Origin of the sequence: Arthrobacter zhaoxinii (assembly GCF_024385505.1) — a bacterium.
Classification (GTDB): Bacteria; Actinomycetota; Actinomycetes; order Actinomycetales; family Micrococcaceae; genus Arthrobacter_B; species Arthrobacter_B zhaoxinii.
In genome coordinates, this window is sequence record NZ_JANFLT010000007.1 from 57,045 (window position 1) to 114,715 (window position 57,671).

Annotated in this window: 46 protein-coding genes and 4 tRNA genes (2 of these 50 cut by a window edge); 24 read left to right on the plus strand and 26 right to left on the minus strand. The window is 66.5% G+C overall.

Going from position 1 to position 57,671, the window contains the following annotated elements; genetic code table 11:
• Positions 1-186, plus strand: partial view of a flagellar assembly protein FliW gene (locus NNX37_RS15320; RefSeq protein ID WP_255793619.1) — the final stretch only. It extends 201 nt beyond the left edge of the window; 186 of the gene's 387 nt are visible here — the last part of the coding sequence; its start codon lies beyond the left edge, outside the window; its stop codon occupies positions 184-186.
• Positions 187-250: 64 nt separating this feature from the next.
• On the opposite strand, the gene NNX37_RS15325 is transcribed toward NNX37_RS15320, so the two are convergent.
• The 6 genes from NNX37_RS15325 to NNX37_RS15350 form a co-directional block, all read right to left on the minus strand.
• Positions 251-1,087, minus strand: coding sequence for an aldo/keto reductase (locus NNX37_RS15325; RefSeq protein WP_255793620.1), 837 nt, complete (start codon positions 1,085-1,087; stop codon positions 251-253).
• Between the two features lie 131 nt (positions 1,088-1,218).
• Positions 1,219-1,695 (minus strand): hypothetical protein, encoded by a 477-nt coding sequence (locus NNX37_RS15330; protein ID WP_255793621.1) that lies wholly within the window; start codon positions 1,693-1,695, stop codon positions 1,219-1,221.
• A 7-nt stretch (positions 1,696-1,702) separates the two neighbouring features.
• Complete coding sequence (locus NNX37_RS15335; RefSeq protein WP_304659559.1) at positions 1,703-2,386, minus strand: bacterial proteasome activator family protein; 684 nt, start codon at positions 2,384-2,386, stop codon at positions 1,703-1,705.
• A gap of 199 nt (positions 2,387-2,585) precedes the next feature.
• Positions 2,586-2,786 carry a CstA-like transporter-associated (seleno)protein gene (locus tag NNX37_RS15340; RefSeq protein WP_255793622.1) on the minus strand — a complete coding sequence of 67 codons (201 nt, stop codon included), beginning with the start codon at positions 2,784-2,786 and terminating at the stop codon, positions 2,586-2,588.
• The gene (locus NNX37_RS15345) at positions 2,783-5,074 is read right to left on the minus strand and encodes a carbon starvation CstA family protein (protein WP_255793623.1); all 2,292 of its coding nucleotides are present in this window, start codon (positions 5,072-5,074) and stop codon (positions 2,783-2,785) included. Before NNX37_RS15345 ends, NNX37_RS15340 begins: the two co-directional genes overlap by 4 nt.
• Before the next feature lie 175 nt (positions 5,075-5,249).
• A complete protein-coding gene (locus tag NNX37_RS15350; RefSeq protein ID WP_255793624.1) occupies positions 5,250-6,227 on the minus strand; it encodes an NAD(P)H-quinone oxidoreductase in 978 nt (325 codons plus the stop codon).
• 62 nt (positions 6,228-6,289) lie between these two features.
• Between NNX37_RS15350 and NNX37_RS15355 the strand changes: the two genes are divergently transcribed.
• Positions 6,290-6,380, plus strand: a tRNA-Ser gene (locus NNX37_RS15355).
• Positions 6,381-6,701: 321 nt separating this feature from the next.
• Positions 6,702-7,763, plus strand: coding sequence for an SMP-30/gluconolactonase/LRE family protein (locus NNX37_RS15360; RefSeq protein ID WP_255793625.1), 1,062 nt, complete (start codon positions 6,702-6,704; stop codon positions 7,761-7,763).
• Positions 7,764-8,144: 381 nt separating this feature from the next.
• Here the strand turns inward: NNX37_RS15360 and NNX37_RS15365 are convergent, their stop codons facing one another.
• Complete coding sequence (locus tag NNX37_RS15365) at positions 8,145-9,974, minus strand: flavin-containing monooxygenase (RefSeq protein WP_255793626.1); 1,830 nt, start codon at positions 9,972-9,974, stop codon at positions 8,145-8,147.
• Positions 9,975-10,188: 214 nt separating this feature from the next.
• On the opposite strand from NNX37_RS15365, the gene NNX37_RS15370 reads away from it, so the two are divergent.
• The gene (locus tag NNX37_RS15370; protein WP_255793627.1) at positions 10,189-10,662 is read left to right on the plus strand and encodes a MarR family winged helix-turn-helix transcriptional regulator; all 474 of its coding nucleotides are present in this window, start codon (positions 10,189-10,191) and stop codon (positions 10,660-10,662) included.
• Here the strand turns inward: NNX37_RS15370 and galK are convergent.
• Genes galK through NNX37_RS15395 form a run of 5 tightly spaced genes read right to left on the minus strand, consistent with a single transcriptional unit; the run spans position 10,659 to position 16,251 of the window.
• The gene (gene galK, locus NNX37_RS15375; protein WP_255793628.1) at positions 10,659-11,861 is read right to left on the minus strand and encodes a galactokinase; all 1,203 of its coding nucleotides are present in this window, start codon (positions 11,859-11,861) and stop codon (positions 10,659-10,661) included. The genes NNX37_RS15370 and galK overlap by 4 nt on opposite strands.
• Positions 11,858-12,958: a galactose-1-phosphate uridylyltransferase gene (galT, locus tag NNX37_RS15380; RefSeq protein ID WP_255793706.1), complete on the minus strand. Its 1,101-nt coding sequence runs from the start codon at positions 12,956-12,958 to the stop codon at positions 11,858-11,860. The genes galK and galT overlap by 4 nt, the downstream gene beginning before the upstream one ends.
• A gap of 45 nt (positions 12,959-13,003) precedes the next feature.
• On the minus strand, positions 13,004-13,963 hold the full coding sequence (locus NNX37_RS15385) for a carbohydrate ABC transporter permease (RefSeq protein ID WP_255793629.1): 960 nt from the start codon (positions 13,961-13,963) through the stop codon (positions 13,004-13,006).
• A gap of 1 nt (position 13,964) precedes the next feature.
• Entirely contained in the window at positions 13,965-14,915 is a 951-nt protein-coding gene (locus NNX37_RS15390) for a carbohydrate ABC transporter permease (RefSeq protein WP_255793630.1), read from the minus strand.
• A gap of 10 nt (positions 14,916-14,925) precedes the next feature.
• Positions 14,926-16,251: an extracellular solute-binding protein gene (locus NNX37_RS15395; protein ID WP_255793631.1), complete on the minus strand. Its 1,326-nt coding sequence runs from the start codon at positions 16,249-16,251 to the stop codon at positions 14,926-14,928.
• 172 nt (positions 16,252-16,423) lie between these two features.
• Between NNX37_RS15395 and NNX37_RS15400 the strand changes: the two genes are divergently transcribed.
• The 4 genes from NNX37_RS15400 to NNX37_RS15415 all read left to right on the plus strand — a co-directional run bounded on the left by NNX37_RS15400 (position 16,424) and on the right by NNX37_RS15415 (position 25,374).
• Entirely contained in the window at positions 16,424-17,422 is a 999-nt protein-coding gene (locus tag NNX37_RS15400) for a LacI family DNA-binding transcriptional regulator (RefSeq protein ID WP_255793632.1), read from the plus strand.
• Positions 17,423-17,544: 122 nt separating this feature from the next.
• Positions 17,545-19,446, plus strand: coding sequence for a glycoside hydrolase family 2 protein (locus NNX37_RS15405; RefSeq protein ID WP_255793633.1), 1,902 nt, complete (start codon positions 17,545-17,547; stop codon positions 19,444-19,446).
• A 341-nt stretch (positions 19,447-19,787) separates the two neighbouring features.
• Entirely contained in the window at positions 19,788-24,287 is a 4,500-nt protein-coding gene (locus NNX37_RS15410) for an ExeM/NucH family extracellular endonuclease (RefSeq protein WP_255793634.1), read from the plus strand.
• A gap of 175 nt (positions 24,288-24,462) precedes the next feature.
• Entirely contained in the window at positions 24,463-25,374 is a 912-nt protein-coding gene (locus NNX37_RS15415; protein WP_255793635.1) for an alpha/beta fold hydrolase, read from the plus strand.
• Positions 25,375-25,502: 128 nt separating this feature from the next.
• On the opposite strand, the gene NNX37_RS15420 is transcribed toward NNX37_RS15415, so the two are convergent.
• Entirely contained in the window at positions 25,503-26,453 is a 951-nt protein-coding gene (locus tag NNX37_RS15420; RefSeq protein WP_255793707.1) for a DUF2382 domain-containing protein, read from the minus strand.
• An 89-nt stretch (positions 26,454-26,542) separates the two neighbouring features.
• Positions 26,543-27,202, minus strand: coding sequence for a hypothetical protein (locus NNX37_RS15425; RefSeq protein ID WP_255793636.1), 660 nt, complete (start codon positions 27,200-27,202; stop codon positions 26,543-26,545).
• 298 nt (positions 27,203-27,500) lie between these two features.
• Between NNX37_RS15425 and NNX37_RS15430 the strand changes: the two genes are divergently transcribed.
• A complete protein-coding gene (locus NNX37_RS15430; protein WP_255793637.1) occupies positions 27,501-28,994 on the plus strand; it encodes an aldehyde dehydrogenase family protein in 1,494 nt (497 codons plus the stop codon).
• 85 nt (positions 28,995-29,079) lie between these two features.
• On the opposite strand, the gene NNX37_RS15435 is transcribed toward NNX37_RS15430, so the two are convergent.
• On the minus strand, positions 29,080-30,033 hold the full coding sequence (locus tag NNX37_RS15435; protein ID WP_255793638.1) for a zinc-binding dehydrogenase: 954 nt from the start codon (positions 30,031-30,033) through the stop codon (positions 29,080-29,082).
• Between the two features lie 93 nt (positions 30,034-30,126).
• Positions 30,127-32,127 (minus strand): FAD/NAD(P)-binding protein, encoded by a 2,001-nt coding sequence (locus NNX37_RS15440; protein WP_255793639.1) that lies wholly within the window; start codon positions 32,125-32,127, stop codon positions 30,127-30,129.
• A gap of 96 nt (positions 32,128-32,223) precedes the next feature.
• Here NNX37_RS15440 and NNX37_RS15445 point away from each other — a divergent pair, with 96 nt between their 5' ends.
• The 4 genes from NNX37_RS15445 (at position 32,224) to NNX37_RS15460 (ending at position 36,295) form a co-directional block, all read left to right on the plus strand.
• Complete coding sequence (locus NNX37_RS15445) at positions 32,224-34,353, plus strand: prolyl oligopeptidase family serine peptidase (RefSeq protein ID WP_255793640.1); 2,130 nt, start codon at positions 32,224-32,226, stop codon at positions 34,351-34,353.
• A gap of 95 nt (positions 34,354-34,448) precedes the next feature.
• Positions 34,449-34,536 (plus strand) — tRNA-Ser (locus tag NNX37_RS15450).
• 82 nt (positions 34,537-34,618) lie between these two features.
• Positions 34,619-35,242, plus strand: coding sequence for a GNAT family N-acetyltransferase (locus tag NNX37_RS15455; protein WP_255793641.1), 624 nt, complete (start codon positions 34,619-34,621; stop codon positions 35,240-35,242).
• 12 nt (positions 35,243-35,254) lie between these two features.
• Positions 35,255-36,295, plus strand: coding sequence for an aldo/keto reductase (locus NNX37_RS15460; RefSeq protein WP_255793642.1), 1,041 nt, complete (start codon positions 35,255-35,257; stop codon positions 36,293-36,295).
• 176 nt (positions 36,296-36,471) lie between these two features.
• On the opposite strand, the gene NNX37_RS15465 is transcribed toward NNX37_RS15460, so the two are convergent.
• Entirely contained in the window at positions 36,472-37,029 is a 558-nt protein-coding gene (locus tag NNX37_RS15465) for a hypothetical protein (RefSeq protein WP_255793643.1), read from the minus strand.
• 88 nt (positions 37,030-37,117) lie between these two features.
• On the opposite strand from NNX37_RS15465, the gene NNX37_RS15470 reads away from it, so the two are divergent.
• Entirely contained in the window at positions 37,118-37,954 is an 837-nt protein-coding gene (locus NNX37_RS15470) for a crotonase/enoyl-CoA hydratase family protein (protein WP_255793644.1), read from the plus strand.
• On the opposite strand, the gene NNX37_RS15475 is transcribed toward NNX37_RS15470, so the two are convergent.
• A complete protein-coding gene (locus NNX37_RS15475; protein WP_255793645.1) occupies positions 37,939-38,538 on the minus strand; it encodes a hypothetical protein in 600 nt (199 codons plus the stop codon). The two genes, NNX37_RS15470 and NNX37_RS15475, sit on opposite strands and share 16 nt — an antisense overlap.
• A 195-nt stretch (positions 38,539-38,733) precedes the next feature.
• Here NNX37_RS15475 and NNX37_RS15480 point away from each other — a divergent pair, with 195 nt between their 5' ends.
• Positions 38,734-39,576, plus strand: a complete 843-nt coding sequence (locus NNX37_RS15480) for an alpha/beta fold hydrolase (RefSeq protein ID WP_255793646.1) — start codon at positions 38,734-38,736, stop codon at positions 39,574-39,576.
• Between the two features lie 108 nt (positions 39,577-39,684).
• Here NNX37_RS15480 and NNX37_RS15485 read toward each other — a convergent pair whose 3' ends face one another.
• Positions 39,685-41,835 (minus strand): RecQ family ATP-dependent DNA helicase, encoded by a 2,151-nt coding sequence (locus NNX37_RS15485; RefSeq protein WP_255793708.1) that lies wholly within the window; start codon positions 41,833-41,835, stop codon positions 39,685-39,687.
• Positions 41,836-41,947: 112 nt separating this feature from the next.
• On the opposite strand from NNX37_RS15485, the gene NNX37_RS15490 reads away from it, so the two are divergent.
• Both NNX37_RS15490 and NNX37_RS15495 read left to right on the plus strand, forming a co-directional pair.
• A complete protein-coding gene (locus tag NNX37_RS15490) occupies positions 41,948-43,354 on the plus strand; it encodes a phosphomannomutase/phosphoglucomutase (protein WP_255793647.1) in 1,407 nt (468 codons plus the stop codon).
• Positions 43,355-43,357: 3 nt separating this feature from the next.
• A complete protein-coding gene (locus NNX37_RS15495; RefSeq protein WP_255793648.1) occupies positions 43,358-43,810 on the plus strand; it encodes a hypothetical protein in 453 nt (150 codons plus the stop codon).
• A gap of 72 nt (positions 43,811-43,882) precedes the next feature.
• On the opposite strand, the gene NNX37_RS15500 is transcribed toward NNX37_RS15495, so the two are convergent.
• Positions 43,883-45,766, minus strand: a complete 1,884-nt coding sequence (locus NNX37_RS15500; RefSeq protein ID WP_255793649.1) for a phosphoenolpyruvate carboxykinase (GTP) — start codon at positions 45,764-45,766, stop codon at positions 43,883-43,885.
• A 303-nt stretch (positions 45,767-46,069) separates the two neighbouring features.
• On the opposite strand from NNX37_RS15500, the gene NNX37_RS15505 reads away from it, so the two are divergent.
• The 4 genes from NNX37_RS15505 (at position 46,070) to NNX37_RS15520 (ending at position 50,579) form a co-directional block, all read left to right on the plus strand.
• Positions 46,070-46,145: transfer RNA gene (locus NNX37_RS15505), tRNA-Arg, on the plus strand.
• A gap of 151 nt (positions 46,146-46,296) precedes the next feature.
• Positions 46,297-47,724, plus strand: coding sequence for a dihydrolipoyl dehydrogenase family protein (locus tag NNX37_RS15510; protein ID WP_255793650.1), 1,428 nt, complete (start codon positions 46,297-46,299; stop codon positions 47,722-47,724).
• A 126-nt stretch (positions 47,725-47,850) separates the two neighbouring features.
• The gene (locus tag NNX37_RS15515; RefSeq protein ID WP_255793651.1) at positions 47,851-48,516 is read left to right on the plus strand and encodes an ABC transporter ATP-binding protein; all 666 of its coding nucleotides are present in this window, start codon (positions 47,851-47,853) and stop codon (positions 48,514-48,516) included.
• Positions 48,513-50,579, plus strand: a complete 2,067-nt coding sequence (locus NNX37_RS15520) for a YhgE/Pip domain-containing protein (RefSeq protein ID WP_255793652.1) — start codon at positions 48,513-48,515, stop codon at positions 50,577-50,579. Before NNX37_RS15515 ends, NNX37_RS15520 begins: the two co-directional genes overlap by 4 nt.
• Before the next feature lie 7 nt (positions 50,580-50,586).
• Here the strand turns inward: NNX37_RS15520 and NNX37_RS15525 are convergent, their stop codons facing one another.
• The 3 genes from NNX37_RS15525 to upp all read right to left on the minus strand — a co-directional run bounded on the left by NNX37_RS15525 (position 50,587) and on the right by upp (position 53,249).
• Positions 50,587-51,111 (minus strand): SixA phosphatase family protein, encoded by a 525-nt coding sequence (locus NNX37_RS15525; protein ID WP_255793653.1) that lies wholly within the window; start codon positions 51,109-51,111, stop codon positions 50,587-50,589.
• 78 nt (positions 51,112-51,189) lie between these two features.
• A complete protein-coding gene (locus NNX37_RS15530; RefSeq protein WP_255793654.1) occupies positions 51,190-52,059 on the minus strand; it encodes a winged helix-turn-helix domain-containing protein in 870 nt (289 codons plus the stop codon).
• A gap of 557 nt (positions 52,060-52,616) precedes the next feature.
• A complete protein-coding gene (gene upp, locus NNX37_RS15535; RefSeq protein WP_255793655.1) occupies positions 52,617-53,249 on the minus strand; it encodes a uracil phosphoribosyltransferase in 633 nt (210 codons plus the stop codon).
• An 84-nt stretch (positions 53,250-53,333) separates the two neighbouring features.
• On the opposite strand from upp, the gene tadA reads away from it, so the two are divergent.
• The 3 genes from tadA to NNX37_RS15550 all read left to right on the plus strand — a co-directional run bounded on the left by tadA (position 53,334) and on the right by NNX37_RS15550 (position 54,515).
• Complete coding sequence (gene tadA, locus NNX37_RS15540; protein WP_255793656.1) at positions 53,334-53,804, plus strand: tRNA adenosine(34) deaminase TadA; 471 nt, start codon at positions 53,334-53,336, stop codon at positions 53,802-53,804.
• A gap of 71 nt (positions 53,805-53,875) precedes the next feature.
• Positions 53,876-54,361: a pyridoxamine 5'-phosphate oxidase family protein gene (locus NNX37_RS15545; protein WP_255793657.1), complete on the plus strand. Its 486-nt coding sequence runs from the start codon at positions 53,876-53,878 to the stop codon at positions 54,359-54,361.
• 64 nt (positions 54,362-54,425) lie between these two features.
• Positions 54,426-54,515, plus strand: a tRNA-Ser gene (locus NNX37_RS15550).
• Between the two features lie 86 nt (positions 54,516-54,601).
• Here the strand turns inward: NNX37_RS15550 and NNX37_RS15555 are convergent.
• The 3 genes from NNX37_RS15555 to NNX37_RS15565 form a co-directional block, all read right to left on the minus strand.
• Entirely contained in the window at positions 54,602-54,739 is a 138-nt protein-coding gene (locus NNX37_RS15555) for a hypothetical protein (RefSeq protein WP_255793658.1), read from the minus strand.
• Positions 54,740-55,194: 455 nt separating this feature from the next.
• Positions 55,195-55,650 (minus strand): hypothetical protein, encoded by a 456-nt coding sequence (locus NNX37_RS15560; protein ID WP_255793659.1) that lies wholly within the window; start codon positions 55,648-55,650, stop codon positions 55,195-55,197.
• Between the two features lie 66 nt (positions 55,651-55,716).
• Positions 55,717-57,671, minus strand: partial view of a DUF6531 domain-containing protein gene (locus NNX37_RS15565; protein WP_255793660.1) — the 3' portion only. 3,313 nt of this gene lie beyond the right edge of the window; 1,955 of the gene's 5,268 nt are visible here — the last part of the coding sequence; its start codon lies off the right edge, out of view; the stop codon is at positions 55,717-55,719.

Consider the following 57,671-nt stretch of genomic DNA (forward strand, 5'->3'; position numbering starts at 1 on the left):
CAGCTGAAACTGGAAACCCCGGAGGACGCCGTCGTACTCGTGGTCGCCAATCCCACGCTCGACGGAACCACAGTGAACCTGCTGGCACCGATTGTGGTCAATGTATCCACCGGCAGCTGCGCGCAGGTGATCCTTGAAGACCAGGACTGGCCCGTCCGCGCTCCCCTGGAGCCGGTGGCCGCCTAGCTTTTCAACGCAAAAGGCGCACGTTCCGAAGAACGTGCGCCTTTTGCATGCTTAGCCCTTGGGCTTAGGCGAAGTCGGCCGTGGCCGGATCCGCGCCGTAACGGGTGCCGTTGTCGAGGGCGTTGATGGCCTCGATGTCCTCATTGCTCAGCGTGAGGTTCAGTGCCTCCCAGTTTTCGCGGATGCGGGATTCCGTGACGGACTTGGGGATAACGATGCTGCCCAGGGCCAGGTGCCAGGCGATGACAACCTGTGCCGGGGTGGCGCCGTCGTACTTGGCGGCGATTTCGACGAGCTTGGGATCCTCGAGCAGGCCCTTGCCGGAGCCCAGCGGGGACCAGGACTCGTGCAGGATGTTGTGCTCGGCCTCGAAGGCACGCAGATCGGCCTGGTTCAGGTACGGGTGGGTTTCGACCTGGTTCAGGACCGGGACGACGCCGGTGGCGTCGATGATCTCCTGCAGGGCTTCCTTGGTGAAGTTGCAGACGCCGATGGACTTGACGCGGCCCTGCTTCTGCAGCTCAACCAGCGCCTTCCAGGTGTCTACGTACTTGTTCTGCTTCGGCTGCAGCCAGTGAATCAGGTACAGGTCCAGGGTTTCCAGGCCGAGGCGCTCCATGGAGGCGTCGAAGGCCTTCAGGGTTTCTTCGTAGCCCTGGTCCGCGTTCCACACCTTCGTGGTGATGAACATGTCCTCGCGGGGAACGGAGGTGGCGGCAATGGCGCGGCCGACACCGGCTTCGTTGCCGTAGATCTTGGCCGTGTCGATGTGGCGGTAGCCAACCTCGAACGCCTGTCCCACTACCTTTTCGGCAACCTCGTCCTCAACCTGCCACACGCCGTAGCCGAGCTGGGGGATGGTGTTGCCGTCATTGAAAGTCAGTACCGGTGATGTAGTCATGTCCTCATCCTTGCCCGGTTGCCGGGCAGGACAAAGCGGATAAGCTCAGCGCGAAAACACTGCGTAACGTATTCCCGGTTTGGAAATCTTTTTTCCCTACTTAAGCAGGTTTTTTCGCGAAAGGCTTATTACTACTTTCTCGTAATCCCTGTTTCCTGGGCGCTGAGCAGGGCGCGTTCTGCCTCCATCACGTCCTCCTGCACCAGTTCCGCGCGGCGCCGGACATTGTCCAGGCCTGCCGACGCGATCCCCCAGCGCTCCCCTTCGAGCCGGGACATGGCCGCGGCCTCCGCAGCAGCGGCCAGCGAATTTCCGCTGCGGGACAACGCGCGGTGCACCGCGGTGAGCGCCCCGGGAATGTTCTGGCCGGTGCTGGGCAGTTTCCGCTGCGCGGAGGTGCAGACCTCCCGGACGCGCGGCAGCAGACCCGCGAGGTCATTCGCCACGGTCACCAGCTCGTTGTAGATGGCATCATCCTCGACGCCTTCCAGCATCTGGTAATACCGGTCCAGGCCGCGCGTGAAACGGTCGTGTGCACGCCGCCAGACGCCCTTGCCGAGCTCCACGTCATCTTTCCGCCCCTGCCGGGCGGCTGCAAAAAGTGCCATCTGCGTCCTACAGGTACTGGCCGGGGCCTGATTGCGGTTCCTGCCGCGGGCTGCCGGCCCCTTGGGGCCCCTGGGCCCGGTGCGGTTCCCCGTCGTCTCCAATAACCACTCCCGGCGCCAGGACGGTTCCGGGCGGCAGCTGGCGCAGCTGCAGGCGGCCGGCTGCGTGCGTGGCGGTCTGCTGGGCGGCGATGGCCGTCTGGATGCCGCGGAACAACCCTTCGAGCCAGCCCACCAGCTGGGCCTGCGCAATCCGCAGTTCGGCGTCGGTGGGAGTGGAATCGTCCGTGAACGGAAGATTGATCCGGTGCAGCTCGCTCACCAGTTCCGGGGCAAGCCCGTCCTCAAGCTCCTTCAGGGACCGGTCATGGATTTCTGCCAGCCGGTTGCGGGCGGCATCGTCCAGGGGCGCGTTGCGCACCTCTTCAAGCAGCTGCTTGACCATGGTGCCGATCCGCATGACCTTAGCCGGCTCGTCCACCAGCTCGTTGAGTTTGGCCGGACCGCCCTTGCCCTTGCCGTGCCCGGAAGCATTGTCGGCGGGGTGCTCATCCGCCGGGTGGGGTGCTGCCGCGGAGGGGGCCGTGCCGTCGTCAGCCGGCGTCTGCTCTGACTTCTGCTCTGACTTCTGTCCCACGGGCGCGCCCGGAGCCGCCACGGGGCGGTCGGAGGATCCGCTCTGTTCAGTCATGGCATTAATGCTCTCACGGTTGCCGGCGGTTGCCCCGCGGGTAGTCGGATTTCCGGGTTTTCCCCGCCGTTTTGGCGCTTTTTCAGGGGCACCGGGCCAGCGGACCGGCAACAAAAGGAAACAACGACGGCGGCACCGCAGCTGATTGACTCAACTGCGGTACCGCCGTCGTACGTTCGATTGGACCGGGTGGCCGAAGCTAGCAGCAGCGGCCCTCCGGGTTGGCGTCCTGCCGGTCCATCTTGTCCCGCCAGAATTCGCGCTCGCTCATCAAGGGCGAGGTGCAGCCGGACCCGGCGTGGAAGTCCGTGTACTTGCGGTACGCGTCCTCCCCCATCACGTCCCGGAAGAACCGCACGAAACCGGCCACGCTTTGGCGGACCGCGACGCCGGCGCTCATGAGTGCGCCGCCCGCTTTGCCGGCCGGTCCTCCCCCGGCAGCGACTGCCACTGGGCGGCAATCTCCTTTTCCGCCGGCGTCGCCAGGAAGCCCGCCGGAGCGAAGGTCCGGGATGCGACGGCGGGATCCTCGGCGCTCGGGGCGCCATCCGAACGGAAGGACCGGATGCTGGCAATGATGGCCGTGATGATGACGATGATCGCCAGCGTCACGAACACCACCGAGAGCGTGGTCTGGATGAGGGTGTTGCGGACCACCGCTTCCATGGCCTCCACCGTCTTGGCCGTGCCGAAGCTGGTCTCGCCGCGGGAGAGCGCCGCCTGGAAGGCCTCGTGGTTGGCCCAGTACCCGACGCTCGGCACCGGCGAGAAGATCTTGTAGAACGACGCCGTGATGGTCACCACCGCGGCGAACGCCAGGGGCAGGGCCACGATCCAGAGCCACTTGAACGCGTTCTTCTTGGCAATGATCGCCATGCAGATGGCCAGCGCAATGGCGGCCAGGAGCTGGTTGGCGATGCCGAAGAGCGGGAACAGGGTATTGATGCCGCCAAGCGGGTCCGTGACTCCCATGATCAGGATCGACCCCCAGCCGGCAACCATGATGGCCGTACATATCCAGGCTCCGGGACGCCAGGACATGTCCTTGAACTTCGGGGCCACGTTGCCGATGGTGTCCTGCAGCATGAACCGGGCGACGCGGGTGCCGGCGTCGACCGCGGTGAGGATGAACAGGGCCTCGAACATGATGGCGAAGTGGTACCAGAACGCCATCATTCCGGGTCCGCCGATCAGGCTCTGCATGATCGTGGCCAGGCCGACGGCGAGGGTCGGTGCGCCGCCGGTGCGCGACACGATGGATTCCTCGCCGACGCTGGTTGCCAGCGACGAGAGCATGTCCGGGGTGAGGTTCACTCCGGCCAGGCCCAGGCCGTTGACGAAGGCGACGGCGCCTTCCACCGTGCCGCCGGTGGCGCCGGCGGAGGAGTTCATGGCGAAGTAGATGCCGCGGTCAATGGAGATGGCAGCCACCAGCGCCATGATGGCCACGAAGGACTCCATCAGCATGCCGCCGTAGCCGATGAAGCGGGTCTGGCGTTCCTTCTCCAGCATCTTCGGGGTGGTGCCGGAGGAAATCAGGGCATGGAAGCCGGACAGGGCGCCGCAGGCGATGGTGACGAAGAGGAACGGGAAGAGCGGTCCGGCAACCACCGGGCCGTCGTCCCGGCTGGCAAACTCGCTGACCGCCGGAACGCTGATCTCCGGGCGGACGATGATGATGGCCACGGCCAGCATCACGATGGTTCCTACCTTCATGAAGGTGGAGAGGTAGTCGCGCGGGGCGAGCAGCAGCCAGACGGGCAGGACGGCGGCGATGAAGCCGTAGACGATGATGCCCCACGCAATGGTGGTCGGTTCCAGGGTCAGGGCGTCACCGAGCGGGGTGTCGGCAACCCAGCCGCCGGCAATGATGGCGGCGAGCAGGAGGACGAAGCCGATGATAGAGACCTCAGTGACCTTGCCCGGACGCAGGTAGCGCAGGTAGACACCCATAAACAGTGCGATCGGGATGGTCATGCTGACGGAGAAGACGCCCCACGGGCTTTCGGCGAGGGCGTTCACCACCACGAGGGCCAGGATGGCCACGATGATGATCATGATGACCAGGGTGGCGATCAGGGCGGCGGTGCCGCCGATGAGTCCGAGTTCATCGCGCGCCATCTGGCCCAGGGAACGCCCGCCGCGGCGCATGGAGAAGAACATGACGAGGTAGTCCTGGACCGCGCCGGCCAGCACCACGCCCACAATGATCCAGATGGTTCCGGGCAGGTAGCCCATCTGCGCGGCCAGGACCGGCCCGACGAGGGGGCCGGCGCCGGCAATGGCGGCGAAGTGGTGGCCGTAGAGGACCCGGCGGTCCGTGGCGGCGTAATCCTTGCCGTCCGCCTTGTACTCGGCGGGGGTGGCGCGGCGGTCATTGGGCTTCAGCAGCTTCGCTTCGATGAGCTTTGAATAGAAGCGGTAGCCGATGAGGTAGGTGCACACGGCCGCGAACACGAACCAGATGGCGTTCACGGTTTCGCCGCGAACTACGGCGAGCATGGTCCAGCTGAAGCCGCCCAGCAGCGCAATGCCCGCCCAAATGGCGATCTTCGCGGGCGTCCAGCGCCGGTCCTCCGCCTCGAGGACTTCCGGGTCCACGGCCACCGGCGGCAGTGCCGGGTCCTGTTCCAGGACGTCGCCGTCCAGTTGCCGGTTGTCGGCCCGGCGCCGTTGGTTCTCGCTCATGATGATCCCTTTTGTCTGCGGTGGCTTGTCTGCATTGACATACGTACCGAACGGGGGCAGGGAGTGGCCCTGCTCTTTGCAGATTACCAGCGCGAGAGTCGGCGGTCACAGACATACGTGACGGCGGCCGCACAGGTGTGCGGCCGCCGTCGTTGTTCAGGATGCGTTGTGCGGGTCAGAGCGTCAGCAGGATCTTGCCGGCGTGCTGCCCGGAGTCGAAATACTCGTGTGCGGCGGCAGCCTCGGCCAGCGGGAAGGTGCGGTCCACGAGGGGGCGGATCCGGCCGGACACCAGCAACGGCCAGACGTATTCACCGACGGCGGACATGATGGCGGCCTTTTCCTCCACGGGCCGGCCGCGCAGAGTGGTGCCGATGACGGCGGCGCGCTTGGTCATGAGCTGGTTCAGGTTCAGTTCCGCCTTGGCGCCGCCCTGCAGTCCGATGATCACCAGGCGGCCGGCGACGGCGAGCGCGTCCAGGTTCCGCTTCAGGTATTTGGCGCCGACGACGTCGAGGATGACGTCCGCGCCGTGGCCGTCCGTTGCTTCGCGGACCGCGTCGACGAAGTCCTGCTCCTTGTAGTTGATGAGGACCTTCGCACCGAGGGGTTCAGCCAGCTCGAGCTTTTCCGCCGAGCCTGCGGTCACCATCGGAACGGCGCCGAACGCGGCCACCATCTGGATGGCCATGGTGCCGATGCCGCCCGTGGCGCCGTGGATGAGGACGTAGTCCCCCTCCTTGACGCCGGCGGCCATAAAGAGGTTGGAGAAGACGGTGGCCGCGGTTTCCGGCAGGGACGCTGCGGTGACGGCATCGAAGCCGTCCGGCAGGGGCAGGACCTGCCCGGCGGGGACGGCAACCTGCTCGGCGTATCCACCGCCGGTCAGCAGTGCCACCACTTCGGTTCCCACGGCGAAGCCTTCAACGCCCTCGCCCAGGGCGGCAATCCGGCCGGAGACTTCCAGGCCCGGATACTCGGATGCTCCGGCGGGCACCGGGTAGTGGCCCTGGCGCTGCATCACGTCTGCGCGGTTGATGCCGGCGGCAATAACGTCGATCAGCACCTCGCCCGGTCCGGCCTCGGGGGCGGGAACATCCTGCAGTTCCAGTGCTTCCGGTCCGCCGGGTGTTCCAATAACGATGGCTTTCATGCTGTCCTTCCGGGTTTAGGGAATTTTGGTGATTTCATCCCTTCTGCCAGACTACATAGTGAGGAAGGTTGTCCGAGCGGCCGATGGAGCTGGTCTTGAAAACCAGTGTGCGGTAACCCCGTACCAAGGGTTCGAATCCCTTACCTTCCGCCAGACAACAAGAAGCGGTCCCTGATCAGGGGCCGCTTCTTTGTTTAACCCGACCCCGTGCCGCCTTCAGGGTGCCTTCCGTACAGCTGATGCTGGCTCCACACCACCTTCCGTACAGCCGATGCTGGCTAAGTGGGTCCCAGGCCGCATTTGCTGTACGGAAGCTGTTGGCCCAGGACGTCGGGAACGCATCAGCTGTACAGAAGGCGTCCCTGAGTACAGCGCTTCGCCTAGGGGCGGGCAGGAATTGCTGAAGAGGCCAAATAACTTAGGCTTGTCCTAAGTAATTGCGTCCGCAGTCCCCCACCGCATCGGAGCCGCAGCATGTCCCCCCGCATTCAGCCCACCTCTTTCCCGAAGCCGGTCCGCCTGGCAGCACTCACCCTCGGACTCGCCGCTGCGCTCACCGGGTGCGCCGCCGGGGACGACGACGACCACGACGAGCCGGCGTCGAACACCGGCATGCACGGGGTGTCCGAACAGACCGCCGAGCGCGTGGTCCAGGTCAGCTCCGTCCATCCCGAAACCGGCATGACCCTGATCGAAGGCCCGACTTTCGGGCCCGACGGCGGCCTGTTCGTTGTCGATGTCACTGCCCCTGCCGGCGACGCCAAGGTGATGCGCGTGGATGTGGAGGATGAATCGGTTTCCCCCGTCTACACCGAGGGCAACGGCGCCTACACCTCCGCGCAGTTCAGCCCGAAGGACGGCCGGATCTACCTGACGGACTTTGCCGGCGGAAAAATCGACAGCATCACCGCCGACGGGAAGGACCACCAGACCTTCTTCACCGGCGACGTCGACGGCGCCCCCATGCGCCCGGACGATCTGGCCTTCGACGAGGAGGGGAACCTCTTCGTCAGCGATTCCACCGGCTACGCCGATCCGGCCTGGGAGGCGCAGGGCCGGGTGGTGCGGATCGACAAGGACACCGCGGAGGCCACCGTCCTGGCCGAGAACCTGGCCGCCCCGAACGGCATCTCCTTCAGCGAGGACTTCAAGGCACTGTGGGTCAGCCAGTACATGGACAACCGGATCGACTATCTGGTGCTGAACGAGGACAAGACCGAGGTCACCACCTCCCACCCGGGCATGCACTTCGACGGCGGCACCAGCCAGACGGATTCCAACGCCGTGGACGCGGACGGCAACGTGTACCAGGCCGTCCACGGGCAGCCGCGCATTTTCGTCTACAGCCCCACGGGTGAACTGCTGTCCACCGTGACCGTCCCGGCCGACGCCGAGGACGGCCTCACCTCGGCCACCAACATCGCCATCAAGCCCGGCACCAACGAGGCCTACCTGACGGTCAGCGGCCCCTCGGGCGGTTTCATCTACGAATTCAACGCACTATCCACCGGTATCCGCCAATCAAACGGCGGCTAACCAATACACCCCAAGGCCCCACCAACAGCAGCACGGATGAGGTGCCCGCGGACGGCGTCTAACCGTTTCCCTCAAGGGGCGACGGCGCAACGGACGCTGGGTGACATGTACCCGTAGGTGCCTAGCGGAGGACTGCATGGGGTGCGGCCCCCCTTAGGGCCCTGGCGGCGGGCTGCGTATGGTGGGGTACGCCCGTAGGGGCCTGGCGGAGGGCTGCATGGGGTGAGGTACCCCGTAGGGGCCTGGCGGAGGCGGCTTTAATATTCTCCGCGAGCTCTGCGAGCGGGGAATTTCGTTGCCGCCGGAGCCAGGCCCCGCAGGCGGCCACAGCAAGCGGGCACAGCAGGCGGCCACAGCTGGCGGGCCAGCAAGCGCGCGAGCCTACGCCGGCACCCCAGCATCCTCGGTCACCAGCACCTCGTCGATGCTCTCCTCGCGCCACCGCTCCAGCAGCCGATGGAACACCACCGGCCCGGGGCTGAAGGAGAAGCTGACGGGCGGCGGGTTGCCCTCTCGGTTGTAGTAGCCGGGCGTGCATTCGGCGGCGAACCTGCGGTTGTCCGCGGAGGTCCGCTGGATGGTTTCGCACCAGGCGGCTTCGGCTTCCGCCGTCGGCTCGATGTAGCGGGCTCCTGCCTCGCGTCCGGCGCCGATGACGGCGGCAATGTGGTTCGCCTGTTCCAGCAGGATGTGGGCGAAGTTCACCGAGTTGGCGTTCTGCATTGAGCCGAGGTGGAACAGGTTCGGGAAGCCGTGTGTGTAGAAGCCGTGCAGGGTGCGCGGTCCGCGGCTCCACGTTTCCAGCAGAGTGGATCCGCCGCGTCCGGTCACCGGCAGGGCGCCGGAGGTGACACCGGAGATGCCTACCTCGAAGCCCGTGGCGAAGACGATGCAGTCCACCTCGTATTCCTCGTCGCCCACCACGATGGTGTTCTCGGTGATGCGGGTGATGCCGCCGAAGTCGGCCGTGTCCACCAGCGTCACGTTGGGAAGGTTGAAGGTCTCCAGGTAGTAGTCGCTGAAGGTCGGGCGCTTGCACATGTAGCGGTACCAGGGCTTGAGCAGTTCGGCCGTCTTCGGATCGTAGACTTCCTCGTCCACCCGGGCGCGGATGGAGTTCATTTTCCGGAAGTCGACGAGTTCGTCGAGGCGTTCGCGTTCTTCCGCGGATACGGATTTGTCGACGGCGCCGCTGATCATCTTGCGGTGCAGCTGCGGGACGGAGGTCCAGCCGTCCCGGGTGAGGTCCTTCTCCACCGGTTCCCCGGAGACCACGGCAAGGAAGTTCTCCATGCGTTCCTTCTGCCAGCCCGGCTTCAGCGAGGCGGCCCAGGCGGGGTCGGTGGGGCGGTTGTTCCGGATGTCCACGGACGACGGCGTGCGCTGGAAGACCAGGAGCTGCTCGGCGTCGCGCGCCACCATGGGAATCACCTGGATGCCCGTGGCGCCGGTGCCGACCACGGCCACCTTCTTGTCCGCGAGTCCGCTGAGGTTGCCGGTCTGGTCTCCCCCGGTGTAGCCGTAGTCCCACCGGCTGGTGTGGAAGGTGTGCCCCTTGAAGGAGTCGATGCCCGGGATGCCCGGCAGCTTCGGCTGGGTGAGCGTTCCGGAGGAGGTGATCACGTAGCGGGCACGCATTGAGTCCCCGCGGTCGGTGGTGACGATCCATTCCAGTGCGTCGTCGTCCCAGGTCAGGCCGGTGACGCGGGTATGGAAAACCGTGTCGCGGTACAGGTCGAAGCGTTCGGCGATGGCCACGGCGTGCCGGCGGATCTCCTCGCCCCGCGCGTACCGCTCGGTGGGCATGTAACCCACTTCCTCGAGCAGCGGCAGGTAGACGTAGGACTGGATGTCACAGCGGATTCCGGGGTAGCGGTTCCAGTACCAGGTGCCGCCGAAGTCGCCGGCTTCATCCATCATGCGGATGCTTTCGACGCCGGCCTCCCGGAGCCGGGCGCCGGTGGTCAGGCCGCCGAAGCCGCCGCCGATCACCAGCACCTCCACGGCATCGGTCAGCGGCTCCCGCCCGGTGCGCGGGGTGTAGGGATCGGTGGCGTAGTAGCCGAACTTTCCCTTGGCTGGCTGGTACTGGGTGGCGCCGTCCGGACGGATCCGCCGGTCCCGTTCCGCCTTGTATTTGGCCCGAAGGCCCTCTACATCCAGTCCTTCTTCGGTGTGCTCGTACGCTATGGGGGTTTGCGTGCTGCTCATGTATGTCCTTACTTAGCTTGCGCATGCCCGGGGCAGGATCCGGGGAAGGACAACGACGCCGGTGCGCGGAGTCCGTCTCGCTCCGAACGCCGGCCGCCGGGGACGCCGGTATATCTCAGGCCGCCAAAAACGGTTAGTCCCACACTAACTAATTTTCCGGGGTGTTTGCTGACGCCGTGTTTGCCGACACGTCCGGGGCCACTACGGTGAACTCATGACCGACGGAAGTAATGTGCAGCACGAGCGCGAACGGGTGCTGCAAAGTCTCGAAGAACTCACCGACTCACTGCAGTCAACGGCCCTGCCCGCTTTCCTCGACCCGCTGCTGGCCACGGACCTGACGGTGCGCCAGTTGAAGGTCCTGACCGTCCTGGTGGCCACGGAGGAGGGCGCCACCGGCCGGGGACTCTCGGAGTCCTTCGGCGTCTCGATGGCCTCCATGTCCGGCCTGATCGACCGGCTCGTTGCCCAGGGCGTCGCAGTCCGCTCGGAGGACACCCGGGATGCGCGCGTGCGGCGGGTGAAGGCGACGCCGCTGGGCCGAACAGTGGTGCGCAGGCTCGTGGCCGGACGCCCGGAGCTGAATTTCGAGATTCTCTCGCGGTTGTCCATGGACGACCTGCGGGCGCTCGAGCAGGGCATGCGCGCCGTGCATACCGAGGTCAACCGGGCAGAGGGCGCCGTCTAGACCCGGCCGGCACCGTCCGCCGGCAGCACCGTGAACAGCGCCGGTTCGGCAAAGTCCTGGGCCGCGAACGCTGCCAGCACTGCAGCGCGGACGTCAGCTTCGTCTTCCTGCCGGATCAGGGCAATGGCGGAGCCGCCGAACCCGCCGCCGGTCATCCGGGAACCCAGCGCACCGGCGGCACGCGCCGTATCTACCGCCAGGTCCAGCTCCGGGCAGGACACCTCGAAGTCGTCGCGCAGCGACACATGGGAGGCGGTCAGCAGCTCGCCGATGCCTCGGACGTTGTCCGCCCGCAGCTCCTCCACCACCTGCAGCACGCGCTGGTTCTCTGCGGTCACATGGCGCACCCGCTTCCGGGTTTCCTCGTCCAAGCCGTCCAGGGAGGTGCCCTCCGGGACGTCCCGCAGCGACTGCACCCCAAGGGCCGCCGCACCGCGTTCGCAGGCGTTGCGCCGGGCGCTGTAGCCGCCGTCGGCGTGGCTGTGGACCACCCGCGTATCGATGACCAGCACTTCCAGTCCGTGGTCGGCCAGGGGCAGCGGCACCGTTTCTGATTCCAGGCTCCGGCAGTCAAGGAACAGGGCACCGCCTTCGCGTCCCATCAGCGACGCCGACTGGTCCATGATGCCCGTGGGGGCACCCACAAACTCGTTCTCGGCGTACTGGGTCAGGCGTGCCATCTCGGGTGCATCGAGTCCCAGGCCCAGCAGGTCATTGAGCGCCACAATCACCGCCACTTCCACCGCGTGGGAGGAAGACAGGCCGGCGCCCACCGGAACGGTGGAATCCAGCAGCAGGTCGAATCCGGGCACCGAGACCCCGGCCTGCTGTGCCAGTGCGTACACCACGCCCGCCGGATACCCGGCCCAGCCGTCCGCGGATCCCGGTTCCAGACCGCCGGTCCGGAACTGCGCGCGGGAGAGGTCGGCGCCGTCGGGGGCGAAGGTCGAGGCGAGACGGACGACGTCGGCCTCCGTCCCGGGTTCGGAGTCCGCCGTCCGCAGCCGCACGGCCACGAGGGCGCTGCGGTCAATGGCGAACGGCAGGACGAAGCCGTTGTTGTAATCCGTGTGTTCGCCGATCAGGTTCACCCGCCCGGGGGCGCGCCAGACGCCGTCGGGCGCCGCACCGAAGACCTCGGAGAACCGGCGCGCCAGGGTGTCCGCCCGCTCCTGCAGGGTAGATGTACAGGTGCTCATGGCTTAGCCTCGCGCAGCCGGGCAGCGGTCAGTTCCGCAGTGGTGTCATTGATGAAGGCGCCCATGGCTGCCTCGGATCCGGCTAGGAACTTCAGTTTGTCCTCGGCCCGGCGGGGGCTGGTGAGCTGCAGGTGCAGCCAGCCGGCGTCACGGTCCGCGGCCGTCACAGGCGTCTGGTGCCAGGCGGAGATATACGGGGTGGGGGTCTCATACAGCCCGTCCACCCGCTGCAGCAGATCCAGGTAGACGGATGCCAGCTCGTCGCGTTCCGCCCCGTTCAGGGCGGCGAGGTCGGGGACCTGGCGGTGCGGCACCAGGTGCACCTCCAGCGGCCAGCGGGCCGCGTAGGGCACGTAGGCGGAGAAATATTCACCCGCAAAAACCATGCGGTCCCCGGCGTCGGACTCGTCCCGAAGCACTTCGCCCATCAGGGGCCGGCCGTTTTCGGCCAGGTGCCGGCGGGAGCGATCGGCCAGCCGGGCTGCGTGCGGGGCCGCGTAGGGGTAGGCGTAGATCTGCCCGTGCGGGTGGTGCAGCGTCACGCCAATGTCCTGGCCGCGGTTTTCGAAGGGAAAGACGTGCCGGATGCCCGGCAGTGCGGAGAGTTCCTCGGTGCGCTGGGCCCAGGCCTCAACCACGGTGCGGGCACGGGTGTAGGGCAGCGATGCGAAAGAGCTGTTGTGCTCCGGGGTGAACACCACCACCTCGCAGCGGCCGAAGGCCGGTGAGGGATGACCCCACAGGGCGCGCTGGTCCTGGTCCCCTGTCTCCGGCAGCGTGCCCAGTTCCGGCCCCAGGGAGGGGAAACGGTTTTCAAACACCACGACGTCGAAGTCCCCGGCGGGGATCTCCGACATCCGGCCCGGGACGGTGGGGCACAGCGGGCACTGGTCGGCGGGCGGCAGATAGGTCCGGGCCTGCCGGTGCGCGGCGACGGCCACCCATTCCCCGGTCAGACGGTCAAAACGCACCTCGCCGTTGCCGGACCGGCCCTCCAGTGGACGCGCGTCACGGACGGACTCCACCGGGTTGCCGCCGCGGTCGGTGAAGAACAGCGATTCGCGGCCGTCTGCCAGCGTGTGCCGGCGGTGGACCATGGGCAGCGCCGCAGTTCCCTGCACCGCTGGGGACTTGCTTGACACTTACTGGCCTCCCATACCGGATGTGGCGAATCCCCTGATGATATGGCGCTGGAAGAGCATAAAAACAATCAACAGCGGCAGCGCGCCGATCATTGCGCTGGCCATTTCGGAGGCGTACTGCACCCCGTAGGCATTCTTCACGGTACCCAGCCCCACCGGGATCGTCATGATTTCCGGTGAATTGGTGACGATGAACGGCCACAGGAAGTTGTTCCATGCACTGATGAACACAAAGATCGACACGGCGGTGATGATGGACCGGGACAGCGGCAGCACGACGGCGAAAAACACCCGGAAGTCCCCTGCGCCGTCCAGCCTCGCCGCTTCTTCCAGCTCCACCGGGATCTGGTCGAAGAAGTTCTTCATCACGATAACCATCAGCGGCATCACCACCTGCGGCAGCGCCACGCCCAAGAGGGTATCGGACAGGCGCAGCGCAATCATCTGGTCAAAGAGCGGCACAATCAGGATCTGCGGCGGCACCATGATGGCCGCTACGGTGAGGCCGAAAAGCCACTTGCGGCCGCGGAACTTCTGGCGGGAGAACGCGTAGGCCGCCAGCGCCGAGATGGTCACCGTGATGACCGTGACAATGGTGGAGACCAGCACCGAATTCCAGATCCAGAGCGGAATGTCCCCCGCTGCCAGGACGCTGCGGTAGGCCTCCGCCGTCCAGCCGCTGTCCGGCCAGAACTTCAGCGGAGCGGCGGAAACGTCCGCCTCCGCCTTGAACGAGGACAGCACCGCCCAGGCCAGGGGCAGGGCCCACAGTGCTGCGAGGACCGCAACAACGAGGTACGCCGCCACCCGGCCCTTGCGGCCGGGCCCGAGGGTCAGGCTGCGCAGGTGTTCGGCTTCGCGTTTCTTCTGGGCCCGGGCGCGGGTACGCCCATCGGCCGGTGTTCCGCCCGGTGCGGTGGGTGCGGCAGCGGTGGCTGCGGGAGCGGTTGCGGTAGCCATGTCAGGAGTCCTTCCGCTTCGCGAACCACATCTGGGCCAGGGAGACCAGGACGATGAGCGCGAAGAAGATGTAAGAGGTGGCGGAGGCGTAGCCCAGCCGGTACCCGATGAATCCGGAGTCGTAGATGTACTGCAGGATCGAACGGGTCGCCCCGTTCGGCCCGCCCTGGGTCAGCAGGAAGATCTGGTCGAAGACCTTCAGCGATGCCAGCGCCTGAAGGAGGATGATCAGACCCGTGGTGCTTTTCATCATCGGCAGCGTGATCGAAAACAGCCGCCGCCAGGATCCGGCACCGTCCAGCTGGGCTGCCTCGTACAGATGGTCGGGAATGTTCTGCAGGGCTGAAAGGTAGAGCAGGAAGTTGAATCCCACGGTCCACCACAGGGTGACCAGGGCGATGGACCACATGGCCACCTGGTCGTCGCTGAGCCAGCCCACCTGGCTCAGGCCTGCGCGGTCCAGCAGCCCGTTGATCAGGCCGAAGTCATTGGTGAAGAGGAAGCCCCAGATGGCCGTCACCACGGACACCGGGAGCAGGAACGGCGCGAAGAAGGTCAGACGCCAGATCCACTGCCCTTTCAGGCCCGTGTACACGAGGTAGGCCATCACAAAGGAGACCACCACCAGCGGAACGGAGGAGATGACGGTGAAGAACAGCGTGTTGCCCAGCGAGGACCACATCTGCGGGTCGCTGAGGGCCTCCGCGTAGTTCGAGAATCCGGTGAATTCCGACCTCTCGGTGACCAGGGAGCGGTTGGTCAGGCTCATCCACAGCCCGTAGATGATCGGCCAGACCAGGAAGAGCCCGAAGAAGAACAGGTAGGGGGCAAGGAACCAGTAGCCGGTTTTCGACGCCGGCCGCTGCCGTCCGCCGGCTGCCTTCAGCCGGGTCGCGGCCACAGGGGGTACGCCCGGAGAATCGGCGGGGATATTGGTGGCGGTGGTGGTCATCGGTGGCTCCTCACGCAGTGGGATTCGGGGCGGCAAGGAAGCGGTCCATGGCGGTGAGCATCCCGCCGACGGCGTCCATCGGCTTCGTCTGGCCGCGGAAGGCATTTGAAAGGGCCTGGGACATCTGGTTCTGGAAGTCCGTGCCCGCTCCCGCGAACCAGACCGCCGGGTCAAAGACCACGTGCTGGCCGGCGGCTGCGTAGTCCGCCTGCGGGCGCAGGGCGGAGTATTCAGCGGTCTGCTGGGCCGGCAGGTAGGCCGGAATGTGGCCGGCGGTCCCCCACTGGGGTCCGCCGTCGCGGATGACCGAGCCCACAAATTCGTAGACTGCACGGCGGCGTTCATCCGTCATGGAACGCTGCTGGGGCAGGACGTAGCTGTGCGAATCGGCATACACGGCGGGGGTGCCGAACATCGTGGGCATCGGCATGCCGCCGGTCCGGGGCACGGACGCCTGCAGCCCGGCGACCTCCCACACGCCGGAGAGGATCATTCCCACCCGTCCGCCGTTGTAGGCTGCGAGGCCGCTCTCGTAGTCCATGCTCTCCGTCAGGCACTTGCCGTCCATCCAGGAGGCCACCGCACCGATGACCTCCGCTGCGCGGTCCTCGTCGAGGGCGGCGGACTCCCCGGGTTCGAGCCGGTAGTCGCCGCCGGTCTGGCGGTAGAGGCCCCAGAAGAGCCGCCAGGCCTGGGCGGTGTCCATCAGGTAACCGAAGCTGATGCCGTAGCCGCCGGTCACTTCCGCGAGCTTGCTGCCCACCTCATGCAGCTGTTCGGCGGAGGAAATCGGCATCGTGCCGTCGGGGGCGAGCACACCGGCCTTGTCCGCCAGATCCTGGTTGAAGAAGGTAATGAACGGGTGGGTATCCAACGGCAGGGAGTAGAGCTCGCCGTCGTGGTGGCAGGAATCCCAGACAGCCGGCGCGAAGTCCGCTTCGGTGATGCCGACCTCGGCCAGCAGGCCCTTGTCCCACGGTTCCAGGAGACCGCCCGGCGCATAGCCGGGCATCCGGGAAATATGCATGATTGCGGCATCCGGCGGCTGCTGAGACGCGGAGCTCATGGCGAGTTTGGTGTAGTAGGGCGGGCCCCAGGACAGCGTGGTGGGTTTGATATCCAGTCCGGTCCGGGCGGAGACGTCGCTGATGATGCCGCGCATGTTCGCCCCGTCCGCACCCTGGAAAGGGTCCCATACGGTGACGGGCGCGCTGCCGCTGCCGGCCGCGGAACTGCCGCATCCGGCCACGGCGCCGACGCTGCCGGCAGTGACGGCGGCCGCCAGGGCTCCCCGCAGGAACTGCCTGCGGTTCGGAGATCTGTAGTTGGTGTTCATCCTGCTCCATTTCCTGGCTGCAAACGCTGGCTCATCCTTGAGGCCAATGTGACTGGTGAGCTGAACCACATGGGCAGGATTCTAACGTTAGCAATCGTCCACCGTCTACTCTTGGACAAAGGAAGAAGTCCCGGCCCTCCGCCGCCGGGCAGGTATCGGAAGGGGCCGGCACGTGAAGCGAGTGGGGATCAAGGAGGTCGCCGAGCGCGCCGGGGTGTCGTGGAAAACCGTTTCCAACGTCATGAACAACCGCCCGGTGGTCCACCCGGAAACGCGGGCCCGGGTGCTGCAGGCGGTGGAGGAACTGGGCTACACGCCCAACCTGATCGGCCGCCAGCTGCGTCAGGGCTCCACCCGTGCCATCGCCCTGGTGGTGCCGGATCTGCGCAATCCCTATTTCGGGGTACTGGCCCAGACCCTCGAGGCTGCGGCAAAACGCCGCGGCTACACGGTGTCCATCGAAATCTCCGGCGGCACGGTGGACCTGGAACAGCATTACCTGCACGGGTGGCACGGCCGGCTCTTTGACGGCCTGATCTTCTCCCCCTCCGCCGTGACCGGAGAGGCCATAGCCAAGCGGACCGACCCCACACCCATGGTGCTGCTGGGCGAACGCATCATCAACGCAGACGTACCCCACGTGGCCATCGACAATTCGGCCTCGAGCGTTGATCTTGTGCGCCACCTCGTGGAGGGCGGACGACGCCGGATTGCCTTCCTCGGAGCGGACGGAACCGGCGGGATTTCCACGGGCAGCCAGCGGTTTGAAGGCTACCGCGCGGCCCTGCGCTTTGCCGGACTTCCCTATGACGCAGCCCTGGTGGGCACCACCGGCACCTGGTTCCGCCAGGAGGGCTACACCCTCGCGCAGCAGATCCTCGCCGCGCCGGACGTGGATGCGATTGTCTGCGCCAATGACCTCCTCGCTGTCGGCGCCCTGGCTGCGGCCCGGGAACTGGGCCGCGACGTCCCCGGGGAGCTGGCGCTGGTGGGCTGGGACAACATTGACGAGGTTCGTTACACCTCTCCCGGAATCACCTCCGTGGCTCCGGATCTGGAAGCCCTGGCCGAGGCAGCCGTCTCCTCGGTTCTGGGGGAGCTGGAGGGCGAAGTAGTGATTCCCCACCGCATAGTGGAGCGGGAATCCTCCGCGCCGGTGCGTCGACCGTAGCAAAGCCGGGGATCATCGACGGCGGCGGGCCATTTTTGCGGCCGAAATTCTAACGTTGCAATTCAGAGGCGCGTGAGGTTGACTGGGATCACAATTTTCTGTCTCCGCCTGAAGGACCGTTCATGACCCTCCCCGCGTTTGATCCCCCTGTGACCATTACGGACATCCCCCGCCCGGAGCATCCCCGCCCCCAGTTTGTCCGCGACCACTGGCTCAACCTGAACGGGACCTGGGACTTCGAGATCGACCGCAGCGACTCCGGCCTGGACCGCGGCCTGCTGGAGCGCGGACTCTCGGGCACCATCACCGTTCCCTTCGCCCCGGAATCGGAGCTCTCCGGCATCGGGGACACCGATTTCCTGGATGCCGTCTGGTACCGGCGGACCGTAACGGTTCCCGCGGACTGGTCCGGCCTGCGGCCGATCCTGCACTTCGGCGCCGTGGATTACGACGCCACGGTCTGGGCCAACGGCGTCGAGGTCGCCCGCCACCGCGGCGGCTTCACCCCCTTCGAGGCGGACCTCTCCGCTGTCGCCGGTCCGGGTGACGACGTCGTCATCACCGTCCGCGCCCGGGACCTGCATCACGAGGTGCAGGCACGGGGCAAGCAGTCCACCTGGTTCGCCAACACCCATTGCCAGTACACCCGCACCACCGGCATCTGGCAGACCGTGTGGCTTGAAGGCGTACCGCCCACAGCGGTTACCCGGGTCCAGATCACTCCCAATCTGGCGGCCCGCAGCTTCAGCGTCACCGCCCCGCTGACCAGCAACCTGCCGGACGGCACCCTGACCGTACGGCTGACCGACAACAACGGCACCACCGTGGCGGAATCCTCCGTCAGCACCGCTTACGATCTGGCTCCCACCTTGGTCCTCACCGTGGCCGAGGCCGACGTCCGGATCTGGGACGTGGGTGACCCGCAGCTCTACGGTGTGGAGGTTTCGCTGTCCTCCGGAGGCACCGAGGTGGACCGGATCCGCAGCTACACCGCGCTGCGTTCGGTGAGCATTGACGGCAATTCGTTCCGTCTCAACGGCCGCCGGGTCTTCCAGCGTCTGGTCCTGGACCAGGGCTACTGGCCTGAGTCCCTCATGACTGCCCCCTCAGACCAGGCCCTGATCGAGGACATCGAGTTGTCCCTGGCCGCCGGCTTCAACGGTGCCCGGCTGCATCAGAAAGTCTTCGAGGAGCGCTTCCTGTACCACGCAGACATCCGCGGCTACCTGGTCTGGGCTGAGTTCGGCGACTGGGGTGTGTCCGGACAGGGCCCGATGGGGGCCAACCAGAAACCTGACGCCTCGTTCGTCTCGCAGTGGCTCGAGGCGGTCCGCCGCGACATCAACCACCCCTCGATTGTGGGCTGGTGCCCGCTGAACGAGACCCATCAGGTGCTGCATGACCGGATCACGGTGCTCGACGACGTCACCCGCGCCATGTTCCTGGCCACCAAGCTGGCGGATCCCTCCCGTCCGGTGATCGACTCGTCCGGGTATTCGCACCGGGTGCTCGAGACCGATGTCTACGATTCCCACTCCTACGAGCAGGATCCCGAGGCCTTCCGCACTCAGCAGGCGGGGCTGGCCGAGGGGAGCCCCTACCTGAACCGACCCGAAACGCTCGGTGAGATCGGCCTGCCGCACGGCAAAACGGAATACTCCCTGCCGTACGCCGGGCAGCCGTTCTTCATTTCGGAATACGGCGGCATCTGGTGGAACGAGCAGGAAGCAGCCGCGGCCGCCGAAGGCCGGGCCGAGCGGGCCGCCGTCGGCAACGACCAGGCCGACTCCTGGGGCTACGGGGACCGGGTGCGCTCCGAAGAGGAGTTCTACGCCCGCTTCGAAGGGCTGACCAACGTCCTGCTGGATGACCCGGACATGTTCGGGTACTGCTACACCCAGCTGACGGACGTCTTCCAGGAAAAGAACGGCGTCTACGACTTCAAGCGCGGCGAGAAGTTCGACGTCGAGCGGCTGCGCCGCGTGCAGCAGCGTCCCGCCGCATACGAAGAGCGGACCGACTAACCCCGGACCTCCCAGACCAGTGCGCTGCCGGTACCCCCTTGCCGGCAGCGCACTTTTTTCTGCCCACGCACCGGTCCGGCCTGTGTCAGCGCGCCACCCGGAGTCATCGAAAACGGGAGTGGGGGTACAAGGCCGTACACTGTGCTGGCGATCACTTTTCCGCCGCCGCGGGGGACGCGGCGGAACCTTCCCGGCTCGTGCATTGACGGACGACACCGGACGGACACCTGCTCGTAACCTGCCCCACCTAGCATCACCACTGTCACCACTCGCTGCATCCCCTGCCGCCATTACGCGGCCATTACCCGTCGGCCCCAGCGGCCGACCAAGGAGTATGAGGCATGAGACCTTCAATCCGGAAGGCTGCGCTCGGAACCACCCTGTCAGTCGGCCTGCTTGCCGCGCCGCTGACCGCGTTCCCGGCCTACGCCCAGGACGGCGCCGCCGCCGTTCCCGGCATCATCATCAACGAGGCGTACCTGTCCGGCGGAAGCGCCAACGCCCCGTTCAACACCAAATTCGTTGAACTGTACAACCCCACCAGCGAACCGGTGAGCCTGGACGGCTGGTCCCTGCAGTACCGGGCCGCGAGCGCCACTGCGGCTCCCACCGGGATCGGCAGCCTCTCCGGCAGCATCGCTCCGGGCGGCCATTACCTGGTAACAGGTGCCAGCAACGGCACCACCGGTGCGGCCCTCCCCACCGCCGACGCCACCATCGGGGCCAGTTTCGCCGGAGGCGGCGGCACGCTGATCCTCTCGAACCAGGGCACCCGGGTGGATCCCCTGCCCACAGGCTCGGTCGTCGGTGCTCCCGGAGTTGTCGATCTGGTCGGTTACGGCACCTCCAACACGTTCGAGACTGCCGGCGCTGCTGCTCCGGCAGGCAACTCGGATCCGAAGTCGCTGAACCGCACCGATTTCGCCGATTCGAACAACAATAGTGCCGATTTCAGCCTCAGTGCCTCGGTCACCCCCACCTCCACGGGCGGCGCGGCTCCCTCCGAGCCCGCTCCGACTCCCACACCCACGCCGACGACGCCGGCACCGGTGCCGGTGCCGGGCGACGTGGTGCCGATTGCCACGATCCAGGGCACCGGTGCCGCGAGCCCGCTGGTCGGCCTGACGGTCACTACCCGCGGCAAGGTCACCGGTGTTTATGCCACCGGCGGCTTCAACGGCTATTACCTCCAGACTCCGGGCACCGGCGGGACCCTGGACCTGGCCGGACACACGGCTTCGGAGGGCATCTTCATCTTCTCCGCGGCAACTGCAGGCTCCGTGACCGCCGGCGACTACGTCGAAGTCACCGGCACCGTAGGTGAGTACTACAACCTCACCCAGCTCACGGTCGCCGACGGCGCCATGACCAAGCTCAGCGAAGCCGCTCCCGAGGTGAAGCCGGCTGCCGTGGCGTGGCCCGCCACCGACGCGCAGCGTGAAACCCTCGAGGGCATGCTCCTGGCACCCCAGGGCGACTTCACCGTCACTGACAACTTCTCCCTGAACCAGTACGCGGAAATCGGCCTCGCTGCCGGCACCTCCGCCCTGGTCCAGCCCACCGCGGTGGCTGCCGTCGGCACCCCCGAGCACGCCGCCGTCGTCGCGGACAACGCCGCCCGCGCCGTGAAGCTCGACGACGGCGCGAGCACCAATTTCCTCAACGCAGCCAACCAGGGAACTCCGCTTCCCTACCTGACTCCGGAAAACCCGGTCCGCGTAGGTGCTGCCGCTTCCTTCAGCACCGGCGTCATCCTTGATTTCCGCAACAGTGCCTGGAAGTTCCAGCCGCTGACCGAACTCACCGCAGCCAACGCGGCCACCGCCACCCCGGCGTCGTTCACCAACACCCGCACCGCAGCCCCCGAGAGTGTCGGCGGCAACCTGAAGCTGGCGTCCTTCAATGTGCTGAATTACTTCACCACCACCGGTGACACGCTTTCCGGCTGCTCCTTCTACAAGGACCGCAGCGGCGCTCCCGTAACCGTGGACGGCGGCTGCGACGCCCGCGGTGCCGCCAACGCCGCGAACCTGGAACGCCAGCAGGCCAAGATCGTAGCCGCGATCAACGCCCTCGGCGCAGACGTGGTCTCACTGATGGAGGTGGAGAACTCCGCCACGTTCGGCAAGAACCGCGACGACGCCCTGTCCCGCCTGGTAACCGCCCTGAACGCGCAGGCACCGGGAACGTGGGACTACGTCCGCTCCCCCGCGGATCTGCCCGCCGATGAAGACGTCATCCGTTCGGCCTTCATCTACCGCACCGCAACCGCCGAACCCGTCGGCGAATCCACCATCCTGGACAATGAAGCGGTCTTCTCCAACGCCCGCGAACCGCTGGCCCAGGCCTTCCGCCCCGCCGGTGGCGAAGACGGCACGGAAATCCTCGCTGTCACCAACCACTTCAAGTCCAAGGGATCAGCGCCCTCCTCCGGCGAGAACGCAGACACCGGCCAGGGCGGCTGGAACGCGGACCGCGTCCGCCAGGCCCAGGCGCTGGTGGACTTCGCCGGAACCGCATCGGAAGCAGCCGGCACGGACAAGGTGTTCCTGCTCGGTGATTTCAACGCCTACCACGCAGAGGATCCCATCAAGGTGCTGGTCGATGCCGGCTACGTTGACCTCGGCGCAGCCACCGGCAAGCACTCCTACGCATTCGGCGGGACCGTCGGCAGCCTCGACCACATCCTGGCTTCCCCGGCAGCCAATGAAGCAGTCACCGGTACGGATATCTGGAACATCAACTCCGTGGAGTCGGTGGCCTTCGAATACAGCCGCTACAACTACAACGCCACCAACTTCTACGCACCGGATCCCTACCGGGCCTCGGACCATGACCCCATCCTCGTGGGCATGGACCTGACCGCCGAAGGTACGGACACCGCCACGCTGAACCTGCTGAACATCAATGACTTCCACGGACGGATCGACGCCAACACGGTGCCGTTCGCCGGAACCGTTGAGGAACTCAAGGCCGGCGCTCCCGAGGGCAGCTCACTGTTCCTCTCCGCGGGCGACAACATCGGCGCCTCCCTGTTCGCCTCCTCGGTGCAGCAGGACCAGCCCACCATCGATGTCCTGAATGCCCTCGGGCTGCAGGCCTCGGCGGTCGGCAACCATGAGTTCGACGGCGGCTTCGCCGACCTCACGGACCGCGTGGCACCGGCCGCGCAGTTCCCGTACCTGGGGGCGAACGTCTACACCAAGGGAACCACCACCCCTGCGCTGCAGGAGTACGAGATCCTCGACGTCAACGGAGTGGATGTCGCCGTCATCGGTGCCATCACCCAGGAGACCGCAAGCCTGGTCAGCCCGGGCGGCATCAGCAACCTGGACTTCGGGGATCCCGTGGAAGCGGTCAACCGCGTTGCCGAGCAGCTGGTCGAGCAGGACCTCGCCGACGTGATCATTGCCGAGTACCACGAGGGTGCCGGAAGCGGCACCCCCGACGGCGCCTCGCTGGATCAGGAGCTCGCCGCCGGCGGTGCCTTCGCCGAAATCGTCAATGGCACCACTGAACTGGTGGATGCCATCTACACCGGTCACACCCACAAGCAGTACGCCTGGGATGCAGCCATTCCCGGCGGGGACGGAAAGACCCGCCCCGTGGTACAGACCGGTTCCTACGGTGAATTCGTCGGCCAGATCCGCCTCGAATACAACGAAGAAACCGACGAGGTGCTCTCCTACACCGCGGCCAACGTGGCGCGCACCAAGACGGCCGCGCCGGAACTCGTCGCTGCCTACCCGGCAGTCGCCGAGGTACAGCGGATCGTGGACGCCGCCCTGGCCTACTCGGCCGAGGTGGGCAACGAGCCCATCGGCTCCGTCACCGCGGATATCACCTCTGCCTTCGTCGGCACCGCCCGCGATGACCGCAGCTCCGAATCCACCCTCGGCGCTCTGGTGGCCGACTCGCTGCTGTCCACCCTTTCCGCCCCCGAACGCGGCGGCGCCGAAATCGGCGTCACCAATCCGGGCGGCCTGCGCGCCGAGCTCTACTACGGCGAGGACGGCGTGATCACCTACGCCGAAGCCAACGCGGTCCTGCCCTTCGTCAACAACCTCTGGACCACCACGCTGACCGGTGCCCAGCTGAAAACGATGCTGGAGCAGCAGTGGCAGCCGGACGGCAGCTCACGCGCCTTCCTGGCCCTCGGCCTCTCCGACAACATCACCTACACCTTCGATGCCGACCAGCCCCGGGGATCACGGATCCAGAGCGTCACCATCAACGGTGCCGCGATGGACCCGGCACGCGATTACCGGGTTGGTACGTTTAGCTTCCTGGCGCAGGGCGGAGACAACTTCACCGTCTTCCGGGAAGGCACCGACACCCGGGACACGGGGCTCGTAGACCGTGACGCCTGGATCAGCTACCTGTCGGCCAACAGCCCGCTCTCCCCCGACTTCGCCCGCCAGGGCGTAGCCGTCAAGGGCGCGCCCACGGCCGTCAAGGCAGGCACGGCTGCAACCTTCACCGTTGCCCAGCTGAACCTGACCTCGCTCGGCAGCCCGGCCAACACCTCACTGGCCGTCAGCTTCGTGAATGCCGCCGGCACCTCGACGGCGCTCGGTACGGCAGCGGTCAGCGCCGGTTCCGCCACAGTGACGGTGACCCTTCCGGCGTCGGCGTCCGGTGCCGGAGCCCTGGTGCTCACGGCCGCCGAATCCGGCACGACGGTGACCCTGCCGGTCACGGTCGAGAAGGCTGCAGCACCGGCGCCGGCTCCCGTCTGCAAAGCCCCGGTGGCACCCAAGCAGTGGTGGGACGTGCGCGGCTGGGTCCGCTACGCCTACGAACTGACGCAGTACGTGCTGTGCCTGACCGGACGGAAGTAACCGCCTAGCCAGGGAATGACTGGCCAAAAGCGCCGCTCCGGTTTCCCGGGGCGGCGCTTTTGTCGTAGGCGGGGTCCGTCCTTTTCGACGGGGTCTGCATCGTCCGCAGACAGTACTCTGATGGGAACCGGCGCAGTTCCGCTGCCGGATCCGGCAGCGAAGGAGGAGCCTCGGCATGGACCGGAACCATCACCCGGGACAGCAGCCGCAGGAGCCGCGGGGCGGACGAACCGCCCCGGGGCGGCGGCGCACCGTCCGGAGCCGCGGGGCGGAACTGGCGGTGTATGAGTACGGCACCCCGGGGGCGGAGAGTGTCCTCCTGGTGCACGGCTACCCCGATGACCATTCAGTATTCGACGGCGTAGTGAATCGCCTGGCAGCGGACCGGCACGTCATCACCTACGACACCCGCAACGCCGGAGCTTCGCGGGTAACGGGGGACGGTGCGGAGCGGCTGGCGTCGTACCGGCTGGATCTGCTCGTGGAGGACCTGTATGCCGTCCTCGACGCCACCGGAACCCCAGCCGTCCACGTGGTGGGCCACGACTGGGGATCCATCCAGGGCTGGGCCGCCATCCAGGATCCCCGCGCCGGAGGAAGGATCCTCAGCTACACCAGCATCTCCGGGCCGGACCTGGGACATTTCCGGCGGTGGTTCCGCACGAGGCTTCGCTCGCCCCGGCTCTGGCCGCAGGCACTGATGCAGGCTCTGCGCAGCTGGTACGTGGCCGCCTTCCAGATTCCGGCCCTGCCCGACGCCGCGTGGGAGCACCTGCTGACGGACCGCTACGAGAAGTACGCCGGCCGGAGAATCGGAGACAGCGGTGTGCGGGGGCTGCAGCTGTACCGCGCCAACATGTTCCGCTCCGGCGGCGCAATTCCCGACGGCGGCTACGCCGGGCCGGTGCATGTCATCGTTCCGTTGAAGGATCCGTTCCTTTCACCGAAGCTGACCGAGGGCCTCGAAACACGCTTTCCCCGGGTGGAAGTCACCAAGGTGCACGCTGGACACTGGTGGCCGGAGCGCCGGAGCGAAGATTTTGCCGCACTGCTGCTCCGGTGGTTGGCTGCGCACCCCGACGGGTAGCTGTCCCAGCCCGGACCATGGAACCGCTGTCGACGGCACGGCGCGAAAAGAAAGGCGCGAAAAAGCAGCACAGGCCGCCGGGGAATCCCGGCGGCCTGTGCTGTTTAACGCGAACGGCTCACAACATGTCAGCGGCTGCGCTTGCCGCCGCTGCTGCCGCCCTCGCCTTCCATATCGATCTGTTCCTTCCGGACTTCTTCGGTCACTGTTTCCTCTTCGGTCACGGTTTCCGTATCCAGCCGGACCCGCTCCACGGGGACGGCTTCCTTTTCCACGACGGCCTCTTCCGCGTGGAGGGTCACTTCGTGCTCCTCCTCGCTGATGGACGGTCCGTCCATGGCCGAACTCCGGTTGGCGTCCGTGATGGGCTCCCGCTCGATCCGGGCTTCCTCGTGGCTGACCGGAACCGTCTTCGTGACGTTCTCCGTCGTGACGTACTTGCGCAGGCGGGCACGGCCCGACTCACGGCTCTGGGTACCTACGTGGAGCTGCTCCTCGGACCGGGTCATCGCATCGTCCGTGGTGGGGCCGGACGTGTCATGCCCCACCTGGCCGCTGGATGACCGCGAGGTGCCCGAACCGCTCGACCTGCCGCTGCCGGAGGAGCCGCTCGACCCGCCGCTGCCGGAGCCGCTCGACCCGCTGCCGGAACCGCTCGACCTCCCGCTGCCGGAGGTACCGGAGCCGCTCGATCCGCCGCTGCCGGAGGTTCCCGAGCCGCTGGTGGTTGTACCGGAGGTCCCGGAAGTTCCCGAGCCGCTCGAGGTGCCGATGGAGTAGTAGCTGTAAAGCTCATCCTGCTCCTGGTCGCTGAGATGTCCGTCCTTTTCCACCCTCGGAGCGTCTTTCACCATCTCCTTGGAATACGGCACCCGTACAACAGATCCCTCCACCGTGGCATCCGCCAGCGGGACAAAGCTCTCCTTGGAACCGAACAGCCCCGTCTTGGTGGTCACCCATGCCGGCCGGCCCGACTCGTCATCGAGGTAGATGTCGCCTGCCGAGCCGATCTTCTCTCCGTTGGGTCCCTCCACCGTTCCGTGGTTCATGATGCTGTCGATCTGTTCACTGGTGATCACGTCGTTCTCCTGTTTCCGCGCCTTCGGGCGCATGGTGGTGCGTTGGATACTGCGTCCCCCCACTTACCCCAAGACTTTTACCGGACGGGTCAGTCCCCCAGCCCGGCCTTATCCACCCGGCGGTGGAAGCGCATGCCGCCCAGTCCGCCGAGGATAGCGCCGATCAGGGCAACGGCCGCGGCCACGAGGGCGGCGATAATCGTGGACGCCGTCGCGTTGTCACCGAACATCGGGATCTGCGGGAAGCCGTTGAGTTCAACCAGGATGTTGAACTGGTCGCCTGCTATGGCGGCGAGGATGGCTGCCACAATGGCAATCACCACCGCCCAGACCCAGACCGCGATTCCCTGCTTCATCCCGTTGAAACGGGCCATCCGTCCCGCCACGTATCCGCCGCAGTAATACGCGATGAACAGAATCACCAGCAGGATGATTGTCCCGGTGATGGTAATGGCTGTGGCGTCGGGGCTGTCGTCGTTCAGCAGCACCGCTGCGCCAAGGGCGGTTGCCAGGGCGCTCAGCAGCACAGTGGTGCCGATGGCGGTCAGCCAGCCGAAGAACGCGGAGCCGATCTTCACCCCGCCAAACGAGGCTTTCTCCCGCTCCACCACCTGCCGGCGGCTGGTGTCATCTCCCATGCCGGTGCCGCCGCGCCGGTTATCCGGCACCGGATCCGTTCCTCCTTGTCGCTGGCCCTGGTCTGAGGCCTTTCGTCCGTGGTCTCCTGCCGCGCTCGCGCTCGTACTCATGAACGTGTCCTTTGCCGTAAGAGCAGCCGGGAAGTTTCCCCGTGTGGCCACTGGTACGCCCTACGCTAGGCGGAACCGGAGTAAATAAAAAGGGTACTTACTATGCGGGCCCCTTGACAGCCCGGCATGGTTGCCCGGTTCGGTCCGCCCTCATCTTCCCCGCGGCCTCCTGCCCGGGAGAAGATGACGCGCGCCACCGTCCGCTTCCGGCAGGAAAGAACCCACAGGGCGGGAATTGATCCGCCCCCGCGTCGGTTGTAGCCAGCAATACACCGTCAAGATTCATCTAGGAGAAATCATGACAACTCAGCTCGAATCAACATCGCCGGCCCTCACCGACTGGATCCCCGCCCAGCAGTTCATCGCAGGCCAGTGGCGCGACGGCCGTTCGGAAAAGACCCTCACGGACACCAACCCCTTTGATGGTTCGCAGCTGATGACCATGCAGCAGGCCTCCCGCGAAGACTTGAACGATGCGTACGCCGCCGCCGAGGAAGCCCAGAAGGATTGGGCCGCCAGGACCCCGAATGAGCGCCGCACTGTCATTGCCCGCGCCGCGGAGATTTTCGAAGAACGCCGCGACGAGATCATCGCCTGGCTTAACGCCGAATCCGGCAGCACCATGCTGAAGGCCAACATTGAAGTTGCCTCCGCCGCCTCCATCACCCGCGAGGCAGCCACGTTCCCGCACCGCGTGGCCGGCAAGATCATGGATTCGGACACCCCGAACAAGGAACTGCGCGTCTACCGCGCACCGCTGGGCGTCGTCGGCGTCATCAGCCCGTGGAACTTCCCGCTCCACCTCTCCCAGCGCTCCGTGGCTCCGGCACTGGCCCTCGGCAACGCCGTCGTCCTGAAGCCGGCCAGTGACACCCCCGTCACCGGCGCCCTGATCATTGCCAAGATCTTCGAAGAGGCCGGCCTGCCCGCAGGCGTGCTGAACGCCGTCGTCGGCGCCGGCTCGGAAATCGGCGACGCCTTCGTAGAGCACCCGACTCCGCGGATGATCTCCTTCACCGGCTCCACTCCGGTGGGCAAGAACATCGGCGCCCTGGCTGCCACCGGCGCCACGCTGAAGTACACGGCGCTGGAGCTCGGCGGCAACAGCCCGTTCGTGGTCCTCGCCGACGCCGACGTCGACCAGGCCGTCCGCGCAGCTGCCATGGGCAAGTTCCTGCACCAGGGACAGATCTGCATGGCCGTGAACCGGATCATCGTGGAAGACGCCGTCTACGACGAGTTCGTCGAGAAGTTCACCGCACACGTCAAGACGCTGAACGCCGGCAATCCGACCGACCCGAAGAACGTTGTGGGCCCGATCATCAACGCCAAGCAGCTCGAGGGCCTGAAGACCAAGATCGAGACCGCCAAGTCCGAGGGCGCACGCCTGATGATCGAAGGCGAAATCAACGGCCAGGTACTCTCCCCGACCGTCTTTGCCGACGTCACCAAGGACATGGAGCTGGCCCGCGAAGAGATCTTCGGCCCCATCGCCGGAATCATGCGCGCCAAGGACGCCGAGGACGCACTGGCCCTGGCCAACGACACCGACCTCGGCCTCTCCAGCGCCGTGTTCACCGCCAACCTGGAGGAGGGCGTGAAGTTCGCCCGCCGCATCAAGGCCGGCATGACCCACGTCAACGATTTCCCGGTCCAGGACGAGGCGCACATTGCCTTCGGCGGCGAGAAGAACTCCGGCCTCGGCCGGTTCAACGGCGAGTGGGCCATCGACGAGTTCACCACGGACCACACCATCAGCGTCCAGCACGCTCCGCGCGAATACCCGTTCTAATCCGGTAACGGACCCCGGTAAACGACGACGGCGGCTGCGCACCTTCGAAGGTGCGCAGCCGCCGTCGTCGTTCAGGCCGGAGAAGCTATTCGCCGAACACGGCCACCAAACGGCCGAGAACCTGGTTGTTCTTCAGCCGTTCCAGGCCTTCACCGATCTGGTCGAAGGAAATCTCCTCGTAGCCCGGGGTGATTTCGCCGCGGAGCATCAGGTCGAAGACTTCCTCGATGTCGGCGACGGTGCCGCCGAGCGAGCCCTCAATGGACTTGCCCAGGATGGTGTTGGTTGCAATGGTGAAGGTGGGCCGGCCGAGGCCGACCTGCACCACTTTGCCGCCGCGCCGAATCGCGTTCACGGCTTTCTGCGTGGTGTCGAACCCTGCGTAGTCGACGATCAGGTCGAAGTCGCCGCCCGCCCGCGGGTTGGAAGCATCCACCCACTCCGAGGCGTCCTTGACGCATGAAACAGCGCCCACTTCCCTGGCGTTCTGCCAGGCTTCTTCCTTCATCTCCGCAACGTGCACTTCTGCACCGGCCAGAACGGCGGCGCGGGCACCGATCTGCCCCAGACCGCCGAAGCCGATGACGCCGACCTTCATGCCCTTGGTTGCCCCGCCCACCTTGATCATCGCGTGGTACGAGGTCATGCCCGCATCCGTCGCCAGAGCGGCGAGGGCGAGATCCAGTCCGTCCGGAACCCTGGCCAGGTCTCGGTAGTCCGCCGCGAGCTTGTCCGCGAAGCCACCCGGCGTGAACATGCCCAGCGGCGGCTGTACGCCGGAGGAACACACACCCACTACGTCCCCCACCGAGAAACCGGTGACCTCGGAGCCAAGCGCGGTGATAACACCGGCGTTTTCGTGGCCCTGCGTCATCGGCAGGAAGGGCATCGCGGATTCCCCGACCTCGATGTACATCACGTCGGAGTGGCACAGGCCAGCCGCCTTGACGTCAATGATGACCTGCGTGGGTGCCGGATCCGGCTCCGGGATTTCGTTCAGCCGAATCTGGTGATCGCCAACATACTGCCAGGCTTTCATGGAAGGCCTTTCTCTCTGGTCGGATCGAAGGGCAACCGCCCCTGCGCGTGCCGGTCTGTCGGCTCGGTTCGTTCGAACATCCCTTTGGCCAGTCTAGGTGTGCGCTGCCACCGGCTCCGAAGAGTCAGGCCGGGCGCCCGAACCCGCTCCGGACGCGGCGGCTGCGAGCACCGCGGCGGCTATCGCGTCGGCGTCCTGCAGCGTCCGCGATCCTTCCGCCGCGGGCGCCCCCGCCTCGGCAGCAATGGCTGTCCCCCACTGGACCGAGGACAACTGCAGTCCCAGCACAAACAGGTTGTCCACCGGCTCGCCGCTGACTCCGACCGTCCGGTAGGGCGGCAGCGTGACGTCCAGGCCGGGAGTCAGCACGGGGGTGCCGTCCGCGGACATCATGACCTTCGGGCGTGCCAGCCCGTCCCGGATGAGACCGGCGAGCAGCGGAGAGACCGTCCGGTCCACGCGGTTGGGCGGCATCATGGCCTCCATCAGGGTGGACGCGGCATACTCGGTGCCCACCCACGGGGAGGACGCCGTGAACACACCGCGGGCCTCATCCACGTCGAAGCGGGGATCGGGACCGACAAAGTGCACCAGCCCGGCGCGGACCAGCGCGGCGAGCTGCTCGATGCGTTCCGGCGGCGGACCGCTGGCCAGGCCTTCGACCAACGGCTCGAACCAGCCCCGCAGCTCGGTGAGCCAGGAAGCCTCGACCAGGCCGCCGTCGGCCACCACCGCTTTGAGCAGGCTGCGCCCGGCGTTGAGCGCTCCGATTGCCATCTTCAGGGGATCGTCCTCGCCGGCGGCGGATCCGGCGGCGTCCTCTTCCAGGTAGGCCAGGACGGCGTTGTCCGCATCGGCGGCTCCGCTGAAGGGACGGCGGCCCAGGGGCTGGGCCAGGCCTTCCAGGTTGGCGCGGCGGTTGGACGGGACGTAGGCGTCCAGGACCGCTTCCTTCGCGGCATCCCAGTCCGGTCCCGGAAGGTTCAGGGCGGCTTCCAGCCGGTCAGAGAATTCGTCGGCGGGGCCGTTCAACTCCTCCGGTGCCACCCGGACCAGCGTGCTGTAGTACGCCCAGACCGCGTCCCGGTGCAGCAGCGGCCACAGGTCGTGGTCAAAGCCCGGCTGCAGCCCGTCGGCGCGGAAGGCGAGCGCTGCCTCGCGGGTGAGCCAGCGCAGATGAACCCCGCGGGGAACATAGGAGTCGAGTTTCGCCTTGGCCCGGTAGGGGGTGCCGCGGCGCGAGGCCGCGATCAGCTGCGGTTCCCGGCCCGAGGGTTCGTAGCGCAGCGCACGGCCGGCGGGCTGCCCGGTGGCAACGTATCTTCCGCCGCGGCCGACGGTGGCCGCAGCCATCACGTCGAAGAAGTTCAGGCCCAGCCCCCGCACCAGCACGGGCTCACCGGCGGGCAGGCGGGAGAAGTCGACGTCGGCCGGTACTGCGGGCGGCAGATAGGTCAGGTCATGGCGTGCGGCAGCGTCCTGCAGCCGTGCCTGCTCCGGGGAGAGCAGCGCCGGCAGGTGTCCCAGGGCCAGGACGACGGCGTCCGCGGCCAGGACCTGCCGTCCCTCCAGCTCGATGACCAGCCGGCCGTCCCCTTCCCGGGAGATGCCCAGGGCTTCGGTCCGGCGGTGCACCAGCTCCACGCCGTCCTCAGCTGCGGTTTTCCGCAGCTGGTCATAGGTCCATTCCAGATAACGCCCGTACAGCGGCCGGCTGGGGAAATCCGCCGGGCCCAGTGCTGCCAGTTCCTCGCGGTCGCCGGCGGAAAGACCGTCCGCCGCGCGGGTGCCGGCACCCATCAGCTCGCGCCACTGGTTAAAGGAGAGCCCGGCAGGCGAGGGCAGCAGGTCGCGGACCGTATCCCCGGCCGGGACCACCGTGGGAAACAGTGCCGGGGTGTTCATCAGGAACAGCCGCGACTGATTGGTCCGCCAGACATGGCCCGGACCCGGGTTAAACGGGTCAATAAGTTCAATCCGCAGGGGCAGGCGCTGCGCTGAAGCACGCCGATTGGTCAGGAGCCGGTCCACTACCGAGAGGCCGCGGGGTCCTGCGCCAATGACAGCTACCCGAAAACTCTGCGCGTGATCCATCCATCTAGGGTATCCGGCGCGGGAGCACTGCGGGTTCGGGCAGGCGCGGGCACCGCGGAACCCGGCCGGAAAGAACGCGGTCGCTAGGATGGGGCCATGACCTCCCCGCACCTCGCCTCCGCCACGTCAGCCCCCGAAGATGAGTTCCTCTGGTTGGAGGATATCTACGGAGATAAGCAGCTGGACTGGGTCCGCTCCGAGAACGCCGTCACCGAAAACCTGCTTGCGCGCACCGGGTTCGAACGGACCGAGGAACGCCTGCTCGAAGTCCTGGATTCCACGGACCGCATTCCCATGGTTGCCAAGCGCGGAGAGCACTACTACAACTTCTGGCGCGACGCCGAGCACCCCAAGGGTCTGTGGCGGCGCACCACGTGGCAGAGCTACACGGCGGCGGACACCGAGTGGGAGGTGCTGCTGGACCTGGACGAGCTCAGCGCCGCCGAAGGCGCCGAGTGGGTCTGGGGTGGGTCCCTGTTCCTGCGCCCCGCGGACGGCGTCTCCTACCGCCGGGCACTGGTCGCACTCTCCCCCGACGGCGGGGACGCGGCCCGCTACCGCGAGTTCGACGTCGTCGACCGCACCTTCGTGTCCGGAGGCTTCGACATTCCTGCGGCCAAGAGCCGGATCAGCTGGGCCGCCGAGGACAGCCTGTACGTGGGGACGGACTTCGGGCCGGACTCGATGACCACCTCCTCCTACCCGCGCAGCAGCCGCATTCTGCGCCGCGGGCAGGACTTGTTGGACGCCGAACCCTTCTTCGAGGTGCCCGAAGACCACATGATGGCCGTGGTGCAGCGGGACCAGACCCCGGGCTTTGAACGGGACCTGGCCGTGGACATCATCGACTTCTACAACACGCGTACCTTCCTGCGCGAGGGCAGCGAATGGGTACAGCTGGACGTCCCGCTGGATGTGAACGTGGACGTGCACCGCCAATGGCTGCTGCTGCGCCCGCGCACGGACTGGGAGGTTGACGGCGTTACCCACCCCGCCGGGTCCCTGCTGGCCGCGTCCTTGGCGGACTTCACCGCCGGCAACCGGAGCGTCCACCGCCTCTTCACTCCGGATGCATCCACGTCGCTGCAGTCCTGGAGCTGGACCCGGGACCGGCTGCTGCTGAACCTGCTGCGTGATGTCAGCTCCGAAATCCTGGTCCTCACGCCCGAGGACGGCTGGCGGGCGGACATCTTGGACGCCTGCCCGCCGCTGCACACGGTGGACGCCTACGCCGTGGACGACGAAGACGAGGACGCCGGCAACGACTACTGGCTCATCAGCACCGGATTCCTGACACCGTCCACACTGTCCCGCGGCACCCTGGCCGGCACGGGTTCCCGGGACGGCAGCCCGGCCGAAACCGTGAAGACCACGCCGGCACTGTTCAACACCGACGAACTCACGGTTGAACAGCACTTTGCCGTGTCTGCAGACGGCACCAAGGTCCCCTACTTCCAGGTGGGCCCGCAGGACCTGGTGCTCGACGGCGGCAACCCTACCCTGCTCAACGGGTACGGTGGCTTCGAAGCTTCCCTGACCCCCGCGTACAGCGGGGTGGTGGGCCGCGGCTGGCTGGAGCGGCGCACCACGGACGCCGACGGCACCGAACGGCACGGCGTCTACGTCCTGGCCAACATCCGCGGCGGCGGTGAGTACGGGCCCGAATGGCACCGCGCTGCCCTGCAGGAGAACCGGCACCGGGCGTATGAAGACTTTGCCGCCGTGGCCGAGGACCTGGTGGCCCGCGGCGTTACGTCCCGGGAGCATCTGGGCTGCACCGGCCGCAGCAACGGCGGCCTGCTCGTGGGAAACATGCTGACCACGTATCCGCACCTGTTCGGTGCTGTTTCCTGCGGCGTGCCGCTGCTGGACATGCGCCGCTACACCAAACTGTCCGCCGGCTACTCCTGGATTGCCGAATATGGCGATCCGGATGATCCGCAGCAGTGGGAGTTCGTGCAGACCTTCTCGCCCTACCACTTGATCAAGGAGGATGTTTCCTATCCACCGACGCTGATCTGGACCGCCACCAGCGATGACCGGGTGGGCCCGGTGCAGGCCCGCAAGATGGCGGCCCGGATGAAGGCCATGGGTGCCGAGAAGGTCTGGTTCCATGAGGCCCTGGAGGGCGGCCACGCCGGTGCGGCGGACAACCGGCAATCGGCCCGGATGCACGCCATGTCCTACGAATTCCTGTGGGAAGCGCTCACCGGAGGGCTCGGCTGAGGCGTTTTGCCGAAACCGGCAGGTTGCCGGTAGTCTTGTCAGGCTGGCAGCGGAAGCTGCAAGCCATGCTGACAGTGCGAGCTGAAAAGTATGTTGGAGACGTGCCAGAGCGGCCGAATGGGCTTCACTGCTAATGAAGTGTGGGCCTAAAGCCCACCGGGAGTTCAAATCTCCCCGTCTCCGCGCTGAAACCCCCGGGAAACCGGGGGTTTTTTTGCGTCTACCCTAGATTCACCACTGAATCGCTTCCGAAGGGTCCGCAGCCATGGCACAAGACACCGTCCTCCTCCGGGGACCGCGCGTCACGCTGCGGGACTTCACGCCCGACGACGTCGACGCCGTGCACGCGTTTGCCTCCGATCCGCTGGTTACGCAGTGGTCCACGTGGGGACCCAACACCCTTGCCGATACCCGGGCCTTCATCGCCGACGCCGCGGACGAACCCGGGAGGCCCGGGCGGACACGGTTCACCCTGGCCGTGCGGTTCCAGGAACGGGTGGTGGGGACTGCAGCCGTGTGGACCACCAGCGCGTCCGACCGCAACGGGGAACTGGGCTACACCCTGGCCCGGGAGGTCTGGGGACTGGGCCTCGCCACCGAAACCGCGGCGCTCCTGCGGGAGCTGGCGTTTGGCCCGATGGGGCTCGTCCGGGTCGAGGCGACCTGCCATCCGGACAACACGGGGTCGGTCCGGGTGCTGGAAAAGAACGGCTTCGTGTTCGAGGGACGGCTGCGGGAGCACCGGCTGGTGCACGGGCAGCGGCGGGATTCCCTGCTGTTCGCCGCGCTGCTTTCGGACCGGGCGCTAAACCAGCCGCCGTCGGACCAGGAGCTTTCGGACCGGGCGCCGGATAAGCTGGCACCCGACTCACCAGCTTCCCTACCGTGAAGGAAAAAATCCATGGAAATGCGACTGCTCGGCAACAGTGGAACCTCGGTCAGCAACTATGCCCTGGGCACCATGACCTTCGGCAACGAATCCGACGAGCGGACCTCGCACGCCCTCCTCGATGACTACGTGCGCGCCGGCGGTAACTTCGTGGACACCGCGGATGTGTACACCTCCGGTGCGTCCGAGGAAATTATCGGCCGCTGGCTGCACGCGAATCCCTCGGCGGCTGCCGACGTCGTCCTCGCCACCAAGGGACGCTTCCCGATGGGTTCCGGAGCGAACGATGTGGGCACCTCCAGGCGTCACCTGCGCCGTGCACTGGACGCTTCCCTGACCCGGCTGGGCGTAGACCACGTGGACCTGTACCAGCTGCATGCGTGGGATCCCTGCACCCCTCTGGAGGAGAGCCTGGGCTTCCTCAATGACGCGATCACGGCGGGGAAGATCAGCTACTACGGGCTTTCGAACTTCACCGGCTGGCAGCTGACCAAGGCCGTCTACCTGGCGCGGGAGCACGGCTGGGCCCTGCCGGTCACGCTGCAGCCGCAGTACAACCTGCTCGAGCGGGAGATTGAATCCGAGATTGTTCCGGCAGCGCTCGACGCCGGACTCGGGCTGCTGCCCTGGTCCCCGCTGGCCGGCGGCTGGCTTACCGGCAAATACGACCGCGAGACGGTGCCGGCCGGGAACACCCGTGTGGGTGACAACCCCACCCGGCAGTTCCAGGGCTGGGACCTGCGCAGCCACAATGAGCGGACGTGGCGGATCCTCGACGAACTGCGGACAATTGCTTCCGCCCACTCGGCCACGCCGGCGCAGGTGGCCCTGGCCTGGCTGGCGGACCGTCCCGGGGTGACCTCGGTAATCCTCGGGGCGCGGACCACGGACCAGCTCGCCGACAACCTGGGTGCGGCGTTCCTGGTCCTGACCGACGAGGAAAAGCAGCGCCTGACCGAGCTGAGCGTTCCGCAGGTGGGCAACTACCCGTACGGTCCGGACGGCCGGACCCAGCGGGAGCGCCCGCTCGAGGGCGGCCGGGCCGGGCGGTAAGCCGGACCCAGCGGGAGCGCCCGCTCGAGGGCGGCCGGGCCGGGCGGTAAGCCGGACGGCAACCCCGGGGCAACCCGGAACCGGGGCGGGCGGTAAGCCCTGGCGGTAGCCCGCCCGGGTGAATTACCCGGGCACCGTAAAGGCCGGGCCGCACGCGGCCCGGCCTTTCCTGTCGGTTAGGGCTTGAGGAAGTCTTCGGGCCGCAGCTGCTGCGCCCACTTGCTGATCTCTTCTTCGCGGACTGCATCTGTTTCTGCACCGGCTGCGGGCTTGGCGGCATCCGGCGTTGCCTGGCCGGGCTTCGCGGCGTCCGGCTGGGCCGATGTGTCCGGATCCGGAATAGGCCGCACATACGGCTGCGGGTGGGCGGCCATGTTCGTGATCGCGGCACCCGAGGCACGGATACCGGCGCCGGTGAACATCGCGTAAAGCTTCAGTGCCTTCACTGGCTGGCCCTGGCCGAGGGCTGCGTAGATCTGCCGGTGCTGGTCAGCGCTAAGCAGGGACGCAGCTTCCTTGGCGGCCTGCGGCGACGTGCCGGTTCCAGCCGGAGCGGAACGGGGTCGCGCCGGGCGCTGCTGGCGTGCGGGCCGCTCCGGGGTTGATCCAGTGGCACCGTTCGAGGTGTCTGCCTCCGGCCGCGGATCGGCGGCGCGGCGCTTCTCGATCCTGCCCCAAAGCACGCTGACAACAGCAATGGATAAGACGAAGAGGATGATAACCGCAAGCTCCATACCTTGATCCTAGCTTTGCTTTCCTCGGGCCTTAAAACGGCCGGTATATTGACGTGCAGCACAACGACGCCCAATCAACGGAGATGCCATGACGTCCAGCGCCACTGCCCTGCCTTCCCTGCGATCCCTGAGTGTCGAAATTCATGCCGGCGTGGCGGAGGTGCAGCTCCTTGGACCGTCCAAGGGCAATGCGATGGGTCCGGATTTCTGGACCGAGCTGCCCGCGGTGTTCGACGCGCTCAGCACCGACGACGCCGTCCGGTCCGTCCTGCTCTACGGCTCCGGCGGAAATTTCAGCTACGGCCTGGACCTGCCCGCCATGGCTCCGGTGTTCGCGCCGCTGCTCGCCGCCGGCGGCATGGATGCGAAACTGCGGGACGGTTTCCGCCGGCAGATCAAGGACCTTCAGGACGCGGTCACGTCGCTGGCCCGCTGCGCGAAGCCGGTGATCGCAGCGGTGGACGGCTGGTGCATCGGCGGAGCCATTGACGTTATTGCCGCTGCTGATATCCGGATCGCGTCCCGCACGGCGCGCTTCAGCGTCCGGGAGGTTCGCGTCGCCATTGTGGCGGACCTCGGCTCCCTGCAGCGTCTGCCCGCCATCATCGGCGAAGGCGCCACCCGGCAGCTGGCCCTGACCGGTGAGGATTTCGACGCCGACCGCGCCGCGGCCCTGGGGCTGGTCACGGAACTGGCCGACGACGTCGTCGCGCGCGGACGCGAGCTGGCGGTTCAGATAGCCGCGAATCCCCCGCTGGTGGTGCAGGGTGTCAAGCAGGTTCTGAACCGGCGGACGCAGGCGCAGGTGCAGGACGGGCTGGAGTATGTGCAGGTCTGGAACACGGCGTTCCTGGCCAGCCGTGACTTCGGTGAGGCTACCGCTGCCTTCGCTGAACGGCGTCCGCCGGTTTACCGCGGCGAGTAGGCGGCCCGGGCGTCCGCACGCCGCAGCCGGACCGGAACAGAGGCGGCGGCAACGGTAACCAGGCCGAGAATCAGCGCTGCTCCGGGCAGCTCGGGGGATACGGCGAGCGCCAACGCGGCGGCCAGTGCCGTGAATCCCATCGCGGCGGTCCGGGCATCCCGGGTCCGTACCGCCAGCAGCAGCAGGGCGCCTCCGAAAACCGGACTGAAGACCAGATCCGGAGTGAAGGAAACGCCGAACACTGCAAGTCCTGCGAGCGCTGCCATTGCTCCGCGCTGCTGCCGGATCCCGAGCCGTGCCTCATGCCGTGCGGTGAGTGCCCAGACAACTACGAGCAACACCGCCGCAAGCAGGCCGGCGCCAAAATGCACCAGCAGGGACGGCAGCCAGGACCCTGGGACCGGGCTCCCCGGACCCGCCAGCTGCCGGCACATCCCCACCAGTGCCCCGGCAGCAGTTGCAGCAGACAGCCAACCGGCAGCGTTGCGATCCGCTGCACGTTCCGATGCTTCTCGTCCGTCCCACCCCATGGCGCTTCCCCGTTTCCAGCAGTAGTCACTGCTTCTGGACCGAGTCTGCAACATTTACCGGATTTTGCATCGGGTCTGCAGCACTTACCGTTTTGCTGCCCGAAAACGGTAATTTCTGCTGAATCGATGCCCCGGCGGCGCTCGGCCGGATTTCCACGGCCCGCACCCTTACCGTCATGCCTTCCTTCTTCTAGCATCTTCCTCGCAGCGGGAACAGCCGTTCCCGCCCCGCTCGGAAAGGAACCGGTCATGGGATTCATTGCCGTAGGCACCGAAAACAGCACCACCATCCACCTCTACTACGAAGACCACGGAACGGGTCAGCCCGTAGTGCTGATTCACGGTTATCCCCTGGACGGCCACAGCTGGGAGCGCCAGACACGCGAACTGCTCGCCGCCGGCTACCGGGTGATCACGTATGACCGGCGGGGCTTCGGACAGTCAAGCAAGGCCGGCTCCGGCTACGACTACGACACCTTCGCTGCAGACCTGTTCACAGTGCTCGAGACGCTGGACCTGCGGGACGTCATCCTGGTCGGCTTCTCCATGGGCACCGGGGAGCTTGCCCGCTACGTCAGCCGCCACGGCCACGAACGGATCGCCAAGCTCGCGTTCCTCGCCTCGCTTGAGCCGTTCCTGGTGGCACGGGAGGACAACCCCGAGGGCGTGCCGCAGGAGGTGTTTGACGGCATCGAAGCCACCGCCCGGGAGGACCGGTACGCCTGGTTCACCAACTTCTACTCCGACTTCTACAACCTGTCCGAAAACCTCGGCAGCCGGATCAGCCAGGAAGCCGTCACCGCCAGCTGGAACACCGCCACCTCCAGCGCGCCGGTCGCCGCCTACGCCGTGGTGCCCACCTGGATCGAAGACTTCCGCGCCGACGTCGATGCCGTCCGCGAAAGCGGCAAACCGGTGCTGATCCTGCACGGCACGGCGGACAAGATCCTGCCGATCGACGCCACGGGCCGCCGCTTCCGGAAGCTGGTTCCGGACGCGGCTTACGTGGAAATCGACGGCGCGCCCCACGGCCTGCTGTGGACGCATGCCGCCGAGGTGAATAAGGCACTTCTGGAATTCGTCGCCAAGTAGCGGTTCCCGCTAAACAACCGGCAGGACGACTAGGCAAACAGCGGCGGGACTGACCAACCCGTCCCGCCGCTGTCCGTGCACCAAGCCGCGCGTCAACCGGCGGCGGCGCTAGGCCTTCAGCGCCAGCACAAACGGCAGCACCGCTTCGGCCCCGGCTTCCCGCAGCACCCGGCCGGCTTCGGTGAGGGTCCAGCGGCTGTCCGCGAAGTCGTCCACCAGCAGCACCGGGCCGGGGTTCGCGGCGAACCAGGCGGCCCCTTCCGGGGGAACCGCAAACTGGTCCCAGACCGAGGCCAGCCGGAAGGCGCTGTTGCCGCCGGGTCCGCCGGCGGGCCCGCCGTGCGGCAGCTGCAGGGTCCCCAGATACGGGATCCGGCCCAGCTCCGAGAGCCCGCTGGCCAGCGAGTCCACCAGCTGCGGCCGGGACCGGGAGGGGATGGACACAATGGCCACCGGGCGTTGCGCCCAGCCCCACTGCGCCAGCACCTGCACGCAGCCGTTCAGCAGTGCCGAGTCCACCGGCACGTCTTCTGCGCCGGGCGCGAAGATTTCACGCAGCCGGCCGCCCCAGCCCAGGTCCGTCAGCCGGGCCAGGGCACGGCCGCCGGAGACGATCCGGTCCGGCTTGATTTTGCCCTTCACCGGCACGCCCAGCCGGTCCATGCCCGAGGGATACATTCCGCGCGGGTCCACCTCCACCCCGACCTTGTCCAGGGCCCGGGCCGCGTTGTCGGAAGCCTCCGCCGCGACGTCGGCGCCGAACCAGCGGCCCGCGCAGTTGTCGCAGCGTCCGCAGGGTGCGGCCGCCGGATCGTCGAGCTGCTGGGACAGGAACTGCATGCGGCAGCCGTCGGTGCTCTCGTAGTCAAGCATCGCCTGTTGTTCCTTCACCCGGGCAGCAGCGATCCGTTCATAGCGTTCCCGGTCGTAATGCCACGGCTGGCCGGTGCCCCGCCAGCCGCCGGACACCTTTTCGACGGCGCCGTCCACGGACAGGACCTTCAGCAGCAGTTCCAGCGGCGAGCGCTTCAGATTGACCCGGGTCTCCAGCACACCGACGGACAGCACCTCGCCGGACGCCAGCTCGGAGAGCACCGCGGTGGCCGGCCCTTCCTCCGGCATGGAGGACGTGGCGAAGTACTGCCAGATGTCGCGGTCCTCGGCCCCGGGCAGCAGCAGCACGTCTGCGTTCGGGGTGCCGCGGCCGGCACGTCCCACCTGCTGGTAGTACGCCACCGGAGAGGACGGGGCGCCCAGGTGGATCACAAACCCCAGATCGGGTTTGTCGAAGCCCATGCCCAGTGCGCTGGTGGCCACCAGGGCCTTGACCCGGTTCTCCTTCAGCGCGGCCTCGGCCTCTTCCCGGTCCGCGGGATCGGTTCGGCCCGTGTAGGCGAGGACCGGATGCCCGGCCTTCTGCAGCAGCCGGGCCGTGTCCTCGGCGCCGGACACGGTCAGGGCGTAGATGATCCCGCTGCCCGGCAGCTCGTCCAGGTGCGTCAGCAGCCAGGCCAGGCGCGCCTTGGGGTTGGGCAGCCGCAGGACGCCGAGGCGCAGGGACTCGCGGGCCAGCGGGCCGCGGATGGTGAACACGTCCTCGCCGCCGGCGGCGAGCTGTTCCTCGATGTCCTTCACCACACGGCTGTTGGCCGTGGCGGTGGTGGCCAGCACCGGCACCGTGGAGGGCAGCTGCTCGATCAGGCTTCGGATGCGGCGGTAGTCCGGACGGAAGTCATGGCCCCAGTCGGAAATGCAGTGCGCTTCGTCAATCACCAGCAGTCCGGAGCGCCGGATCAGTTCCGGCAGGTGCTGTTCCCGGAACCCGGGGTTGTTCAGCCGCTCCGGGGACACCAGCAGAACGTCCACCTGATCGGCCTCGAGCTTCGCGGAAATGTCCTGCCATTCCAGCTGGTTGGCGGAGTTGATGGCTTCGGCACGGACCCCGGCCCGCCCGGCGGCTGCCACCTGGTCCCGCATCAGGGCCAGCAGCGGGGAGACAATCAGCGTGGGACCGGCTCCGCGGGCCCGCAGCAGCAGGCTGGCTACAAAGTAGACGGCGGATTTTCCCCAGCCGGTGCGCTGGACCACCAGGGCACGCCGGCCGCCGGAGACCAGCGCCTCAATGGCTTCGAACTGGTCCTGGTGGAACTCGGCGGAGTCATTGCCCACCAGTGCCCGCAGCAGCTGAACCGCCTCGGCGTGCAGCGCGCGGGTTGTGTCGGAACTCTCAGAAGCCGTGTTAGAAGCAGTGTCTTGCATATCGGTGCTTTCCATACCTCCACTATCCCAGCACCTGAGGAACTGTTCCCTGCACCGGATTCCGGCTGTGGACAAGAACGCCCCGGCAGGTGCCCCCTATAGACTGGCCAACGTGAACAATGCATTCGACCTCTCCGCGTCCTTTAAGGCCTATGACGTCCGCGGCGTCGTGGGCGAGACCATCACCCCTCAGATCGTCGAGGCCGTAGGGGCCGCGTTTGTCGACGTTCAGGGCCTGGCCGGACAGACGGTCCTGGTGGGCGGTGACATGCGCCCGTCCTCCCCCGAGTTCATCCGGGACTTCGCCCGCGGCGCCACTGCCCGCGGGGCAGACGTGCTCCTGCTGGACCTCATCTCCACCGACGAGCTGTACTACGCCTGCGGTGTACTGAACGCCGCCGGGGTGACCTTCACCGCCAGCCACAACCCGGCCCAGTACAACGGAATCAAGATGGCCAAGGCCGGCGCAGTCCCCATCTCCTCGGAGACCGGCCTGAAGGAAATCCAGGCACTCGCCGAGCAGTACCTGAACGACGGCGTCATCCCCCCGGCCGCCGCCACGGGATCCATTTCCATCAAGGATGTCCTGGCCGACTACGCCGGGTACCTGCGCAGCCTCGTGGACCTGTCCGCGATCCGCCCCCTGAAGGTAGTGGTGGATGCAGGCAACGGCATGGCAGGCATGACCACCCCCGCAGTGCTGGGCGACACCATCCTGCCCGGGCTGCCGCTGGACATCGTTCCGCTCTACTTTGAACTGGACGGGTCCTTCCCGAACCACCCGGCCAACCCGCTGGAGCCGGAGAACCTGCGGGACCTGCAGGCCGCCGTCGTCGAGCACGGCGCGGACATCGGCCTGGCGTTCGACGGAGACGCCGACCGCTGCTTTGTGATCGATGAAAAGGGCAATCCGGTCAGTCCCTCCGCCGTCACCGCCCTGGTGGCCCGCCGGGAGATCGCCCGCGCCCGGGCCGCCGGCGAAGAGACGCCCGTGATCATCCACAACCTGATCACCTCCCGCGCCGTGCCCGAACTGGTTGCGCACGACGGCGGCCGCGCCGTCCGCACGCGGGTGGGCCACTCCTTCATCAAGGCAGTGATGGCCAGCGAAGGTGCCGTCTTCGGCGGCGAGCACTCCGCGCACTACTACTTCCGCGACTTCTACAATGCCGACACCGGCATGCTCGCCGCCATGCACGTGCTCGCCGCCCTGGGCGAGCAGACCCGTGTCCTTTCGGACCTGGCCCGCGAGTACGAGCCGTACTTCTCCTCCGGCGAGATCAACTCCCGGGTCGAAGACGTCCCGGCCGCCGTCGCCCGCGTCCGCGCCGAATTCGAGCGCGACGGCGTCACGGTGGACACCCTCGACGGCGTGACCTTCACATCCGACGACGGCGCGTGGTGGTTCAACCTCCGCGCCTCCAACACCGAACCATTCCTGCGGCTGAACGCTGAAGCAGAGGACCTGCCCACCATGGAGCGCGTCCGCGACCACGTATTGACACTAGTGAGGAAATAACAAATGGCTGATGTAGAACTGAACGGATCCGAGCCTTCCGCCGAGGTCCAGGAGGACCTGAACTCCCTGCTCGGCACCGCCCTCGGTGTCACTCAGGAGCAGCTCGAAGCACAGGGCGCCTTCCTGCCCGCCGCGCTGGTAGTGCAGAACGACGGCGAGCTGCGGATGATCGCCGTCTCCCCCGAGGACAGCGACGAGGACCTCGACGCGGATTCCATGATCGAGGACCTTTACACGGTGCTGACCGAGCAGAAGGGCGAAAACCGGGCGGTTGCCGTGTTCTCCGACATCCACCTGCCGGAGGAAAACACCGACGCCATCCACATCGTCACGGAGCACTCGGAGGGCGTCTGCATCTCCGCCATCCAGACCTACTCCGAGCAGGACGGCGAGTGGACGTTTAACGAGCCCATCTGGGAGGGCGGCGAGCCCATCGTCTGGGCCGAGTCTGAGTAACCAGCCCTAGCACTGCAAAAAGGAGCCCCGCCGGTAATTCGGCGGGGCTCCCTTTGCTATTACCGGCTATGGCTAGGCGGCGGCGAAGCGTTCCTTTAGTTCGGCCAGCCGGTCCTGCAGCTCCTGCGGCAGCGTGGCGCCGAAGCGGTCGTACCACTCGTCGATGGCGTCCAGCTCCGTGGCCCATTCCTGCGGGTCCACGCGGACCGCCTGTTCCACGTCCGCCGGCGTCATGTCCAGTCCGGTGAGGTCGATGGAGTCGCCGGTCGGAACGAATCCGATGGGGGTTTCCACGGCGTCGGCCGTTCCCTCCAGGCGTTCGATGACCCACTTGAGCACCCGGGCGTTGTCGCCGAAGCCCGGCCAGGCGAAGCCGCCGTCGGCGGTGCGGCGGAACCAGTTCACCAGGAAGATCTTGGGCAGCTTCTCCTGGTTGGCCTTGCCGCTGAGCTCGATCCAGTGCCGCAGGTAGTCGCCTGCGTCGTACCCGATGAACGGCAGCATGGCCATCGGATCGCGCCGGACCAGGCCCACCTGACCCGCCGCGGCGGCAGTGGTTTCGGAGGACAGCGTGGAACCCATGAAGATGCCGCTGGCCCAGTCCCGGGCCTCGGTCACCAGGGGAACGGTGGTCTTGCGGCGGCCGCCGAACAGGATCGCCGAAACCGGGACACCGTTCGGGGAGTGGTATTCGTCCGCCAGCATGTCGATCTGGTCGATCGGCGTGCAGAACCGGGAGTTCGGATGCGCAGCGGGGTGGCCGGCGTCGGGCGTCCACTCCTGGCCGAGCCAGTCCGTCAGGTGCGCGGGAGCCTCGTCCGTCATGCCCTCCCACCAGACACCGCCGTCGTCGGTCAGTGCGACGTTGGTGAAGATGGAGTTGCCCTTGGCGATGGCGCGCATGGCGTTGGGGTTGGTGCTCCATCCGGTGCCCGGAGCGACGCCGAAGAGGCCGGCCTCCGGGTTCACGGCCCGCAGCTCACCCTCCTTGCCGAACCGCATCCAGGTGATGTCGTCACCGAGGGTTTCCACTTTCCAGCCGTCGATGGTCGGATCCAGGAGTGCCAGGTTGGTCTTGCCGCAGGCCGAGGGGAAGGCGGCGGAGACGTAGTAGTCCTTCCGCTCCGGGCTGGTGAGCTTGAGGATGAGCATGTGCTCGGCCAGCCAGCCCTCGTCCCGTGCCATGATCGAGGCGATGCGCAGGGCGTAGCATTTCTTTCCCAGCAGCGCGTTGCCGCCGTAGCCCGAGCCGTAGGACCAGATGGAGCGGTCCTCGGGGAAGTGCACAATCCACTTTTCGTCGCTGCACGGCCAGGGTACGTCGTCTTCACCCTCGGCCAGCGGGAAGCCCACGGAGTGGAGTGCCGGAACAAAGAAGGCGTCCAGTTCCTCCATCTTGCGCAGCACGTCGGTGCCGATGTTGGCCATGATCCGCATGGAGGCGACCACGTAGGCACTGTCGGTGATTTCGACGCCGAACTTCGGGTCTTCCGCGGCCAGGTGACCCATGACGAAGGGGACTACGTACATGGTGCGTCCGCGCATGGAGCCGGCGAAAAGCCCGTTGAGCTTGGCGCGCATCTCGCCCGGATCCATCCAGTTGTTGGTGAACCCGGCGTCTTCGCGCTTTTCGGAGCAAATAAAGGTCTGCTCTTCGACCCGGGCCACGTCCTTGGGGTCCGAGAAGGCAGCAAAGGAATTCGGGAAAGTCTCGGGATTCAGCCGCACCAGGGTGCCGGCGTCGACCAGTTCATCCGTGAGGAGCCGGTTCTCCTCTACGGAACCGTTCACCCAATACACGCGGTCAGGCTGTGTCAGCTCGGCAACTTCGTTCACCCAGGAGAGGAGGGCCTGGTGGGTGGTGGGGGCAGCAGCGCCTCCGGTAGTGTCCAGCGGCTGGCTTGCAGCATTCTCGCCGTTCTCATCAAGAACTAGCTGACGCGCGTCATCGCCCATGACTCTTCCCTTCGTTGGGTCAGTGGTGTGTTTTGATGCTAGTTGTGCCCTTCGTTCCGCCTTGCCGAAAAAGATCACACCTTTCACTGCCAAATCGTGATCGGTCCCACAAATCCAAGAGAATCAGCACATCCAGGCTACTCCAATGTGACTAAGGTCACGTAGACCGGTCTAGTGATGCAGTCGACATGCATCTCAATTGGTGTTGCCCGGAAAAGCCCGCTATAGTTATTTACGGCCAAACAGCCACGGATGAACTTGAAAGAAACTGATGAGAATCGGTTTTGATACAATAGTTCTTATGCGTGCGTAGCTCAACGGATAGAGCATCTGACTACGGATCAGAAGGTTGGGGGTTCGAATCCCTTCGCGCGCACCACTGAAGACCCGGTCTGACCAGAAGAAATTCTGGTCAGACCGGGTTTTTTCTTTGCCCGGAGTTACCTTGCCCGTCCGGCTGCACTGCGGACCGCCTTCTTCCCCGAGGTAACTGTTGCCCCGCAGCCGGGGGTGGTGCAAGGCTCGGGTCCATGACTGAGACTCAGCAGACCGACGTTGTGGTGATTGGGGCAGGCGCCGTGGGGGAAAATGCCGCCGACCGTATTGTGCGCGGCGGCCTGTCCGCCGTCCTCGTGGAAGCGGACCTGGTAGGCGGCGAATGTTCCTATTGGGCGTGCATGCCTTCCAAGGCGCTGCTGCGGCCCGGCACGGCCCTCAAGGAGGCCCGGTCGCTGGCCGGGTCCCGCGAAGCCGTCACCGGAACACTGGACACTGCCGCCGTCCTGGAACGCCGGAACTCCTTCACCTCCAACTGGGATGATGCGGGCCAGGCGGAGTGGGTCGCCGGCGCGGGCATTGACCTGGTCCGCGGCCGGGCCCGGCTCACCGGGGAACGCCAGGTGGAAGTAGCCACCAAGGACGGCCGGACCCTGCACATCTCCGCACGGCACGCCGTCGTCCTCGCCACGGGCTCCGCCCCCGCCGTTCCTCCCATCGAGGGTCTCGACACGGTGGGCTTCTGGGGCACCCGGGACGCCACCTCCGCCGCCGAAATCCCCTCCCGCCTGGTGGTTATCGGCGGCGGGGTCTCCGGCGTCGAACTGGCGCAGGCCTACGCCCGGCTGGGTTCAAAGGTGGTGGTGCTGGCACGCCACGGCATCCTGGGCTCCTTCCCGGAACCCGCCCGCGCACTGGTCAAGGACGGACTCGAGGCCGACGGCGTCGAGGTACGCACCTCCGCCTTCCCCGCCTCTGTCCGGAAGTCCGACGACGGCGGCGTGGAGGTCACGCTCGAAGGCGGCGGAACCGTCGTCGGAAACCGGCTGCTGGTGTCCACGGGGCGCCGCCCCGCCCTGGCCGGCCTGGGCCTCGAAACGCTTGGCCTGGAAACAAAGACGCTGGACACCGATGATTCCGGCCGGGTTGCCGGTATTGACGGCGGATGGCTGTACGCCGTGGGCGACGCCGCCGGCAAGGCCCTGCTGACCCACCAGGGCAAATACGAGGCACGCGCAACAGGGGATGCCATTGCCGCGCGCGCAAAGCAGGAACCCGGCAGCGCGGAACCGGATGCCTGGAGCCGTTTCACGGCAACGGCGGACCGTTTCGCCGTACCGCAGGTCGTGTTTACCGACCCGGAAGCTGCGATGGTCGGCCGGACCCTAGAACAGGCCCGGGCGGACGGCATCAACGCCTCCGAAACCTCGCTCAACATCGCCGTCGCGGGTTCCGCCCTGTACGCAGACGACTACCGCGGCTGGGCGCAGATGGTGGTGGATGAGGACCGGCGGGTGCTGGTCGGCGTCACCTTCGCCGGGCCCGGCGTCTCGGAGCTCCTCCATTCGGCAACCATCGCGATAGCCGGGGAGGTCCCGCTGGACCGCCTCTGGCACGCAGTGCCCGCGTACCCCACCATCAGCGAGGTATGGCTCCGGCTCCTGGAGAAGTACGGGCTGTAGGTGTCACCGTGTGGCTAAGCTCTCCGCCCAGCTATTTGTACTGACTGGTCAGTTTCCCGTAGGTTGGCAGATGCGCCTCTGAAGCGTGCAGGCGCACAGCGATCCTAAGGACCAGAGGCGAAGACCATGCTTAGTGCGGAAACCCTTTTTGTGAAGGGACGCCACAGTGCGCTCCTTCCCCCAACCTCCCTTGAGGTCGAATCCGGCGGGCTGCTCCTGGTCTCCGGCGGAGACCAGTCCACCCGCACCGCCCTGGCGCTGGTGCTTTCGGGCCGGATGCGCCCCACCTCCGGCACTGTCGAGTGGCGGAGCAATGCGCGGCCGAAGCAGCTGCGCCGGCACTCCGCTCTGGTTGATTCACCGGAGGTCAGCGAACCCGAGCGGCATTTCCGCGTCCGGGACCTCGTTGCGGAGGACCTGTCATTGATCCCGCGCCGGAACCGCCCGCGTACAGATGCTGCCGGCTGGCTGTCCGACGCCGGCCTCTCGGAGCTGGCGCCCCAGTGGATCGAGGAACTCGCACCGGCGGTACGGCTGGATCTGCTGGTGCGTCTCGCGCTGGCGGATTCCGCGGTGGAGCTGCTGGTCTTCGACTCCCCCGACCGCCACGATGCCGATGCCGGCATCTGGCTGCCCGCGCTGGCGGGAAGCGTGTCCTCGTCCTCCCGCCCGGTGACCGCCGTGGCAGTGGTGGCGCAGATTCCGCCCGGGTGGACGGGTCCCGCCGCGTACGCGGGCACCGGCGCCGCCGCCCTCGCTACCGCCGGTGTCCTCGAAGAGGTCTCCGCATGACCGCCCTCCGTTTGGCCCTTGGCGAGCTGCGGCGCATGACGGCCGGCACCCTGCCGAAGCTCGCCATTCTCGCCCTGTCCATGGTCCCCCTGCTCTACGGTGCCGTCTACCTGTATGCCAACTGGGATCCCTACGGAAACCTTGACGGCGTCAAGGCCGCCCTGGTGGTCGAGGACGAAGGTGCGGACACCGCGGACGGCCGGCTCGACGTCGGCGCCACGGTCCGCGAAAGCCTGCTGGAGGACGGTACTTTCGACTGGGAACTGGTGGACAGCGCCGATGCCGCGGACCGCGGGGTAAAGGACGGCACCTACGGCTTCGCCCTCACCATCCCGGAGGACTTTTCCGCCGGCCTGGCCTCGACGTCGGACCTGGGCTCTGCGCGCCAGGCAAGCCTGCACGTGACCACCAATGACGCGAACAACTACCTGCTCAGCAGCATCGTGGACAAACTCACCGCTTCCGTTCATGACAGCGTGGCCACCGACGTCGGCGAGGAAACGGCGAACCGGCTGCTGACCGGCTTCAGCACCGTGCACGGCCAGCTGGAACGAGCCGCCGACGGCGCCGGTGAGCTGGCCGACGGTGCGGCGTCTGCCGATTCAGGAGCCGCAGAACTCGCTACCGGCCTGGGTACCCTGTCCGCCGGAGCCAAGGAACTGGTTTCCGGGCAGGAACAGCTGGTGGCAGGAGCAAACCAGCTGTCGGCCGGAGCCGGCGGCCTGTCCGCGGGAGCCAACCAGCTGTCTTCCGGAGCTGCCGGCCTCTCTTCCGGCCTGGCCCAGCTTTCCTCCTCCACCGCACTGCTTCCCCGGCAGACGCAGCAGCTGGCCGATGGCGCCCGGCAGGTGGCGGTAGGAACGGCTGGCCTGGAATCCGCCCTGGCTGCCTCAGCCGACGCCTCCCGGCAGGGTGTCACCGATGCAGTGACACGGCTGATCCAGCAGGGTGTGCTGACTCCGGAGCAGGCCGGTGCCTTCCAGCAGGAGCTCGCCGCAGGCCAGTCCGGCACCACCGGACTGGAGCAGCTGCAGGCACTCTCGAACGGCGCCGCAGCGGTTTCGGCCGGCGCGGACCAGCTCGCCGCCAGCACCCCGCAGCTGACCTCGGGCATCGCCTCCGCGAATGACGGGGCTGCCCAGGTCTCCGGCGGCGCCGCCGAACTCTCCTCCGGCGCGGCGGAGCTTTCCTCCGGCGCCGCTGGCCTGGCAGGCGGGGAACAGCAGGCCTTGAACGGTTCCCGGGAGCTGGCAGCCGGAGCGGACTCCGCCGCAGCCGGCGCGGGTACCCTCCGCGAGGGGCTGGGCCAGCTCCGTGTCGGGTCTGCCGAGCTGTCCCGGCAGTTGAAAAACGGTGCGGGCAATGTCCCCAACCCAAATGAAGAGGAACGAGCCACGGCCTCCACGGTCATCGCCGACCCGCTGACCGTCAGCACCGTGAACCAGGCAGAAGCCGGCAGCTACGGCGCCGGCCTGGCACCCTATTTCCTGGTCCTGGCCATGTGGGTGGGCATCTTCATGCTCGCGCAGGCCCTGCGCCCCATCAGCCGGCGAGCGCTGGCCTCCAACGTCCCGGCCTGGAAGATCGCACTCGGCGGCTGGCTTCCGTTCCTCGCCGTCTCCCTGGTTCAGGCGACCGTGCTCTATGCAGTGGTCTGCATCGGGCTGGGGCTGGGTCCCGTCCATCCGGTCCTGGCGTGGGGACTGCTCCTGATGGCGTCCATGGCGTTCTCCGCGCTGGTCCAGGGCCTCGTGGCTCTGCTGGGTTCCGTGGGCAAGTTCGCGGTACTGGTCCTGCTGGTGCTGCAGCTGGTCTCCTCCGGAGGCACCTTCCCCTGGCAGACCATCCCTGCACCCCTGCATCTGGCGCACGATGCGCTGCCGATGGGGTACATGGTGAACGGGCTGCGGCAGCTGCTGTACGGCGGGGACCTTTCGCAGGTCACCGCCGTCGCCGTCGGGCTGCTCGGCTACACCGCGGCCGGACTCCTGCTGTCCCTGATGGCCGCCCGGCGGCACCGGCTGTGGACTCTGAAGACGCTGCAGCCGGAAATCGACATCTAGGCCGGTTTCAGGCCCGGCGCACCACGAAGTCGGTGATCCGGGCGTCGCGGCCGTCCAGCTCGGCCCAGGACAGCGCGTGTTCCATGACGGTGAGGCCCGACGTCGGATACCGCGTGGCCATCTCCATGACGGCGTCTTCGTCCGAGTCCGCCGAAGCAAGGCGCATGGCCAGTTCCTGGACGCCGGGAAGGTGCGCGATGACGAGCAGGCTGGTGACCGTGTCCGGTACGTGGTTGATCAGGCTGAGGATCCGCTCCGGCGTCGCTGCATAGAGACCGTCCTCGAGCTTCGCGGTGGGCGCCTTGTCGCCGAGTTCCTTGCAGACCCAGGTGCAGGTCTGCCGGGCACGCAGGGCGGAGGAGCAGAGAATGAAGTCGGGGATGCTGCCGTGTTCGCGCATCCATTGGCCGGCCAGCGGCGCGTCCCGGTGCCCCCGGCCGGAGAGTGGCCGCTCATGATCTGCGACGTCTCGGGGCCAGTCCGCCTTGGCATGGCGGAGGAGCTGGAGTTTCTTCAGGTGGTGGCCGGTCATTTGCTCAGTTTAGCCGCGGACGGAGCCCCCGCTCCGCCCGCTGACCGGCCACCATCCGTAGCATCGAGGCTGCAGACGCTAGATGCTGTACTCCGGTGCGGCCCAGACAACCACCTCGGGGTGCTCGTAGAAGCGATACCCCTGGCCGCGGACCGTGCGTACGGTGTTGGCCAGGCGCCCCAGTTTGGACCGCAGGCGCCGGATGTGGACATCGATGGTGCGTTCGTTCGGCACCTCTTCAGCGTTGCGCCACAACCCGGCGAGCAGCTCTTCACGTCCTACTGTTCGGCTCGCGTTTTCGACGAGGTAGTTCAGCAGTTCGAATTCCTTGAACGTCAGGTTCAGCGTGTCCCCGTCGAGGTGCACCTCGCGGCGGGACAGGTCAATCAGGACACCGGAGGGGCGGACCGCCGCCGGAGGCTGAGGTGCGGGAGCCTGCTGAGGGGCCGACTGCCGCCGAGCGACCGTGGGATCACCGAGAGCCTGGCGGACGACGTCGATATCCGAGCCGGTGGCTCCAGCCGGGGCAAGAGCTACGGCTGCGTGGCTCTGGGCACCGGGAACCAGGGTCTGGACGTGTGCCCGGATTTCCTGCGCAAGTTTGCTCAGGGACGTGCCGTTGGCCGCGGCGGTTTCCTCATCGAGGCCGACATAGATAACGAATCCGCGGGCAGCGGTGTCATTGCTGACCGGCTGCGGTCCGGGAATGCCGCTCGGGGCGACCACCTGCATGGGGGCGGTCATGGGGTACGCGTCCTGGCCGGACACGGCGCGGAGCGGACGGGCTCCGGTGCCGGTGGTGGGCGGAACGCTGTAGGACTGGTTCCCGTACTGCTGGCCGCCGTAGGTATTGGAGAAACCGCCGGCGGACTGGCGCTGGGAACCTGCTCCGGCGCGGTTCTGCGCATTGCGCAGGGAGATGTGGACGTAACCGGATGCTACTGACATGTGGGACCTCATCGTGAATCGACGTCATCACGGCTCGATTGCTGGGGTGTGCCCGGTCGAGACGGCGCCTATTATGCCCGTGGTGGGCCTGAGTCTTACCTGAGGATAGGGGTGGTTCCAAAGGTATGCATTCGACAACAGCTAGTCTCTTCCGAGGCCGGAAGGCCGCCGGCAAAGACTGCGACTGATGCTGCCGTGTTGGTGTTCACACTCCGGATTATTGCATGTAACAAAGGGATCCGCGCAAGTAACAATGGGTCTGTTGTCTCGCATAGTGGACATTTTGTGTCGTTTTGTGACGCAGTTCACAATTAGTTGCAGTGAATACCTATGCGTGAATATGTATAAGAACTAAATTAATTTCGCTCATCCACAAGGGGCGATGCGGGCGATATCGATGTCGTGCAACAAAAAAGGCACCCGCTCCGTAAGTGACCTTACGGAGCGGATGCCGTCAAGCATTATCTGTTTGTCCACATAGTGGACTGAGCGCTAGGACCCCTCGGCTAGCCGCAGGCTGCTGCCTGTCGGGGCAGCGATGTGGTCCGGGGCAGTAGTTAGACGACGCCGTAAAGCCGGTCGCCGGCGTCGCCCAGGCCGGGAACAATGTAGGCGTGCTCATCCAGGCGCTCGTCGATGGAGGCAAGCACCACGGTGACGTTGGCGTCCTGCAGTTCTTCCTGAAGCACCGAGAGGCCTTCCGGGGCGGCCAGCAGGCAGATGCAGATGACTTCCGCGGCGCCGCGCTGGAACATGAACTTGATGGCTTCGCGCAGGGTTCCGCCGGTGGCCAGCATCGGATCCAGAACGAAGACCTGGCGGCCGGTGAGGTCATCCGGCAGGCGCTCGGCGTAGGTGATGGCTTCAAGGGTTTCTTCGTTCCGGGCCATGCCCAGGAAGCCAACCTCTGCCGTGGGAACCAGGCGGGTCATGCCTTCGAGCATGCCCAGGCCGGCGCGCAGGATGGGAACCACCAGCGGGGTCGGCTTGACCAGGCCCGTGCCGACGGCGGCGGTGACGGGGGTCTCGATCGGAACCGGCTCCACGCGGACGGTCCGGGTGGCTTCATAGGCCAGCAGGGTGACCAGTTCTTCCGTCAGCTGACGGAAGATCGGTGACGGGGTGTCCTTGTCGCGGAGAACGGTGAGTTTGTGGGCAACGAGGGGATGATCCACTACAAGTACGCGCATGCTTCAAAACTACCATTGCCCCTGCCCCTCTCTGCGTTCGCCTGCGTTCGCCCGCGCGAGTGCGGATGGGGGACGATGGCAGGCATGGACTCCCTTTCCCGTACACACGAGGCCTGGATGGACCTCGCCCTGGCCGAGGCCCGCAGAGCGCTGGAGACGGGCGACGTGCCGATCGGCGCCGTCGTCCTGGGTCCCGACGGCGAGGTGCTGGGTACGGGGCGCAACGAGCGTGAGGCGACCGGGGACCCGACAGGCCACGCGGAAGTGCTGGCCATCCGGGCGGCGGCGGCCGCCGTCGGCGAATGGCGGCTGGAAGGCTGCACCCTGGTGGTGACGCTCGAGCCCTGCGCTATGTGCGCCGGGGCGATTGTCCTGGCCCGGGTGCCGAAGGTGGTCTTCGGTGCGTGGGACGAGAAGGCCGGCGCCTCAGGTTCTGTGTTCGACATCCTGCGTGAGCGTCGCCTGAATCACTGGGTTGAGGTGTATCCCGGTGTGCGCGAGGAGGAATCTGCGCGCCTGCTGCGGGACTTCTTCGGCTCAAAGCGCAACTCCTAGCGTTCCGCCCGGTTCCGTTTATACGTAGGCTTGCTAATTCCGGAACGCGACAGCTAAAAGGAGTTTCCGTAATGGGATCAGAGCAGGATGGACGGGACACCGTCGTCAAGATTCTCGAAAAGGCCAAGATCGCAACGCTGACCACAGTGGACCTGCAGGGGAACCTGGTCAGCCGGCCGCTGCAGCTGCAGGAGGCGGATTCGGACGGCAACCTGTGGTTCTTCACCCCGGACCCCTCCCCCAAGGCCGACGAGGTCCGTGCCAACCCGCACGTCAACGTCGCGATCAATGACAAAGAAGGCTTCCTGTCCATCAGCGGTACGGCCACGCTGACCAAGGACCAGGGGAAGATTTCCGCGCTGTGGAAGACCTCGGTGGAGGGCTGGTTCGAGAAGGGCCGTGAAGACCCGTCGGTGGCTCTGCTCAAGGTGGACTCGGATACCGCCGAATACTGGGCATCCGATGAACCCAAGATCGCCAGCATGTTCAAGATCGGCAAGGCCGCAGTAACCGGCGGCACTCCCGATATCGGCAAGAACGACGTCGTCGACCTCTAGTTCCTGGGTGCTGGCGGCACTGCTTTTGGGAGTTGGGCCTTCGACCCGGTAAGGTTGACGCGTTGGTGACGTGTCCGAGCGGCCGAAGGTGCAACACTCGAAATGTTGTTTGGTGTAAAAGCCAACGTGGGTTCAAATCCCACCGTCACCGCCAACTGAGAAAGGCCCCGGTTTCCTTGTAAATCAAGGGAACCGGGGCCTTTTGCTTTGCTGATCAGTCGGCATCTGCGGCGTCACTAATCAGCCGGGCAGGGCACCGCCCCGTACCAGAAGCTCGTGGGCGACATAACTCTGGCCAACCACCACGGCCAGCGGATACAAAAGCCCCAGGATGTAGCCCCGCACCCTCCCTTGATGATCCGATGCGGTGGACTTCATCTTCTAACGCGCCCGCCAGATGACGCACAGGGCAATCGGAGCAAGGGATATGAGGGCCGGCATTGTCATTCCGGAGCTACTGGTCCGTGAAGAGGTACGCCCCGAATCTGATAACCGCGTGTCCCACGGGACGCTTTGGAAAACATAGACGGCTATGACCAGACAAATCAGAAGAGCGCCTGCGTAAGCAATATCAAGAACCCGCGGGAGTCTGCGCGCCAGACGCGCGCCCCCCCTCGGCGGCACCCTCCGGGGATTCAACCCCATCGGTGAAACTCGGATTATTGTTCATTGTTCTCGAAAGCCTCCTGCTGCCGACTTTAATCCCGGTGAGCTCGTCATATTCCTATGTCCTAATTTCCGGTCTGAGCGGGAGCCCTTCCGAGCATCACCGCCAACTGGGAAGGCCCCGGTTCCCTGTAACAACAGGGAACCGGGGCCTTCTCTTTGCCCGGCTATCCGTTGATCTCCTCAAAGGACCAGACTTCGGGTGACACGTCAAACCGGTTCATCAGCCAACGGAACGTGTTATCTACCTCTCCGATTTCGAACGAGTACTTTTCACCCGGCTCCAATTCTGCCGCCACAGAGTCGCGGTTCGAAGCGGTAATCCCGGTCTCGTACAAAAGTTCTCCGCACTCCGCCGTGGTGATGTACACCCGGTGATACGGGCCCCCGCCATTGCGCGGGCCGGATACCTTCACCCCCTCGGCTTCCACCACAGTGCATTCAATCCGCGTACGATGGCTCTGGTCGTATAGGGAGGCCAGGGGTGGGACCACGATGACTGCGGCCAAAGACAAAAGCAGAAGGACGGGAAATATCAATCGGGCGGGACGCAGCTTTGTCTGCGGTTTCTGTCGGTTTCCTTCGGCAGGCTCACCGGAGGCCTGTCCATGAGACACATTCATTTCATCGTCCTTTGCGATTGGAGTCCGCGAACCTTTTCCCGCTGCTCTCCCGGATCCTACGGCATTTTACGGCACACTAGGAACACGTTCCCATCCACCGCCACCTCCTAGCATTCCCCCGATCTGAGCATCCCAGACATTCTCTTTTTCGAGGTTTCCTTCGCGCGGCTTTGCCATCTCATTTATTCCACTGGCAACACCATTGACGAGCCGGTCCGAGGCGTCAGTTATCCCGTTTGTCCATCGCACCTCACTCGGCGTTGGAAGAGTGGAGCTCCCCGCAGGGGGCGGCGTGATACCCATATGGCCCAGCACTGTGTCGGACACTTTGGCACTGCCGACGGTTGCAGCGCCGCCGGTTGCAGCGCCCCACATTCCTGCCTGCAAGTACCCCTCCGGAGTTCTCACACCTCCGTAGTTGAACTGGTAATCCAGGAGATTGTCTGTTGCCCCGGACACCATACCCGTCATTGTGTCCTGGGCCAGTTTGGAGGACATGAGCGTGCCAGGCGCCGCGGTGGCGCCAGCCGCCTTAAAGGCGGCACCTGCACCGCCGGAGACCAAACCGGAGGCGGCACCGATTGCCGTGTCCTTGGCGAACTCTCCCCAATCCACTGTTCCTTTATCCCGCTTCTGGGTGATCAGCGACGTTCCGGCAGCAGTCGAGGCACCGGCCGCCATACTCAACAAAATCAAGCCGGCCCCGGTACCTGCACCGGTTAACGACAGCGCGACTCCGAGGACGATCAGTCCAACGCCAATGAGCACGGCATGCTCGTCCGCCCAGTCTCCGAAGTCGGCGAGCATGCTCTGGTTAGCTTTAGCGAAATCCGCCAGCTGCCCGTCCGTGAGCGGCCGCAGACCCGTCGGGTCCGTGGCGTTCAGCGGGTTGTTGCCGGCGTAGGCGTAGGGGTTGCCGTCCCAGCCGGCACCCAGCACGGGATCCAACGGGTCGGTGGACAGGAAACCACGCGTCGCAGGGTCAAAGGCACGCCTGCCCAGCCATTCCAGACCGGCAATGTCCAGGCCGCCGTTTCCAGTAAGACTGATGCCCGCAGGCAGCACGCCGGATAGCCCCGTTGCCCCACCCCCACCGGACATCGCTGCTGCAGTGCTGCCCTCGTAGGAGAAGCCTGCTTCGGGGATAACCGATGCACCCAGCACCGCCCAGGGGTCGGTTTGGCCCGTGGGCCGGGCGGCACGCCAGTTCGGGCTAATCCAAGTATTTCCGAAGCCCGTGACACCGCCGGGCAGTGAAAGGACCTGTTCCGAGCCGAAGCCAGCCAAGGTGGGCACCGGTTTCGCGGTATCCCACCACACCGGGCAACCATCGACAGAAGCGAGTTCGCCCAACGCATCCGTCCACATCCGGTGTTGCGAGCGTGCTGTCCCGTCCGGCGTGTGTTCGGCGGTGGCCTGGAGATATCCCGTTGCGCCCCAGGCATATTCAGCCCAGGATCCATCAGGGCCGATGCTCCGGACCCGGCGACCTAGTCCGTCATGGACGTATTCCGTCCGTGCCCCGTCCGCCTCGACAACCGACTTCAGTTGGCCGGCGGCGTCATACTCGTACACCCGAAGCCCCGCTGGGGTGCTTTCGCGGATCAGCCGGCCACCGGCGTCGTACTCCCACTGCGAATCCAAGGACGTCCCGGACCTGCCTGTCGTGGCGGCAGCAACCAGCTGCCCCGCCCCGTCGTAGCTGTACCGGGTGACAGCACCCGCCCGGGTCAATCCGATAATCCGGCCGTCTTCGCCTCGACCGACGAGGGTTGTCTCCGCGCCGCCTTCAGTGGCTGAGCGGTCCGTGCGGGTGTGTTCAGACAGGTAGCCGTTGCGGTAGACCCATTCCTGCACCAGGTCCCCGGCGGTTGCTGCTGTCGGGCGTCCCGCTGCGTCGTAGGTAAACGATGCTTCGCCCAGCTGAGAATTGCTTACGGTCTTCACCCGCCCGACGGCGTCGCGGCCGTAAGTCGTCGTCGTGCCGTTGGCGTCGGTGAACGCAGTACGGTAGCCGTCCG

Coding starts and splice junctions, on each gene's coding strand:
- NNX37_RS15325 (WP_255793620.1), bottom strand. CDS start 1,087: ATGACTACATCACCGGTACTGACTTTCAATGACGGCAACACCATCCCC.
- NNX37_RS15330 (WP_255793621.1), bottom strand. CDS start 1,695: ATGGCACTTTTTGCAGCCGCCCGGCAGGGGCGGAAAGATGACGTGGAG.
- NNX37_RS15335 (WP_304659559.1), bottom strand. CDS start 2,386: ATGACTGAACAGAGCGGATCCTCCGACCGCCCCGTGGCGGCTCCGGGC.
- NNX37_RS15340 (WP_255793622.1), bottom strand. CDS start 2,786: ATGAGCGCCGGCGTCGCGGTCCGCCAAAGCGTGGCCGGTTTCGTGCGG.
- NNX37_RS15345 (WP_255793623.1), bottom strand. CDS start 5,074: ATGAGCGAGAACCAACGGCGCCGGGCCGACAACCGGCAACTGGACGGC.
- NNX37_RS15350 (WP_255793624.1), bottom strand. CDS start 6,227: ATGAAAGCCATCGTTATTGGAACACCCGGCGGACCGGAAGCACTGGAA.
- NNX37_RS15360 (WP_255793625.1), top strand. CDS start 6,702: ATGTCCCCCCGCATTCAGCCCACCTCTTTCCCGAAGCCGGTCCGCCTG.
- NNX37_RS15365 (WP_255793626.1), bottom strand. CDS start 9,974: ATGAGCAGCACGCAAACCCCCATAGCGTACGAGCACACCGAAGAAGGA.
- NNX37_RS15370 (WP_255793627.1), top strand. CDS start 10,189: ATGACCGACGGAAGTAATGTGCAGCACGAGCGCGAACGGGTGCTGCAA.
- galK (WP_255793628.1), bottom strand. CDS start 11,861: ATGAGCACCTGTACATCTACCCTGCAGGAGCGGGCGGACACCCTGGCG.
- galT (WP_255793706.1), bottom strand. CDS start 12,958: ATGGTCCACCGCCGGCACACGCTGGCAGACGGCCGCGAATCGCTGTTC.
- NNX37_RS15385 (WP_255793629.1), bottom strand. CDS start 13,963: ATGGCTACCGCAACCGCTCCCGCAGCCACCGCTGCCGCACCCACCGCA.
- NNX37_RS15390 (WP_255793630.1), bottom strand. CDS start 14,915: ATGACCACCACCGCCACCAATATCCCCGCCGATTCTCCGGGCGTACCC.
- NNX37_RS15395 (WP_255793631.1), bottom strand. CDS start 16,251: ATGAACACCAACTACAGATCTCCGAACCGCAGGCAGTTCCTGCGGGGA.
- NNX37_RS15405 (WP_255793633.1), top strand. CDS start 17,545: ATGACCCTCCCCGCGTTTGATCCCCCTGTGACCATTACGGACATCCCC.
- NNX37_RS15410 (WP_255793634.1), top strand. CDS start 19,788: ATGAGACCTTCAATCCGGAAGGCTGCGCTCGGAACCACCCTGTCAGTC.
- NNX37_RS15415 (WP_255793635.1), top strand. CDS start 24,463: ATGGACCGGAACCATCACCCGGGACAGCAGCCGCAGGAGCCGCGGGGC.
- NNX37_RS15425 (WP_255793636.1), bottom strand. CDS start 27,202: ATGAGTACGAGCGCGAGCGCGGCAGGAGACCACGGACGAAAGGCCTCA.
- NNX37_RS15430 (WP_255793637.1), top strand. CDS start 27,501: ATGACAACTCAGCTCGAATCAACATCGCCGGCCCTCACCGACTGGATC.
- NNX37_RS15435 (WP_255793638.1), bottom strand. CDS start 30,033: ATGAAAGCCTGGCAGTATGTTGGCGATCACCAGATTCGGCTGAACGAA.
- NNX37_RS15440 (WP_255793639.1), bottom strand. CDS start 32,127: ATGGATCACGCGCAGAGTTTTCGGGTAGCTGTCATTGGCGCAGGACCC.
- NNX37_RS15445 (WP_255793640.1), top strand. CDS start 32,224: ATGACCTCCCCGCACCTCGCCTCCGCCACGTCAGCCCCCGAAGATGAG.
- NNX37_RS15455 (WP_255793641.1), top strand. CDS start 34,619: ATGGCACAAGACACCGTCCTCCTCCGGGGACCGCGCGTCACGCTGCGG.
- NNX37_RS15460 (WP_255793642.1), top strand. CDS start 35,255: ATGGAAATGCGACTGCTCGGCAACAGTGGAACCTCGGTCAGCAACTAT.
- NNX37_RS15465 (WP_255793643.1), bottom strand. CDS start 37,029: ATGGAGCTTGCGGTTATCATCCTCTTCGTCTTATCCATTGCTGTTGTC.
- NNX37_RS15470 (WP_255793644.1), top strand. CDS start 37,118: ATGACGTCCAGCGCCACTGCCCTGCCTTCCCTGCGATCCCTGAGTGTC.
- NNX37_RS15475 (WP_255793645.1), bottom strand. CDS start 38,538: ATGTTGCAGACTCGGTCCAGAAGCAGTGACTACTGCTGGAAACGGGGA.
- NNX37_RS15480 (WP_255793646.1), top strand. CDS start 38,734: ATGGGATTCATTGCCGTAGGCACCGAAAACAGCACCACCATCCACCTC.
- NNX37_RS15485 (WP_255793708.1), bottom strand. CDS start 41,835: ATGCAAGACACTGCTTCTAACACGGCTTCTGAGAGTTCCGACACAACC.
- NNX37_RS15495 (WP_255793648.1), top strand. CDS start 43,358: ATGGCTGATGTAGAACTGAACGGATCCGAGCCTTCCGCCGAGGTCCAG.
- NNX37_RS15500 (WP_255793649.1), bottom strand. CDS start 45,766: ATGGGCGATGACGCGCGTCAGCTAGTTCTTGATGAGAACGGCGAGAAT.
- NNX37_RS15510 (WP_255793650.1), top strand. CDS start 46,297: ATGACTGAGACTCAGCAGACCGACGTTGTGGTGATTGGGGCAGGCGCC.
- NNX37_RS15515 (WP_255793651.1), top strand. CDS start 47,851: ATGCTTAGTGCGGAAACCCTTTTTGTGAAGGGACGCCACAGTGCGCTC.
- NNX37_RS15520 (WP_255793652.1), top strand. CDS start 48,513: ATGACCGCCCTCCGTTTGGCCCTTGGCGAGCTGCGGCGCATGACGGCC.
- NNX37_RS15525 (WP_255793653.1), bottom strand. CDS start 51,111: ATGACCGGCCACCACCTGAAGAAACTCCAGCTCCTCCGCCATGCCAAG.
- NNX37_RS15530 (WP_255793654.1), bottom strand. CDS start 52,059: ATGTCAGTAGCATCCGGTTACGTCCACATCTCCCTGCGCAATGCGCAG.
- upp (WP_255793655.1), bottom strand. CDS start 53,249: ATGCGCGTACTTGTAGTGGATCATCCCCTCGTTGCCCACAAACTCACC.
- tadA (WP_255793656.1), top strand. CDS start 53,334: ATGGACTCCCTTTCCCGTACACACGAGGCCTGGATGGACCTCGCCCTG.
- NNX37_RS15545 (WP_255793657.1), top strand. CDS start 53,876: ATGGGATCAGAGCAGGATGGACGGGACACCGTCGTCAAGATTCTCGAA.
- NNX37_RS15555 (WP_255793658.1), bottom strand. CDS start 54,739: ATGAAGTCCACCGCATCGGATCATCAAGGGAGGGTGCGGGGCTACATC.
- NNX37_RS15560 (WP_255793659.1), bottom strand. CDS start 55,650: ATGAATGTGTCTCATGGACAGGCCTCCGGTGAGCCTGCCGAAGGAAAC.